The organism is Nocardioides sp. Root190 (assembly GCF_001428565.1).
Taxonomy (GTDB): Bacteria; Actinomycetota; Actinomycetes; order Propionibacteriales; family Nocardioidaceae; genus Nocardioides.
Genome location: NZ_LMIA01000007.1, coordinates 56,339 through 112,153, shown reverse-complemented (window position 1 = coordinate 112,153; position 55,815 = coordinate 56,339). Strand labels below are relative to the sequence as shown.

53 protein-coding genes (2 of these 53 only partly in view) are annotated in these 55,815 nt (G+C 72.2%); 21 read left to right on the top strand and 32 right to left on the bottom strand.

Annotated elements, in window-relative coordinates:
* From ASE01_RS04845 to ASE01_RS04830, 4 genes are all read left to right on the top strand, one after another.
* Positions 1-652 carry the 3' portion of a prephenate dehydratase gene (locus ASE01_RS04845; protein WP_056749012.1) on the top strand. Its footprint begins 179 nt before the window's first position, so 652 of the gene's 831 nt are visible here — the last part of the coding sequence; the start codon falls outside the window, past its left edge; it ends in the stop codon at positions 650-652.
* Between the two features lie 32 nt (positions 653-684).
* A complete protein-coding gene (locus ASE01_RS04840) occupies positions 685-1,926 on the top strand; it encodes an arginine deiminase (RefSeq protein WP_056749011.1) in 1,242 nt (413 codons plus the stop codon).
* A gap of 138 nt (positions 1,927-2,064) precedes the next feature.
* Positions 2,065-2,439, top strand: a complete 375-nt coding sequence (locus ASE01_RS04835) for a Crp/Fnr family transcriptional regulator (protein WP_056749009.1) — start codon at positions 2,065-2,067, stop codon at positions 2,437-2,439.
* A 6-nt stretch (positions 2,440-2,445) separates the two neighbouring features.
* Positions 2,446-3,471 carry an adenylate/guanylate cyclase domain-containing protein gene (locus tag ASE01_RS04830; RefSeq protein WP_235535867.1) on the top strand — a complete coding sequence of 342 codons (1,026 nt, stop codon included), beginning with the start codon at positions 2,446-2,448 and terminating at the stop codon, positions 3,469-3,471.
* 166 nt (positions 3,472-3,637) lie between these two features.
* On the opposite strand, the gene ASE01_RS04825 is transcribed toward ASE01_RS04830, so the two are convergent.
* Both ASE01_RS04825 and ASE01_RS04820 read right to left on the bottom strand, forming a co-directional pair.
* Positions 3,638-4,573, bottom strand: coding sequence for a DUF5926 family protein (locus ASE01_RS04825; RefSeq protein ID WP_056749008.1), 936 nt, complete (start codon positions 4,571-4,573; stop codon positions 3,638-3,640).
* A gap of 9 nt (positions 4,574-4,582) precedes the next feature.
* Complete coding sequence (locus tag ASE01_RS04820) at positions 4,583-5,380, bottom strand: glycerophosphodiester phosphodiesterase (protein WP_056749341.1); 798 nt, start codon at positions 5,378-5,380, stop codon at positions 4,583-4,585.
* Between the two features lie 129 nt (positions 5,381-5,509).
* Here ASE01_RS04820 and ASE01_RS04815 point away from each other — a divergent pair, with 129 nt between their 5' ends.
* From ASE01_RS04815 to ASE01_RS25485, 3 genes are all read left to right on the top strand, one after another.
* On the top strand, positions 5,510-5,740 hold the full coding sequence (locus ASE01_RS04815; RefSeq protein WP_056749005.1) for a PspC domain-containing protein: 231 nt from the start codon (positions 5,510-5,512) through the stop codon (positions 5,738-5,740).
* A gap of 31 nt (positions 5,741-5,771) precedes the next feature.
* A complete protein-coding gene (locus ASE01_RS04810; protein ID WP_082605824.1) occupies positions 5,772-6,614 on the top strand; it encodes a putative protein N(5)-glutamine methyltransferase in 843 nt (280 codons plus the stop codon).
* Positions 6,615-6,678: 64 nt separating this feature from the next.
* Positions 6,679-7,974 carry a hypothetical protein gene (locus ASE01_RS25485; protein ID WP_157537101.1) on the top strand — a complete coding sequence of 432 codons (1,296 nt, stop codon included), beginning with the start codon at positions 6,679-6,681 and terminating at the stop codon, positions 7,972-7,974.
* Here ASE01_RS25485 and ASE01_RS04800 read toward each other — a convergent pair.
* Positions 7,952-9,127 carry an acyl-CoA dehydrogenase family protein gene (locus ASE01_RS04800; protein WP_056749002.1) on the bottom strand — a complete coding sequence of 392 codons (1,176 nt, stop codon included), beginning with the start codon at positions 9,125-9,127 and terminating at the stop codon, positions 7,952-7,954. The genes ASE01_RS25485 and ASE01_RS04800 overlap by 23 nt on opposite strands.
* 25 nt (positions 9,128-9,152) lie before the next feature.
* Positions 9,153-10,133: a serine/threonine-protein kinase gene (locus ASE01_RS23860; RefSeq protein WP_162260267.1), complete on the bottom strand. Its 981-nt coding sequence runs from the start codon at positions 10,131-10,133 to the stop codon at positions 9,153-9,155.
* Between the two features lie 42 nt (positions 10,134-10,175).
* Here ASE01_RS23860 and ASE01_RS24285 point away from each other — a divergent pair, with 42 nt between their 5' ends.
* Complete coding sequence (locus ASE01_RS24285) at positions 10,176-10,763, top strand: RNA polymerase sigma factor (RefSeq protein ID WP_235535866.1); 588 nt, start codon at positions 10,176-10,178, stop codon at positions 10,761-10,763.
* Between the two features lie 13 nt (positions 10,764-10,776).
* Here the strand turns inward: ASE01_RS24285 and ASE01_RS04785 are convergent, their stop codons facing one another.
* Together ASE01_RS04785 and ASE01_RS04780 are read right to left on the bottom strand one after the other, a co-directional pair.
* On the bottom strand, positions 10,777-11,901 hold the full coding sequence (locus tag ASE01_RS04785; protein ID WP_056748999.1) for a hypothetical protein: 1,125 nt from the start codon (positions 11,899-11,901) through the stop codon (positions 10,777-10,779).
* A gap of 73 nt (positions 11,902-11,974) precedes the next feature.
* Positions 11,975-12,616 carry a TetR/AcrR family transcriptional regulator gene (locus ASE01_RS04780; protein ID WP_056748997.1) on the bottom strand — a complete coding sequence of 214 codons (642 nt, stop codon included), beginning with the start codon at positions 12,614-12,616 and terminating at the stop codon, positions 11,975-11,977.
* A gap of 45 nt (positions 12,617-12,661) precedes the next feature.
* On the opposite strand from ASE01_RS04780, the gene ASE01_RS04775 reads away from it, so the two are divergent.
* From ASE01_RS04775 to ASE01_RS04755, 5 genes are read left to right on the top strand one after another with little or no spacing between them, the layout of a single operon-like run.
* The gene (locus ASE01_RS04775; protein WP_056748995.1) at positions 12,662-13,672 is read left to right on the top strand and encodes an alpha/beta hydrolase; all 1,011 of its coding nucleotides are present in this window, start codon (positions 12,662-12,664) and stop codon (positions 13,670-13,672) included.
* Positions 13,672-14,556, top strand: coding sequence for an SDR family NAD(P)-dependent oxidoreductase (locus ASE01_RS04770; protein ID WP_082605822.1), 885 nt, complete (start codon positions 13,672-13,674; stop codon positions 14,554-14,556). Before ASE01_RS04775 ends, ASE01_RS04770 begins: the two co-directional genes overlap by 1 nt.
* Entirely contained in the window at positions 14,553-15,494 is a 942-nt protein-coding gene (locus ASE01_RS04765) for a ferritin-like domain-containing protein (RefSeq protein ID WP_056748993.1), read from the top strand. Before ASE01_RS04770 ends, ASE01_RS04765 begins: the two co-directional genes overlap by 4 nt.
* The gene (locus tag ASE01_RS04760) at positions 15,491-16,000 is read left to right on the top strand and encodes a hypothetical protein (RefSeq protein ID WP_056748992.1); all 510 of its coding nucleotides are present in this window, start codon (positions 15,491-15,493) and stop codon (positions 15,998-16,000) included. The genes ASE01_RS04765 and ASE01_RS04760 overlap by 4 nt, the downstream gene beginning before the upstream one ends.
* Positions 15,997-17,520 carry a flavin-containing monooxygenase gene (locus ASE01_RS04755; RefSeq protein WP_056748990.1) on the top strand — a complete coding sequence of 508 codons (1,524 nt, stop codon included), beginning with the start codon at positions 15,997-15,999 and terminating at the stop codon, positions 17,518-17,520. Before ASE01_RS04760 ends, ASE01_RS04755 begins: the two co-directional genes overlap by 4 nt.
* A 243-nt stretch (positions 17,521-17,763) precedes the next feature.
* Here ASE01_RS04755 and ASE01_RS04750 read toward each other — a convergent pair whose 3' ends face one another.
* From ASE01_RS04750 to ASE01_RS04730, 5 genes are all read right to left on the bottom strand, one after another.
* Positions 17,764-19,404, bottom strand: a complete 1,641-nt coding sequence (locus tag ASE01_RS04750; protein WP_056749339.1) for an ATP-binding cassette domain-containing protein — start codon at positions 19,402-19,404, stop codon at positions 17,764-17,766.
* Positions 19,405-19,590: 186 nt separating this feature from the next.
* Positions 19,591-20,226 carry an SHOCT domain-containing protein gene (locus ASE01_RS04745; protein ID WP_157537099.1) on the bottom strand — a complete coding sequence of 212 codons (636 nt, stop codon included), beginning with the start codon at positions 20,224-20,226 and terminating at the stop codon, positions 19,591-19,593.
* 13 nt (positions 20,227-20,239) lie between these two features.
* Complete coding sequence (locus tag ASE01_RS04740; RefSeq protein ID WP_056748986.1) at positions 20,240-21,436, bottom strand: ATP-binding protein; 1,197 nt, start codon at positions 21,434-21,436, stop codon at positions 20,240-20,242.
* Positions 21,437-21,502: 66 nt separating this feature from the next.
* Positions 21,503-22,207 carry a hypothetical protein gene (locus tag ASE01_RS04735; RefSeq protein ID WP_056748983.1) on the bottom strand — a complete coding sequence of 235 codons (705 nt, stop codon included), beginning with the start codon at positions 22,205-22,207 and terminating at the stop codon, positions 21,503-21,505.
* 96 nt (positions 22,208-22,303) lie between these two features.
* Positions 22,304-23,380, bottom strand: coding sequence for an LPXTG cell wall anchor domain-containing protein (locus tag ASE01_RS04730; RefSeq protein WP_157537098.1), 1,077 nt, complete (start codon positions 23,378-23,380; stop codon positions 22,304-22,306).
* Positions 23,381-23,472: 92 nt separating this feature from the next.
* Between ASE01_RS04730 and ASE01_RS04725 the strand changes: the two genes are divergently transcribed.
* Both ASE01_RS04725 and ASE01_RS04720 read left to right on the top strand, forming a co-directional pair.
* Positions 23,473-24,351, top strand: coding sequence for an Fpg/Nei family DNA glycosylase (locus ASE01_RS04725; RefSeq protein WP_056748979.1), 879 nt, complete (start codon positions 23,473-23,475; stop codon positions 24,349-24,351).
* 211 nt (positions 24,352-24,562) lie between these two features.
* On the top strand, positions 24,563-24,901 hold the full coding sequence (locus ASE01_RS04720) for a rhodanese-like domain-containing protein (protein ID WP_056749338.1): 339 nt from the start codon (positions 24,563-24,565) through the stop codon (positions 24,899-24,901).
* 20 nt (positions 24,902-24,921) lie between these two features.
* Here the strand turns inward: ASE01_RS04720 and ASE01_RS04715 are convergent, their stop codons facing one another.
* The 4 genes from ASE01_RS04715 to ASE01_RS04700 all read right to left on the bottom strand — a co-directional run bounded on the left by ASE01_RS04715 (position 24,922) and on the right by ASE01_RS04700 (position 27,564).
* Positions 24,922-25,545 carry a hypothetical protein gene (locus tag ASE01_RS04715; protein WP_056748977.1) on the bottom strand — a complete coding sequence of 208 codons (624 nt, stop codon included), beginning with the start codon at positions 25,543-25,545 and terminating at the stop codon, positions 24,922-24,924.
* A 207-nt stretch (positions 25,546-25,752) separates the two neighbouring features.
* The gene (locus tag ASE01_RS04710; protein ID WP_056748975.1) at positions 25,753-26,211 is read right to left on the bottom strand and encodes a hypothetical protein; all 459 of its coding nucleotides are present in this window, start codon (positions 26,209-26,211) and stop codon (positions 25,753-25,755) included.
* A 43-nt stretch (positions 26,212-26,254) separates the two neighbouring features.
* Positions 26,255-27,004 carry a leucyl/phenylalanyl-tRNA--protein transferase gene (aat, locus tag ASE01_RS04705; protein WP_235535865.1) on the bottom strand — a complete coding sequence of 250 codons (750 nt, stop codon included), beginning with the start codon at positions 27,002-27,004 and terminating at the stop codon, positions 26,255-26,257.
* Positions 27,001-27,564 (bottom strand): hypothetical protein, encoded by a 564-nt coding sequence (locus ASE01_RS04700; protein ID WP_056748972.1) that lies wholly within the window; start codon positions 27,562-27,564, stop codon positions 27,001-27,003. The genes aat and ASE01_RS04700 overlap by 4 nt, the downstream gene beginning before the upstream one ends.
* Positions 27,565-27,613: 49 nt before the next feature.
* Here ASE01_RS04700 and ASE01_RS04695 point away from each other — a divergent pair, with 49 nt between their 5' ends.
* Positions 27,614-28,312, top strand: coding sequence for an EcsC family protein (locus tag ASE01_RS04695; RefSeq protein WP_056748970.1), 699 nt, complete (start codon positions 27,614-27,616; stop codon positions 28,310-28,312).
* Here the strand turns inward: ASE01_RS04695 and ASE01_RS04690 are convergent.
* The 6 genes from ASE01_RS04690 to ASE01_RS04665 all read right to left on the bottom strand — a co-directional run bounded on the left by ASE01_RS04690 (position 28,273) and on the right by ASE01_RS04665 (position 35,894).
* Entirely contained in the window at positions 28,273-29,499 is a 1,227-nt protein-coding gene (locus ASE01_RS04690) for a hypothetical protein (protein ID WP_056748968.1), read from the bottom strand. The two genes, ASE01_RS04695 and ASE01_RS04690, sit on opposite strands and share 40 nt — an antisense overlap.
* On the bottom strand, positions 29,496-30,644 hold the full coding sequence (locus ASE01_RS04685) for a hypothetical protein (protein WP_157537097.1): 1,149 nt from the start codon (positions 30,642-30,644) through the stop codon (positions 29,496-29,498). Before ASE01_RS04685 ends, ASE01_RS04690 begins: the two co-directional genes overlap by 4 nt.
* A 20-nt stretch (positions 30,645-30,664) precedes the next feature.
* A complete protein-coding gene (locus ASE01_RS04680) occupies positions 30,665-31,612 on the bottom strand; it encodes a hydroxymethylglutaryl-CoA lyase (protein WP_056748964.1) in 948 nt (315 codons plus the stop codon).
* Positions 31,609-33,441: an acetyl/propionyl/methylcrotonyl-CoA carboxylase subunit alpha gene (locus tag ASE01_RS04675; protein ID WP_056748962.1), complete on the bottom strand. Its 1,833-nt coding sequence runs from the start codon at positions 33,439-33,441 to the stop codon at positions 31,609-31,611. Before ASE01_RS04675 ends, ASE01_RS04680 begins: the two co-directional genes overlap by 4 nt.
* 132 nt (positions 33,442-33,573) lie before the next feature.
* Positions 33,574-35,133 carry a carboxyl transferase domain-containing protein gene (locus tag ASE01_RS04670; RefSeq protein WP_056748960.1) on the bottom strand — a complete coding sequence of 520 codons (1,560 nt, stop codon included), beginning with the start codon at positions 35,131-35,133 and terminating at the stop codon, positions 33,574-33,576.
* Positions 35,134-35,180: 47 nt separating this feature from the next.
* A complete protein-coding gene (locus ASE01_RS04665) occupies positions 35,181-35,894 on the bottom strand; it encodes a hypothetical protein (RefSeq protein ID WP_056748957.1) in 714 nt (237 codons plus the stop codon).
* A gap of 176 nt (positions 35,895-36,070) precedes the next feature.
* Here ASE01_RS04665 and ASE01_RS04660 point away from each other — a divergent pair, with 176 nt between their 5' ends.
* Positions 36,071-36,640, top strand: coding sequence for a TetR/AcrR family transcriptional regulator (locus tag ASE01_RS04660; RefSeq protein ID WP_056748955.1), 570 nt, complete (start codon positions 36,071-36,073; stop codon positions 36,638-36,640).
* A 71-nt stretch (positions 36,641-36,711) separates the two neighbouring features.
* On the opposite strand, the gene ASE01_RS04655 is transcribed toward ASE01_RS04660, so the two are convergent.
* Together ASE01_RS04655 and ASE01_RS04650 are read right to left on the bottom strand one after the other, a co-directional pair.
* Positions 36,712-38,346, bottom strand: coding sequence for an acyl-CoA dehydrogenase family protein (locus ASE01_RS04655; protein ID WP_056748953.1), 1,635 nt, complete (start codon positions 38,344-38,346; stop codon positions 36,712-36,714).
* A 5-nt stretch (positions 38,347-38,351) separates the two neighbouring features.
* Entirely contained in the window at positions 38,352-39,377 is a 1,026-nt protein-coding gene (locus ASE01_RS04650; RefSeq protein WP_056748950.1) for a crotonase/enoyl-CoA hydratase family protein, read from the bottom strand.
* A 47-nt stretch (positions 39,378-39,424) separates the two neighbouring features.
* On the opposite strand from ASE01_RS04650, the gene ASE01_RS04645 reads away from it, so the two are divergent.
* Positions 39,425-40,177, top strand: a complete 753-nt coding sequence (locus ASE01_RS04645; protein WP_235535864.1) for a PaaX family transcriptional regulator C-terminal domain-containing protein — start codon at positions 39,425-39,427, stop codon at positions 40,175-40,177.
* Positions 40,178-40,413: 236 nt separating this feature from the next.
* Here ASE01_RS04645 and ASE01_RS04640 read toward each other — a convergent pair whose 3' ends face one another.
* The 7 genes from ASE01_RS04640 to ASE01_RS04610 all read right to left on the bottom strand — a co-directional run bounded on the left by ASE01_RS04640 (position 40,414) and on the right by ASE01_RS04610 (position 51,078).
* Positions 40,414-41,088, bottom strand: a complete 675-nt coding sequence (locus tag ASE01_RS04640; RefSeq protein WP_056748946.1) for an SWIM zinc finger family protein — start codon at positions 41,086-41,088, stop codon at positions 40,414-40,416.
* A complete protein-coding gene (locus ASE01_RS04635) occupies positions 41,088-43,946 on the bottom strand; it encodes a DEAD/DEAH box helicase (protein ID WP_056748944.1) in 2,859 nt (952 codons plus the stop codon). The genes ASE01_RS04640 and ASE01_RS04635 overlap by 1 nt, the downstream gene beginning before the upstream one ends.
* 9 nt (positions 43,947-43,955) lie before the next feature.
* Complete coding sequence (locus ASE01_RS04630; RefSeq protein WP_056748942.1) at positions 43,956-44,606, bottom strand: DUF998 domain-containing protein; 651 nt, start codon at positions 44,604-44,606, stop codon at positions 43,956-43,958.
* A complete protein-coding gene (locus ASE01_RS24780; RefSeq protein ID WP_056748940.1) occupies positions 44,603-45,895 on the bottom strand; it encodes a hypothetical protein in 1,293 nt (430 codons plus the stop codon). Before ASE01_RS24780 ends, ASE01_RS04630 begins: the two co-directional genes overlap by 4 nt.
* 75 nt (positions 45,896-45,970) lie before the next feature.
* Positions 45,971-47,032 carry a dihydrodipicolinate reductase gene (locus ASE01_RS04620; RefSeq protein WP_056748938.1) on the bottom strand — a complete coding sequence of 354 codons (1,062 nt, stop codon included), beginning with the start codon at positions 47,030-47,032 and terminating at the stop codon, positions 45,971-45,973.
* A 39-nt stretch (positions 47,033-47,071) separates the two neighbouring features.
* On the bottom strand, positions 47,072-49,210 hold the full coding sequence (locus ASE01_RS04615; RefSeq protein ID WP_056748936.1) for a DEAD/DEAH box helicase: 2,139 nt from the start codon (positions 49,208-49,210) through the stop codon (positions 47,072-47,074).
* A gap of 221 nt (positions 49,211-49,431) precedes the next feature.
* A complete protein-coding gene (locus ASE01_RS04610) occupies positions 49,432-51,078 on the bottom strand; it encodes a helix-turn-helix domain-containing protein (RefSeq protein WP_056748934.1) in 1,647 nt (548 codons plus the stop codon).
* Between the two features lie 114 nt (positions 51,079-51,192).
* Here ASE01_RS04610 and ASE01_RS04605 point away from each other — a divergent pair, with 114 nt between their 5' ends.
* Positions 51,193-51,795: a hypothetical protein gene (locus ASE01_RS04605; RefSeq protein ID WP_056748932.1), complete on the top strand. Its 603-nt coding sequence runs from the start codon at positions 51,193-51,195 to the stop codon at positions 51,793-51,795.
* Between the two features lie 69 nt (positions 51,796-51,864).
* On the top strand, positions 51,865-52,998 hold the full coding sequence (locus ASE01_RS04600; RefSeq protein WP_056748930.1) for a hypothetical protein: 1,134 nt from the start codon (positions 51,865-51,867) through the stop codon (positions 52,996-52,998).
* Positions 52,999-53,014: 16 nt separating this feature from the next.
* On the opposite strand, the gene ASE01_RS04595 is transcribed toward ASE01_RS04600, so the two are convergent.
* The gene (locus ASE01_RS04595) at positions 53,015-53,320 is read right to left on the bottom strand and encodes a DUF2470 domain-containing protein (RefSeq protein WP_056748928.1); all 306 of its coding nucleotides are present in this window, start codon (positions 53,318-53,320) and stop codon (positions 53,015-53,017) included.
* Between the two features lie 127 nt (positions 53,321-53,447).
* Complete coding sequence (locus ASE01_RS04590; RefSeq protein WP_056748926.1) at positions 53,448-55,409, bottom strand: M13 family metallopeptidase; 1,962 nt, start codon at positions 55,407-55,409, stop codon at positions 53,448-53,450.
* Between the two features lie 101 nt (positions 55,410-55,510).
* On the opposite strand from ASE01_RS04590, the gene ASE01_RS04585 reads away from it, so the two are divergent.
* Positions 55,511-55,815, top strand: the 5' portion of a protein-coding gene (locus ASE01_RS04585) for a CAP domain-containing protein (RefSeq protein WP_056748924.1). Its footprint extends 244 nt past the window's final position; the window shows 305 of its 549 coding nt (coding positions 1-305); its start codon is at positions 55,511-55,513; its stop codon lies off the right edge, out of view.

The following is a 55,815-nucleotide window of genomic DNA, read 5'->3' as shown; positions in this document are numbered from 1 at the left end:
GGCCGACATCCACCACTTCCTGCCCGACTCGGGACTGCACATCATCGCCGAGCACTTCCTGCGCATCCAGTTCCACCTGATGGTCAACCCGGGCGCGAGCGTCGACACGATCCGCACGGTCCACAGCCACGTCCACGCGCTGGGCCAGTGCCGCAAGGTGATCCGCGAGCTCGGCCTCACCCCACTGATCTCCGGCGACACCGCGGGCGCTGCCCGGGAGGTCGCCGAGGCCGGCGACCCGACGCAGGCCGCGATCGCGCCGCCGCTGGCCGCCGAGATCTACGGCCTGGAGATCCTCCGCGAGGACATCGAGGACGAGGACCACAACACCACCCGGTTCGTGCTGCTCTCCCCCGACTTCGTCGCCGCACCCCAGGGCAACGGCCCGGTCGTGACGAGCTTCGTCTTCAACGTGCGCAACCTCCCGGCCGCGCTCTACAAGGCGCTCGGCGGCTTCGCCACCAACGGCATCAACATGACCAAGCTGGAGAGCTACATGGTCGGCGGCCACTTCACCGCGACCCAGTTCCTCGCCGAGGTCGACGGCCACCCCGACGACCCGGACCTCAAGCGGGCGCTGGAGGAGCTGACCTTCTTCACCACCGACATCAAGGTGCTCGGCGTCTACCCCGCGGACCCCTTCCGGGGCTGATGCGGTCGCCGTACGACGCCTAGGGTGTCGTCATGGCGGCCCACCCTGCGACGCACCCGGCTCCCCACGGCGCGGACAGCGAGGTCGGGCGGCTGCGCTCGGTGCTCCTGCACCGGCCCGGACCCGAGCTCCAGCGGCTCACCCCGCGCAACAACGACCGGCTGCTCTTCGACGGCATCCCGTGGGTCGCCCGGGCGCAGGAGGAGCACGACGCCTTTGCCGCGGCGCTCCGCGAGCGCGACGTCGAGGTGCTCTACCTGACCGAGCTGCTCACCGAGACCCTCGAGCAACCCGTCGCGCGGGCCGCGATCACGGACTCAACGCTGACCGGGATGAGCGGCCGCGACCTCGGCGACCCGGTGCGGGCCCACCTCCGCTCGATGTTCGCCGCGGCCACGCCCGACGAGCTCACCTACCTGCTGACCGCGGGCGTGCGCAACGACGAGGTCCGGGCCGGGCTGGCGACCGGCACCCTGGTCACCTCGCTGCTGGCTGACGAGACCTTCCTCGTCGCGCCCCTCCCCAACCTGCTCTTCACGCGGGACTCGTCGTTCTGGCTGCGCGACCGCGTCGCGATCACCTCGCTCGCGATGCCCGCGCGCCGCCGGGAGACCCAGCTGACCGAGCTGATCTACCACTTCCACCCGCGCTTCACCGGGATCGGCCGGCTGCACGGGCACCACCTGGAGCACGTCGAGGGCGGCGACGTCCTGCTCCTCGGGCCGGGCGTGATGGCCGTCGGGGTCGGGGAGCGTACGACGCCCGCCGGCGCCGAGCGGCTCGCCCGCCAGGTGTTCGCGGCCGGGCTGGCCACGACCGTGCTGGCGGTGCCGATCGCCCAGGAGCGGGCGACCATGCACCTCGACACCGTCTGCACCATGGTCGACGTCGACAAGGTCGTGATGTACCCCAACGTCGCGGACACGCTGACGGCGTACGCCGTGACGGCCCGCGAACCCGGCTCCCCCGACCTGGTGGTCGCGCCGCCCGAGCCCTTCCTGGTGGCGGCGGCGAAGGCGATGCAGATCGACACCCTGCACCTCATCGACACCGGCCTCGACCCGGTCACCGCCGAGCGCGAGCAGTGGGACGACGGCAACAACACCCTGGCCATCGCACCCCGGGTCGCGGTCGCCTACGAGCGCAACGACGGGACCAACGCACGGCTCGAGGAGGAGGGCATCGAGGTGATCCGGATCGCCGGCTCGGAGCTCGGCTCCGGACGCGGAGGCCCCCGCTGCATGAGCTGTCCGGTCTCGCGCGATCCGCTCTGAGCGGCCTGCGGATAACCCGGCTAATCCGGACACGTTGTAACGGTTGTCGCGCCAGACGTTCCCGCGGGCGCGGCAGGCCGACTAGGGTCGGCACAAGCATGGGGAGTCGACAGCCGTCGGCACAGCGAAAGGGTCAGCATGGCAACGTTCTTCGAGCACTTCACGCCTCAGGAGATCGCGCGGATCAGCGCGACGGGGCGCCGTGTGAGGCTCCCCGAGGGCTGGTCCCCGATCTGGGAGGACACCCCGGCCGACAAGGCCTACATCCTGCTCGAGGGAACGGTGTCGGTGCGCAAGGACGGCGCCGAGATCGCCCAGCTCGGCCCGGGCGACATCGTCGGCGAGGCCGCGATCGTCGGCCAGCGCCTGCGCACCGCGACCATCGTCGCGCTCACCCCGCTCGACACGATCCACCTCACCGACGAGATCCTCCGCGACCTCGACGCCGAGTGGCCGACCTTCCACCAGGCTCTCCTCGAGGTGGCGCAGTCCCGCTTCGGCACCGACAGCTGACATCGGGTGAACCAGCCCGTGGACCCCGCCGGTGACGGCGGGGTCATCGGTGCGCTCGAGCAGCACCTGCTCGGCGAGGCTCCCCACCTGACCCAGCAGCAGGTCGCCGACCGGGCCGGCGTCTCGGTCGACATGGCCAACGAGCTGTGGCACCTGCTCGGCTTCGCTCGCGTCCCCGACGACGCCGCCGCCTTCACGACCTCCGACGTGCGAGCCCTCGAGCTCGCCAGCGACCTGATCCGGCTCGGCGTGCTCAGCGCCGAACGCCAGGAGGGCCTGGTCCGCACGTGGGGCCGCAGCTTCGCCCGACTCGCCGACTGGCAGGTCGCGCTGCTCGCCGACGTCGCCCGCGAGATGGGCGCCGATCCCACCGTCGGCCTGCTCGCGATCTCCGACGAGATCATGCCGCGGGTCGAGGAGCTCCAGTCCTACGCCTGGCGCCGCCACCTGCTGAGCGCCGGTTCCCGGATGCTCGCCGAGTCGTCGTCGGGGGCAGCGACCACGCTGGCCGTCTGCTTCGTCGACATCGTCGGCTACACCTCCCGCTCCCGCACCCTCTCGGACCGTGAGCTGGTCGCATGGCTCGAGTCGTTCGAGGCCGCTGTCCTGCAGCTCACCGTCGACCGGGGCGGTCGGATCATCAAGAACATCGGTGACGAGCTGCTCATCGTCGCCGACTCCCCCGAGGCCATGGCCGAGATCGCCCTCGAGCTCACCCGCCGCGGCGCCGACCCCGCCGACCCGTTCCCCGCCGTGCGCGCCGGAGTCGCGTACGGCGACGTCGTCACCCGACTCGGGGACGTCTTCGGTCCGGTGGTCAACATCGCCGCCCGGCTGACCTCCGTGGCCCGCCCGAGCTCGGTGCTCATCGACCTCGGGATGTACGACGCGCTCTCCGGCCGCTCCGGGGAGGCGGATGACGAGCACGCCAACGACGACACCAGCGGCACGGCGTACCGCTTCCGGCGCCTGCGCCGCGTGTCCGTCAAGGGCTACTCACGACTGAAGGTCTGGGTCCTGCAGCTGTCCTGAGTGGCGCGCGAAGTGCGTGGTCTTCTCCCGCGAAGTGCGCGGGTTTCTCCGTCCAGGTGCGCGGCTTTCTCCTCCGGGGAGGAGCAGACAGCGCATCTCGGCGGAGAGGAGTCCGCACTTCGCAGGAGAAAACCACGCACTTCGGCGGAGAGAACCACGCACTTCGTCAGCGAATGGTGACCTGGCGGTTGGCGAGGCCGCTGCGCGCGGAGCGCTGCTCGGTGGTGAGCTCGGAGGTGTCGGCGAGCGCGGCGTCGAGCTTGGCCTTGAACGTCGTCGCGGCCTCCTCGAGCGGCTCAGGGCCGGTGCCGACGGGGAGGTCCCAGACCGGGGCGAGCAGGCCGTGGGCGCGGAACATGCCGACGAGGCGGGCCTCGGGGACGATCACGTCGTCGCCGGAGACGTGCAGGCGGGCGAGGGCGTCGAGCAGCACGTCCTCGGGCTCGGGCATCACCCAGCGCAGGTGCTCCTTGGAGCCCATCGCGGTCCAGTAGGCGGCGGTGACCTCGGTCAGGCGGGCGGTCGGAGCGGCAGCGCCGTCGGCAGCCTCCAGCGCCTGGGCGAGCTCGGAGCTGGCGTCCATGTCGGAGACCCAGAAGTCGAAGCCCTCGTGCACCTCGACGGCGAGCGGGCCGTCGGCGACGAGGTCCTGCAGACGCGGGCCCGTGCCGGGCGTGCTGGTCAGGCCGATCATCCCGGCACCCGGCTCGGCGGCGAGCGCCTCGAGGAGCACGGCACCCAGGTCGCGGGCGGGGTCACCGAACGCGTGCTGGACCTGCAGGCCCAGCCACACCTCGCCGGACTCGCGCACCAGTGCGGGCGCGGCCATCGGGAGGAGGGTGCAGAGCTTGACCACGCGGTCGGCGTACTCACCCGTGAGCGGGAGTACGGCGGTCGCCGCGGGAACGAGCTCGCGCAGCGCGACGATGTCGCACTCGGAGGCGAGGCCCTCGAAGGGCCGCTTGACGAAGACGTCGCCGCCGCCGGGGGCGCCGTGACAGGCCTTGTAGCGCTTGCCGGAGCCACAGGGGCAGGGCTGGCGCGGGCCGACCTCGCCGGGGGCGGTGTCAGCAGGGGCCTTGGTGCGGTTCTTCTTCGCCATGCGCGAAACCTACTCGCCGCCGCCGAAGCGTTCGTCGAGCAGGTCCAGCATGAAGCGGGGCCGGTCGCTGATCACGGCCTTCACCCCGAGCTCGAGGCAGACGTCGAGGTCCTTCTCCTTGTTGACCGTCCACACGTGGATGTCGCGTCCGCTGCGGACCAGGCTCTCGCGCAACCGGGGGTGCTGGCGCAGGATCTTGATGCCCGGGCCCACGGTCCAGTCGCGACCGATCACGCGTCGCAGCATCGGCCACTGGTTGGGCTTGTCGAACAGCTGCACCAGCTGCACCTCGGGGGCCAACCGCTCGACGCGCTGCAACGCGGTGAACGAGAAGCTCATGATCCGCACGGGCGCACCCGCCTGGTCCCAGCCGAAGTCGCGCAGCATCTCGACCAGCCGTTTCTCCACGAGGCCGCCGTACCTCGTCGGGTGCTTGGTCTCGATCGCCACCTCGACGCGGCGGTCGTAGTCCGCGACCGTCTCGAGCAGCTTGCGCAGGGTGAGCACTCCGCGCAGGTCCTCGTCCTCGTCAGGCGCCTCGTCGTCGAGGTCGGCCCACGGGTTCTTCCACGCTGCGAAGTCCAGCTCGGACAGGTCGGCGAGCTCCATGTTGGACACGACGCCCCTGTTGGCGGCCGTACGGCGCAGGTCGCGGTCGTGCACGCAGACGAGGTGCCCGTCGGCGGTGAGCCGCACGTCGCACTCGAGGCCACCGGCGCCCGTGTCGAGCGCTGCACGGTAGGCCGAGAGCGTGTGCTCGGCGAGCTCGTGACTGGCGCCGCGGTGGGCGACGACCTGGGGCCGCATGGTCCAAGCATGGCAGGCCGGGATCAGGGTCGGCACGCCCACCACCGGGGGCGAGATCAGTGCCGTCTCAGGGACCAACCGGGGTCGATCCCCGATGTGTGGCCCGCGCTGGCGAGGCACCGTTGAGTCATGAGCAACTACGACAACTACTCCTCGCCCGGTTCCACCACCACCACCGGCCGCCGGCTCACCCGCCGCAGCAACAACCGCATGGTCGCGGGGGTCTGCGGCGGCATCGCCGACCACCTCGGCATCGACGCCACCATCGTGCGGCTGCTGCTGGTCGCCGCCGTCGTGTTCGGCTTCGGCGCGGGCATCGTGCTGTACGTCGCAGGGTGGTGGCTGATGCCGGAGGCCTGATCCCGGGATCCAAATCTGACAGGCTGCTCCGGTGCCCACCCTCGTCGAACGCCTGCGCACCGCGGGCTGCGTGTTCGCCGAGGAGGAGGCCGCGGTGCTGGAGGAGACCGCGACCGGTCCCCGGCTCGAGGAGCTGGTGCTGCGCAGGATCGCCGGAGAGCCCCTCGAGTACGTCGTCGGCTGGGTCGCCTTCGACGGCGACCGGGTCGCGATCGATCCGGGCGTCTTCGTGCCGCGACAGCGCACGGCGTACCTCGTCGAGGTCGCCCACTCCCTGCTCTCCACCCGTGCCGACGAGCGGGCCGGCATCGTCCTCGACCTGTGCTGCGGGAGCGGCGCCCTCGGTCTGGCCCTCGCCCGGCGCCGCCCCGGCCTCCTGCTGCACGCCACCGACATCGACCCGGCGGCCGCCGCCTGCGCCGCCCGCAACCTCGCACCCGTGCGGGGCATCGCCCACCTGGGCGACCTCGCCGGTCCCGTGCCCACGGACCTTCGAGGGCAGGTCGACATGATCCTCGCGAACGTCCCCTACGTCCCCAGCGCCGCCGTGGCCCTGATGCCGCCGGAGTCCCGTGACCACGAGCCACTCGCCACGGTCGACGGAGGGGCGGACGGCCTGGACCTGCTGCGCCGGGTCGCCGCACTCGCGCCGTACTGGCTGAGGACCGGCGGCTCGGTGGTGTGCGAGGTGTCGGAGGCGCAGGTCGTCGCAGCGCTCGACACGTTCGGCGCCGCAGGACTGCACGCCCGGGTCCACCGCGACGAGCTCCGGGACGCCACCGTCGTCAGCGGCCTGGCCGCGGCAGATCGACGTCCGGAATCCGTCACCCGTTTCGACGCCGTTCCCTCGACCGACCCGCGCCGGCCGCGATAACCTCCTAGCTTGCGGGGCAGCGCGCTGTCCGCCATGGGGCCCGCACGACGAAGGGCACGAGAGAGTGACGGCGACAGCGCCACGGAGAACGCCTGCCATCGCAGAGCGGACCTGGATCCACGCCCTGCGCGGCGCCGCCGCCGGAGCCGTCGGGATGGTCCTCGTCGCGACCCTCACCTCCGGCTCGGGACGCATCGATCCCGAGGCCGCTCCGATCGCCACCCCGCCCCTGAGGCCCGCACCGATCCTCACCCCCGGACGGGGCCCCACCGCCGACCCCGCCCTGCCGACGGTCAGCGCCGGGGACACCAGCGCCCTCCCCCTCCAGGGGTACGTCGGCCTGCCGGCCTTCGCGCTCGGACCCGGCTCGGTCCTGCCCGCACAGGTCGCCGGGTCGCACGTCAGTGACATCCCCGCCGACGCACTGACGGCCTACCAGCGCGCCGCACTGATCCTGCAGAGCGCGCAGGACGACTGCGCCATCGAGTGGACGCTCCTCGCCGCGATCGGGCTGCTCGCCAGCGACCACGGCCGGGACGCACCGACCGCCCTCGGACCGGGCGTGCGCGTGCTGGCCGGTCCGCCCCTGACCTCGGCCGACGGGACACCGGTCGCCGACACCGACGGCGGCCGACTCGACGGCGACCCGCTCCACGACCGTGCCACCGGGCCGATGATGATCCCGCCGGCGACCTGGTCGGTCGTCGGGGTCGACGCCGACGACGACGGGAAGCGGGACCCCCAGGACCTCGACGACGCCACCCTCGCCGCCGCCGTCCTGCTCTGCAGCCCGGCCCCTGCGGCCACGGCCCGTCCCGATGCCCGCGCCGAGGGCGTCGTCCGGGCGATCGCGGAGCGCTTCGCCGGCGAGGAGCCCCCGGGCGGCCTGCTCACCATCGGGGACGCCCCGGTCGTCGTACCCGTCGGCAGCCTCGGGGACGGGTCCCCGGACGTCCGGCCCACCCGCGCCCGGAACAAGGGCCGCGGCCCCGGCACGGCACCCGAGCCGCGCCCGGAGCCGCACGCCACGGCCCGACCCGCACCGGTGCCCACGCCCCAGGCACCGCGTCCGTCCGGACCGGGCGACGACGAGGGACGCGGTCCGTGGACCTGCCCGACGCAACCCGATGACCCGACCGACCCGACCGAACCCGCTGACCCGACCGACCCGACCGAACCCGCTGACCCGACCGAACCCGCTGACCCGACGGAGCCGACCGGCGAGCCGCTCGATCCCGACGGCACCGGTCCGCTCGAGCCCACCTGCCCGGTCCCGCCCGGGACCGAGCCCACCACCGAGCCCACCACCGAGCCCACCACCGAGCCCGGGACCGACGTCAGCGTTCCTTCGCAGCCCTGACCAGCGCGCCACCGATGATCAGCCGCTGGATCTCGCTGGTGCCTTCGTACAACCGCAGCAACCGCACGTCGCGGTAGATCCGCTCGACCGCGACCCCGCGCAGGTAGCCCGAACCGCCGTGCACCTGGACCGCGAGATCCGCACACCGTCCGGCCATCTCGGTGCAGAAGACCTTCGCGGCACTGGGCCCGACCCGCCTGTCCTCCCCGGTGACGTAGCGACGCGCAGTGTCCCGCACGAGCGATCGTCCGGCCTCCAGGCCGATGAGCTGGTCGGCCAGCATCGCTTGCACGAGCTGGAAGTCGCCGATGACCGTGCCGCCCTGCGTGGCGCTCGCCGCGTGCGCCACCGACTCGTCCAGTGCGCGCTGCGCACAGCCGACCGCCAGGGCCGCGATGTGCACGCGGCCCCTGGCCAGGGAGGTGAGCGCGGCGCGGTACCCGGCCTCGGCGTCCCCGCCGACCAGCGCCTCCGGACCGACCCGCACGCCCCTGAAGGTGACCTCGGCGGTGCCCGAACCCTCGTGACCCATCTTGGCGTCCTTCGGGCCGACCTCCACCCCTGCGCTGTCGGCCGGCACGAGGAAGACCGCGATGCCGACGCCCTGCGCCGGCGCGGGGCGGAGCCGCGCGAAGACGACGAAGAGTCCGGCATCCGGGGCGTTGGTGATGAACTGCTTGCCACCCTCGATCACCCAGCCCTCGCCGTCAGCCGTGGCCGTCGTTCGCAGGCCCGCCGGGTTGGAGCCGGCTCCCGGCTCGGTCAGCGCGAACGAGGCAACCACCTCACCCGAGGCGAGCTCGGGCAGCCAGCGCCTCCGCTGCTCGTCGGTACCGAAGCCGACCAGCACCTGGCCGGCGATCCCGTTGTTCGTCCCGAACATCGACCGCACCGCCAGCGAGGTGTAGCCGAGCTCCATCGCGAGCTCGACGTCCTGGACGAGGTCGAGGCCGAGTCCGCCCCACTCCTGCGGGATGGCGTAGCCGAACATCCCCATCGCCGCGAGCTGGTCGCGCAGGTCGGAGGGGACCGCATCGGCGTCCATGATCTCCCGCTCCCGCGGGACGACCCGGGTGCGCACGAAGTCGGCCACCTGACCGCGGATGTCGGCGAAGACGTCGTCGGGGACGTCCGGGTTGCCGGGGTAGGTCATCGATCCTCCTGTGCGCTCTGTCGGATCAGCGGACGTAGGCCGTCACTCCGTAGGCCACACCGAAGGTGAGGGCCAGGACCAGCAGCGACAGCAGCAGCACCGGCAGCAGGCGTGCCCCGGCGGCACGACCGGGCCCGGCGTGACTGGGCCCTGCGTGACTGCGCCCGGCGGTCCGCACTGGTCCGGCGACCGAGGCAGCGTCCCGTTCGGCCGCGCGCAACGCGTCGACGAACGTGGGTACGTCGGGCCACCGGTCCTCCGGCGCCGGAGCGAGCGAGCGGAGCAGGACCTCATCGAAGGCCGGCGCCACGGCGGCCACCGTCGACGGCGCGGGCGGCAGACTCGGGACGGCGAGCGAACCGATCCCGCCGTCGCGCACGAGTCGACCGGTCATCAGGTGGTAGCCGACCGCGCCGAGCGCGTGGACGTCGGCGCGGAGGTCGAGGCCGATCCCGATCGCCTGCTCGGGCGCCATGTACGCCGGGGTGCCGACCACCTGGGTGAGGCCGCTCGCGTGCAGCATCGCCTTCGCGACCCCGAGGTCGGCGACCATCACCCGCTCCCCACCGTCGGGGGTGGAGCGGATCAGCAGGTTCTGCGGCTTCACGTCGCGATGGATCACGCCGTGGCGGTGCAGCACGGCGAGCCCGTCACCGGCCTGGGCGAGCAGGTCGACCGCCCGGGCCGCGGGGAGCGGGACGCCGGGCTCCAGCAGGTCTGCGAGCGAGCCGCGGTCGGCGTACGACATGACGAAGTAGGGGGTGCCGTCGACGGCACCGATGTCGTAGACCCGCACGACGTGGTCGGAGTCCGCGCGCCGCAGGATCCGGGCCTCCTCGAGGAAGCGCTCACAGACGTCCTCGCGCTGCGCCCAGTTGTCGGCGAGGGCCTTCACCGCGACGGGCGAGTCGAGCTCGTCGTCGTGGTAGAGCCAGACGGTCGCGAAACCACCGGCTCCGATCCGGTCCACCCGGCGAAGCCTCCCGAGACGTTCCGGCAGGGACACGCTGCGTATTGTGCCTGACGGGCGGCCGGCCACCGGGTCGACGTGCCCGACCTCGTCGCCCTCGGGAGGACCGCGATGGACACGCTCGACGCCGACCAGCTGGACGCCCTCGCCCTGCGGGCCGCCGCTGGCGACCGCGATGCGCTCGAGGACCTGCTCGCCGCGATCCAGCCGCGGGTACGCCGCATCTGCGGGCGGATGCTGCTCCACCCGCAGGACGCCGAGGAGGCGACGCAGGACGCGCTGCTCCTGGTCGCGACCAAGATCGGCACCTTCGCCGGTCGGAGCAGGTTCACCACGTGGCTGCACGCCGTGGCCTCCAACAGCGCCCGGTCGACGTACCGCTCCTTGAAGCGGCGCGCCTCCGAGGTCGCCGTCGACGAGCTGCCGGTGCACGCCGATCCGCGCACGACCAGCGTGATCGCCGGCAGTCGCCTCGATCTGCTCGAGGCGCTGGAGGTGCTCGCCGCCAGCAGTCCCGACCTGGTCGAGCCGCTCGTCCTGCGCGACATCCAGGAGCTCGACTACAACGAGATCGCCCGGCTGCTCGACACCCCGCTCGGCACCATCAAGTCCCGCATCCACCACGCCCGACAGGCGATCCGGCCACTCCTGCGCGTCCAGGACTGACCGATCTGCCTGCCTAGGAGACGGAACCGAGGACGACATTGCCCTCGACCTCGGCCACCTTCGCGCAGGCGCCGGTCGTGACGTCGCACCGGCTGATCGACTGCGTGTTGGAGTTGTCCTCGGCGGTCAGGGTGAACACCGTGTCGGCCTGCTCGGCCCACTCGGCACCGATCAGGTAGTTGCCCGGGTCGAACTCGTGCACCAGGTTGCCGGTGGTCGCGTCGATCACCTCGAGCCCCGAGGGTGCCGGACCGTCCGTGACGGTGCGGCCGACGAGGACCTGCTCGCCGTCCGGTGAGTACGGCGCCGCCGAGGCCGGGCCGGTCTCGCAGTGGGTCCACCAGAGGTCGACCGCATCCATCCGCCCGCCCGTCAGGCAACCGGCGCCCGGCACCTCCGACGACGGCTCGGTGTCGTCGTAGGTCGCGATCGCGAACCGTCCGTCGGCCGAGGTCAGCGGCACCTGGACCGTGCGCGGCAGGACGAGGAGCTCGTGCGACCACTGGTCGGTCTCGGTCTGGACGATCAGCGTCTCACCGTTGGACCGCCATCCCGTGAGCACGCCCCTCGCGGTGATCGCGATGCCCGGCTCGATGTCGGGCCTGGTCATGAACTCCAGCTCCTCACCGGGCCCGTCGACCACGTCCAGCGGGGTGGCCTTGCGGGTGGCGAACTCGGCGGCCTTCCAGTTCACCCCGTTGCCGTAGAGGACCCGGTCACGCTCGGCGGTGAGGTCGAAGCTCCCCCGCCACTCGCCGATGCGCCACGCGGAGCCCTTCTCGGGCACGAAGGTCCCGGTGAAGAGCGGGTCGCCGCTGCTGTCAGTGCCGTTCTCCACGACCAGCCAGCCGCCGTCGACCCGGGCCAGCTCGAGGACGTCGGAGTCCGCGATCCCGGTGGGGACCGGAACGTTCTGGCTGCCGTCGTGGATCGCACCGTCGGCGTAGTAGAACAGCGCGTCGGCGGGGTCCTTCGATTCACCGGAGCTCTCCTCGCCGGTCGGCGTCGCCGGCGTGGAGCCCGAAGCCGCCGGGCGCTTGTCCTCCTGCGTCCCGACGGTGGTGACGGCCAGGGCGATGCCGCCCGTGGTGCCGACGACAGCGGCAACAGCAAGGGCGACGACAGTGGTGCGGCTCATGACAAGTTCCTCCCGGAGTTGATCGTGCCCGGTGTGATGCACGGGAACCGCGATTGGTTCTCCGCGATCGGCCTCAACTCTGGAGGAACCCGGGCGCGAGAGCGGCACCCAGGGCCGTCAGGTGCTCGACGAGCGCGTCGGCATCCGCCTCGACCAGTCCCGAGCGCCAGGCGAGCATGGTCTCGACGAAGCCGCCGATGCCCATCAGGACGTTGACCCGGAAGGCCACCTCGTCGATGTCGTCGCGCAGGTGCGGGCGGGCCAGCTCGATCAGCAGCGCGACGGCCATCTGGATCGTCTCGCGGCGCCGCTGTTCGAGCACCGCACTGCCGGCGTGGTCCCCGAACACGATCTGCGCTCGCTGGGGCTCGTCGCCGACATGGTGGACGACGGCGAACAGCGCGGCCCGCAGCTGGTCGAGGGGCCCCTGGTCGGCGTACGGCGTGATGGCGTCGAGCAGCATCTGCAGGGTCTCGTCGCGCATCTGGTCCCAGAGCGTGGCCAGGAGGGCGTCGCGGTCGGCGAAGTTCTCGTAGAAGTACCGGTCCGTCAGCGTGGCGCGCGCGCAGACGCCGCGCATCGTGACGGCCGCCCAGCCGCTCTCCTGCCAGATGTCGAGCGCGGCCGTGACCAGGGCGTCGCGACGTTCGCGGCGGCGCTGGTCGGCCGTCTTGCCGGCATACCGGCGGCGCGGGGCGGGTGCGGAACTTTCCACCCGAACATCTTGACGGCATGTGCCCTCAGAATGCAATGTGAGGGCATGCGCCTTCAGAATTCGGGTCCGCACCGGGGCTCGGTCCGCAGCCGACTCGCTGCCGAGACCACCTCGCGCACGCTGCGTCCGCTCACGGCCTTCATCCCGGCCAACCGGCGAGGGGTGCGCTTCGCGCGCCACCTCGTCGCCCACAGCCTCGCCGTCTTCGGGCCGCCGCTGCGCGGTAGCCGCGTGGTGCGGGTCGCGCCACCGCTCGGCACCGGCCCGACGCCCCGCGGCGAGTGGGTCCGTGGACCCGGCGCCGAGCGCGAGGACGGCGTGATCCTCTACGTCCACGGCAGCGCCTTCACGATCTGCTCGGCCCGCACCCACCGCGGGATCACGACCCGGCTGTCGGCGAAGACCGGCCTCCCGGTGTTCGCCTGCGACTACCGACTCGCGCCCGGGCACCGCTTCCCCGCCGCGGCCGACGACGTCCGTGCGGCCTACGAGTGGCTGATCGGCGAGGGCCACGACCCGGCCCGGATCGTGCTCGCCGGCGACTCGGCCGGCGGTCACCTCGCGGTCGACCTCGCCCTCGAGCTGATCCGGGAGGACCGCACTCCCCCGGCGGCACTCATCGCGTTCTCCCCCGTGCTCGACCTGTCGATGTCACTGGCAGCGGCTCGCGAACGGATGCGACCCGACCCGATGATCTCCGCCGCCCGTGCGGCCCGCCTGCTCGACCTCTACATCGACGGCCACGACCGCACGGCACCGCGACTGAGCTTCTCCTTCTCCGGCGCCGACCGGTTCCCCGCGACGCTCGTGCAGGCCGGGGGCCGGGAGATGCTCGCGGCCGACGCGATCGAGCTCGCTCGCGGCCTGGAGTCCGCCGGAGCGAGTTGTCAGCTCGAGGTCTGGCCCGACCAGATGCACGTCTTCCAGGCACTGACGCGGGTGGTTCCCGAGGCCGACCGGGCACTGGACACCGCCGCCGGGTTCATCGACGACCAGCTCGAGGTCCAGCGCCGTCGCAGCGCGTTGACCCTCGTCCCCACCGCTCAGGAGGCGTGATGGCACGACGTACGAAGAATGCGGACGCAGTGGTGACCGGCGCGGGGAGCGGCATCGGCCGCGCCGTCGCCCGCGAGATCGCTCGTCGCGGTGGCCGGGTCGTGGTGGCCGACGTCGACGACGTGGGCGCCAAGGAGACCGTCGCCGCGATCGAGGCTGCCGGCGGCGAGGCACTGGCCGTCGACTGCGATGTCGCCGACCTCGCCCAGGTCCAGGCCCTGCACGACACCGCGCTCGACTGGCTCGACCGGCCACCCCACCTGGTCGTGAACAACGCCGGGATCGGTGCCGGCGGCAAGGTCGTCGGCGAGGCGCCGATGTCCGAGTGGCAGCGCACCCTCGGCATCAACCTGTGGGGCGTGATCAACGGCTGCCACGTGTTCGTGCCGACGCTGCGGGCAGCCGGACGTGGCGGCATCATCAACGTCGCCTCCGCCGCGGGGTTCACCGCAGCACCACGGATGGCGGCCTACAACGTCAGCAAGGCCGGCGTGGTCAGCCTCTCCGAGACCCTCGCCGCCGAGCTCACCGGCACCGGCGTCGCAGTGACGGTGCTCTGCCCGACCTTCGTGAAGACGAACATCTTCGACGGCGACCTGATCGACCCCGGCGCGGCCGGTCTCGCCCGCCGGATCGCCGGCATCGCGGGCTTCTCGGCCGACCGGGTCGCCCGCACGACCCTCGACGCCCACGACAAGGGCCGTCTGTACGTCGTCCCGCAGCTCGACGCGCAGCTGCTGTGGCGCACCAAGCGGCTCCTGCCTGCGCCGTACACCCGCGCAGCCGGCCTGCTGGGACGGTTCGTCCCCGACGCCGAACCGACCACACCGGCACACCAGACCGACCAGACAGACCAGACCGACCAGACAGGGGCGACCCGATGAGCACCACCTTCGACTACGACTTCGACGCGATGCTGCAGACCATCAAGGACAAGCAGTGGTCGCTCGCCGACATCGACTGGGACGCTCCCGGCGCCGAGACCATGACCGACGAGCTGCGCGCCAAGATGCAGCCCTTCATGGCCGACCTGGTGTGGATCGAGCACGTCGGGGCGCGCGGGTTCGCCTCCCTGGCGAAGAAGGCACCGACCCCCACGATCAAGCGGATCTACGAGTACTTCCACGCCGAGGAGCAGAAGCACGCCAACGCCGAGCTCGCGCTGATGAAGCGCTGGGGCATGCTCGGCGAGGACGGCAAGGCACCCGAGCCGAACATCAACGTCAAGCTCGCCATCAAGGTCCTCGACGACTACGGCGACACGCTGCCGCTGACGGGACTGGCCACCCTGATCCCCCTGCTGGAGTGCGCCCTCGACGGTGCGCTGGTGAAGTTCCTGCTCGACGAGGTCTCCGATCCCGTCTGCCACGAGGTGTTCCGCCACATCAACTCCGACGAGGCACGCCACATCACCGTCGACTTCAAGGTGCTCGAGCTGATCGGTGCGGGCCCGCTGCACAAGCTGCTCATCGAGTCGATCGCGCTGCTCCAGCCGCAGGTCGTGCTCGGCCTGATCGTCGTGTTCACCCCGTTGATCAACAAGATGCGCGACAACATCGTGGCGATGGGGCTGCCCGAGCAGAAGCTCTACAACGCGGTGAAGCGCTTCACGACGATCGGTTCACGCGGCGACTACACCAGCCGCATCCCGGCCTACCACGTGCTCCGGGCACAGGCAGCGATGGTGATCGACCGGACCTCGCCGTACCACCGTCTCCTCGCCGACCCGATGGTCAGGCTGACCTCGTTCATCCCGGCCAAGGTGCTCGGCAAGCCGCAGGCCTGGGTCGAGGAACTGACGCACGAGCCGATCGCGTCATGACCGGAACCGAGGAGTACGCCGGGCTGCTGCTGCGCGCCGACGAGTGGCGGGGCCGCGCCTTCACCGGCATGAGCGTCGCGGTGCTCGCCCCCGGCCGTGAGGCGGCCGTGATCGTGCCGGAGGTCGCCCGGACCGCGCGCGAGGTCAAGGTGTTCCAGGAGGAGCCGGACTGGCTGGTGCCGTGGCCGGTGCCGCTGCCCGGACCGCTGCGCCGACCGGCCGCCCGGCTGCACCTGCGTCTCGCGGTGAAGGACCCGTGGATCCGGCGCCGGCTCACCCCCGACGGCCGCTTCAACACCCGGCGGCCACGCGTCGACGGCCGCTACTACGCCGCGCTCCAGCAGGACGGCTGCACGCTGATCTCGTGGCCGATCTATGCGTTCGTGCCCGAGGGCGTTCGCAGCGCCGAAGGCATCGAGCACCACGTCGACTGCGTGATCCTCGGCGCCGCTTCCGTGCACGCCGCCCCCTCCATCCCCGCCCAGCGAGAGGAATCCTGCGCATGAGCAGCCCGACCGAAGCGACCGAACTGGTCAGCGCCCCCGAACAGCCGCACCACGAGGTCGTCATCATCGGCGGAGGCTTCTCCGGGATCGGCGCCGCGATCCTGCTCGACCGCGCCGGCTTCACCGACTACCTCCTGCTCGAGGCCGGCGACGGCCTCGGCGGCGCCTGGCACTGGAACACCTATCCCGGCGTGGCCGTCGACATCCCGTCCTTCAGCTACCAGTTCTCCTTCGAGCAGGTCGCCGGCTGGTCGCGTGTCTACGCGCCCGGCCGCGAGCTCAAGGCCTACGCCGAGCACTGCGTCGACAAGTACGACGTACGCCGCCGCACCCGGTTGCGCACCACCGTCACCGGCGCTGCCTTCGACGACGTCGCGCACCTGTGGCGCCTGGAGATCGACGGCAGCGACCCGATCACCGCCCGCCACGTCGTCAGCGCGACGGGTGTCCTCACCCAGCCGAAGCTGCCCGACATCGACGGCCTGCCCGACTACACCGGCACCGTGATGCACACCGCGCGCTGGGACCACACCGTCGACCTCACCGGGCGCCGGGTCGCGATCATCGGAACCGGCGCCTCAGCGGTGCAGGCGATCCCGCACCTCGCGCGCACCGCCGAGCACCTCACCGTCTTCCAGCGCACCCCGATCTGGTGCCTGCCGAAGCCCGACGCTCCCCTGCCCGGTCTCGCCCGGGCCGCGCTGCGGTCCGTCCCCGGCGCCCGCCGCGTCTCGCGTCTGGCGAGCCAGGCCTTCGTCGAGCTGACCTTCCCGGTCGCCGCCCACTTCGCCGGCCTGGTGCCCGTGGCGGCCGTGGGCGAGCGCATCGGGCACACCCACCTGCGCCAGGCCGTGAAGGACCCCCGCACGCGGGCGAAGCTCACGCCGGCGTACGCCCTGGGCTGCAAGCGTCCGAGCTTCTCCAACGCCTACCTGCCGACCTTCAACCGCGACGACGTGACCCTGGAGACCACCTCGATCTCGGAGGTCACCCCCACCGGGGTCCGCACCGTCGACGGCACCGAGCACACCGCTGACGTGCTGGTGCTCGCGACCGGCTTCAAGGTGTTCGAGAAGGGCAACATGCCGCCGTTCACCGTGCGCGGCGCGAACGGGCTCGACCTGGAGAAGTGGTGGGAGGAGAACCGCTTCCAGGCCTACCAGGGCGTCAGCGTCCCGGGGTTCCCGAACTTCTTCACGATCCTGGGGCCGTACGGCTACAACGGCTCGTCGTACTTCAACCTGATCGAGACCCAGAGCGCCCACATCGTGCGGGCGCTGCGCAAGGCGCGCAAGGACGGCGCCACCCGCGTCGAGGTCACCGCCGAGGCGAACGCCGACTACCTCGCCTCCGCGCTCGGTCGCCGCGGCAACCAGGTGTTCTTCCAGGAGTCGTGCGGAGTGGCCAACAGCTACTACTTCGACGTCAACGGCGACGTACCGTTCCGGCCCGCGACGACGCTGGAGACCATGTGGGCCGCCAGGCGCTACCCGCTCGACGCCTACGAGTTCACCGCCTGAACGGCTCCGGGCCCCAGCACGCTTGTAACTACGTGTTCGTGTTGGTTTCGCCCTGTCGCAGCACCCGGGTAGGTGCAACAGCACCCGGGTAGGTGATCGGGTCACGTCGGCACATGACGCTGCCGTGGCGCGTGGACCTGCGCAACCGACACGGGCGGATTCGGCCGACCTCGCGGCCGCTACCCGGGTGCTGTTGCAGCTACCCGGGTGCTGTGACACGTGTTTCTGCGCACGAACACGTAGTTACAAGCCAGGTCCGAGGCCGAGCGCCAGCGCGGAGCCGTCCCACCGCCGCCGGAGCCAGCGGTCGTGGGAGGCGACGACGACCGTCCCGGCGCTGCGGCCGATCGCCTCCTCGAGCTCGCCGACCAGGGCCAGCGAGAGGTGGTTGGTCGGCTCGTCGAGGAGCAGCAGGTCGGGGGCGGTCGCGACCGCGACGGCCAGGGCGAGGCGGCGGCGTTGGCCCACGGAGAGGAGTACGACGGGCTTGGCGTGCTCGCGCGGGTGGAGCAGACCCAGGCTGCGCAGCGGTCGCTGCTCGGCGAGCTCGGCACCGACCAGCGCCGCATAGGTTGCCGCGGCCGGAGCGGTCAGGTCGGGGAACACCGGGTCCTGGGTCAGTTCGACCACCCGGCGGGCACCGACCTGCACGGTCCCCGAGGTCGGCACGAGCCGGCCGGACAGGACGCCGAGCAGCGTCGACTTTCCCGAACCGTTGGGGCCGGTCACCAGCAGGTGGCCACCCGCCTCGAGGTCGAGCGCGGGCACCGCCAGGCGAGACTCGACGACCAGGTCGCGCACGGTGACCGCACGCCCGAGGCCGAGCGACGCGGCCCCGGCCCCGGTCACCTCGGTCGAGAGCCGCAGCGGGGTCGGGGGCTTGGGCACCTGGGTGCGCTCGGCCTCGTCGAGGCGCCGCTCGGCGTCCCGCTTGCGGCGGGCCAGGGTGCGGTCGACGTTCTGCCCCTTGAAGGCGTGGATGAACTTGTCGTTGTCGCGGGGACCGCGGCCCGGTGCGATCGCGCTCTTCTCGATCCGGGTCGCGGCGCGCAGGCGGTCCAGCTCCTCCTGCTGCACGACCCAGGTCTCCTCCCACCGGCGCCGCGCGGCATCCCGCTCGGCGCTGTAGGCGGTCCATCCGCCGCCGTACCGCCGACCGCCGCGGCCGTCGGTGCCGCCACCCACCGGGTCGAGGTCGACCAGGTCGGTGCAGACCTCGTCGAGGAACACGCGGTCGTGACTGGTGAGGAGTACGACGCCCGGCAGGTCGCGCAGGAAGGCGACCAGCAGCGCGACGGCACCGTCGTCCAGGTGGTTGGTGGGCTCGTCGAGCAGCAGGCAGGTCGGTCGCCGGGTCATCAGGGTGGCGAGCGCCAGCCTGGTCCGCTGGCCGCCCGACAGGCTGCCGACGGGGCGGGTCGGTTCGAGGCCGTCCAGCCCGAGCTGCTCGGCGGCGAGGAGCGCGCGGCGGTCCGCATCCCACGCGTCGTGGGCCAGGGCGTGTTCCAGCGCACGGGCGTAGTCGTCGGCCACGACCGGGTCGCCGAGCCGGTCCGCCAACGACTCGACCGCGCCGACCGCCGCCCGGAGCGGGGCCAGCGTGGTGGCGAGGACGTCGGCGATCGTGTCGCCGTCCGCGAACGGCGGCTCCTGCGTGAGGAACGCTCGATCCGCCGGGGCATCGATCGAGCCGGTGACGTGGGCCGTGCGCGGCAGGGAGCCGTCGACCGCGCGGAGCAGCGACGACTTCCCGGCGCCGTTCTCGCCGATCAGGCCGATCCGGCGCCCCGGCTGGGCGATGAGGTCGACGCCGTCCAGGACGGTACGGCGGCCGAAGGCGAGGGTGAGGTCGCGGACGACGACCGGGGAGAACGCTGCTGACATGACGAGACCTTCGACGGAGGCGGTGGACTCGCCGGGCACGACGTCACGAGGACGGCCACGGGCGCGAGTCGGGTTCAGGCGTCGATCAGCATGATGGGACCAGCGTACGTCGCTGACTCGGGTCGGCGCGAACGATTTCCGCCGGCAGCTGCCCGGGCCGTCAGCAGCGGTCAGCAGCGGTGGGCGTCAGAGCCCGTCGAGGATGCGGGCCCGCGTCTCGTCGTACTCCTCGCGACTGAGCAGGTCGCGGTGCAGCAGGTCGTCGAGCTCGGCCAGCCGCTCGGCGGACGAGCGCTGGTCGGCAGGAGGTGCGAGCGTGGACGGCGTGGCGAGCTTCGCCGAGTCCCAGTCGATCTCCCACTCCATCGTCTCGGGGTCGATCAGGACGGGGAGCTCGCCCGCGTGCAGCAGCGGGATCCGGACGTTGGAGACCGCCTGGCGGGCCTGGACCTCGAAGGGCGTGAAGTCACCGCCGTGCAGGCGCATCTGGATGACGAGAACCGGCTGGTCGTTGATCTGCACGCCCGTCTCCTCGAAGGAGAGCACCTGCGCCCGGGCCGGACGACCGACCGCACGCAGCTGGTGCATCCTGGCCTTGGCACGGTAGCGACCACGGCCCACGAGAAAGCCGATCAGGACGTCCAGGACCGTGATCCCCAGGCCCGTCGGCAGCAACCACCCGGTGTCGGGTTCGTCGACGACGAAGCCCATCACCAGGAAGATCGGCCCGACGACTCCCGCCACGAGCATGAACAGGATCGCCGGCAGCACGCTGCCAACGTACGACGGCGGGCTCGACTCGGCCCTGGAGCTGACGGTCACGGGCACAGCGTAGTCACGCCTGCGACCGGAGGTACCTCCCGAAGTGCGGCACGGTGAACGCGATCCGACCCCGCTCGCCGGAGTAGATCAGCCCCTTCTTGAGCAACGAGTCGCGGGCCGGGGAGAGCGACTGGGGCTTCTTGCCGAGGACGAGGGCGACGTCGGAGGTCGCGACCGACCCCACGGCGTCCTCGGTGTCATCGCCCGCCGCATCGGCCATCGCCCGCAGGTAGTCGCGCTCCGCCGGCGTGGCCCGCTCGTAGCGGGAGCCGAAGAACCCGACGGCGAGCTCGCGCTCGGCCTCCGGACCGGCGACGGCCACGTCGTCGGCGGTGATCGGGGCATGGGGTGCGACGTCCCACACGGAGCGCCCGTAGGCCTGGATGAAGTAGGGGTAGCCGCGCGTGGCGTCGTACATCGCGTCGAGGGCCTCGGCGGTGAACTCGGCCTCCTCCTCGGCAGCGGGCGCGACGAGGGCGCGGTCGGCGGCGTCCCGGGCGAGGCGATCGATGCGCTGGTAGGAGAAGAGCCGCTCGGAGTAGGACTTGCTGGCCGACAGCACGGCCGGCAGGTGCGGCAGTCCGGCGCCGACGACGATGACCGGAAGGCCGTTCTGGCTGAGCTCGTGGCAGGCGGCGCAGAGTGCGGAGATGTCGTCGGCACCGAGGTCCTGCATCTCGTCGATGAAGATGCCGACGCCCTTGCCGACGTCGGCCGCCAGCCCGCCGACGTCGGTGAGCAGCTCGACCAGGTCGATCTCGACGTCACCGGAGTCGGCGCGTCCGCGCACCAGCGGGGCGTCGATGCCCGGGCTCCAGCGGTCGCGCAGCTTGGCGTCGGCGCCCGCATCGCGTTGCGCGAAGGAGCGGATCACGCCGAGCACGTGGTCGGTCTCGGCCGTCTCGGGGTGCGCGAGCTCGCGGACGGCCTGGTGCAGGGCGGAGGACAGCGGTCGCCGCAACGACTGGTCCGGGCGTGCCTCGAGCTTGCCGGTCCCCCAGCCCTTGCGCACCGCGGCGGAGCGCAGTGCGTTGAGCAGCACCGTCTTGCCCACGCCGCGCAGCCCGGTCAGGACCAGCGAACGCTCCGGGCGGCCGCGGGACACCCGCTCGAGCACGACGTCGAACGCCGCGAGCTGCTCGTCACGACCGGCGAGCTCCGGCGGGCGCTGGCCGGCACCGGGTGCGTACGGGTTGCGGATCGGGTCCATGATCCGACGATATCCGGCTCTCTAGCCTCGATCCTAGATTGTCCTAGCGTGTCGCATCGAGTCGGTTCACGAGGCGGGGAGGACGTCCTTGGCGGGCGGCGCCTCGATCCGCACGCCGCTGTCGTGCTCGACCAGGGTGAGCGTGCTCTCGCCGTTGTCGCTCGACACCTCCATCACCAGCGGCTCGCCGTCGGTCGCGATCGACACGGTGAGCTCGCCGGCCGCCGTGGTACCAGTCAGCGTGCGGACCGGGACGCCCTCGACCTCGCCGGTGCCGGCGTCCTCGAAGGAGTCGTACTCGGCGGCGTCGGGGAGCAGCTCGCTGAGATCGCAGTCACGACCCTGCATGCGCGAGGTCGACTGCCACTTGCCCTTGAGTTCGGCGACCTTCGCCGGGTCGTAGCGCAGCGCGCGGCGCATCAGCGCGGCGTCCGCGAAGACGTAGGTGGTCTCGCCGATCGCTCGGCTGATCAGGCGGCCCTGGCGCTCGTGCGTGAAGGACGACTGGCAGCGGTCGTCCGAGGTCACGATCAGCTCGCCGACCCCCTTGAGCCGCACCGCCTGGCTGGCCACGAGGGTCCGGCCGCGATAGGTCACGTCGTCCAGCTCGAGCATCGCCGCACGCGCAGCGACCAGTGCCTGGGTCGGATCCAGGTCCGCGACCTCACTGGTCGACGGCGCCTCCGGCTCGTCCTCGCCGCACGCCGTCACACCGGTGGCGAGAACGGCGACCACCGCCGCCGTCACGCACCGACCCGTCCACCGCTCCATCTGCACACCTCCTGGTCAGGACGAAGGTACTGGTCCAGGGGGTACGCCGCGCGCTGTGGCCGGAGGAGGTCAGCAGATCGGGGTCAGTTGATCGGGTCAGTTGAGCGGGGCGCTCGAGCGACGGACCAGGCCGGCACCGGCCAGCAGGCTCACCGCGCCGAGGGCCAGCAGCCAGGGCTCGACACCGTTGCCGGTGGCCGGCAGCACCTCGCCCACGGCAGCGGTGGGCACGACGCCCGAGTTGTTCGCGATCCCGGCGACCTCGCCCTCCACGGACGGGTCGTCGATGTCGTCGACGATCAGGCCGTCCTCGCCGTCGGTGTCCTCGCCGTCGGTGTCCTCACCGTCCGTGTCCTCGCCGTCGGTGTCCTCGCCGTCGGTGTCCTCACCGTCGACAGGGGAAGCGCAGGCCTCGGTCGCCGGCACCTCGGGGGTGACCAGCACGTCCTCGACCCAGGCCTCCTGCTCGACGCGCTCGTGGGCCTCCTCGTCGACGACACTCACGCCGGATCCGGCGACCTGTGTCCAACCGACCCCTGCAGGGGCCTCGGCGGACGTGCCGGGCGAGAGCTCCTCGACCGGAGCGCCCGGGCGGGTGGCGCCCGTGGCGTCGTACCCAGCGGGCGCGACGGCTCCGGCGGCAACCCACACGAGCTCCTGGTGGGACAGCTCGGTCACCTCGGCGACGGCGGGACTGTCGATGACCCAGACCTGCTCGGTGACGGCCGCTGACTTCTCCACCTCGCGGGTCACGCCCGTCGGGGACCAGCCCTTGCCGTTCTCACCGGCGTTCCAGCCCGGCGCCTCCCAGCGGGTGCGGCCGGTCTGGTGCTGGACGTACTCCCACTCGGTCGTCAGGACCGCGGGCGTCACGACGCGGGTCTCGTGGTGACCCTGCTCGGCGACGGCCGGCACGTGCGCCCGGTCGATGACCGTCCGGGCGTGCTCGGTCTCCACGCTCGCCACGTCGCGGCGCCAGGTCCACTCCAGGTGCGTCACGGCCGGGACGGTGGTGAGGACGGCGGGGTGCTCGACGCTCTCGAACACGGCGGGGACCGCCGGCTGGCCGCACTCGGCAGCCTGGGCGCTGCCCATCGGCCCGAAACCGATGACGGCGGCAGCAGCGAGCGCGACCGGGGCGAGGACGAGGCGGGGAAGGATCGGGGAGTTCATGCCCGACCAACCGCTGTGGTCGACCCGGGTCATCGGCGTGGGCCGGAATCAGGACGAAGTCCCACGTCGGTCCGTTGTTCTAGGCTGTCCCCGTGCCCGAGCTGCCCGAGGTCGAGGCGCTGGCCCTGGACCTGCGGGGTCGGCTCGACGGCCGTGCCATCACCCGGATCCATGTCGCCACCTTCAGCGCGCTCAAGACCTACGACCCGCCTCTGGCTGCGATCGAGGGAGCCCTCGTCGACGACGTACGACGTCACGGCAAGTACCTCGACATCGAGGCCAGCGGGCTGCACCTGGTGATGCACCTCGCCCGCGCCGGCTGGATCCGGTGGAAGGACGACGTCCCCGCGCTGCCCCCGCGCCCGAGCAACAAGTCCCCGCTCGCGGTCCGGATCGTCCTCGACGAGCAGGACGGCGCCACCCCCGGTCTCGACATCACCGAGGCCGGCACGAAGAAGTCCCTCGCCCTCCACCTGGTCCGCGACCCCCTCGACGTCCCCGGGCTCGCCAGCCTCGGCCCTGACCCGCTGACCGAGGACTTCACCCAGGAGCGCCTCGCCGGCATCCTCCGCGACGCCGGTCGCAAGCAGCTCAAGGGCGTCCTGCGCCACCAGGGCACCATCGCCGGGATCGGCAACGCCTACTCCGACGAGATCCTCCACGCCGCACGGATGTCGCCGTACAAGCCCGCCGACAGCCTCACCGACGAGGAACTCACGACGTTGTACGCCGCCGTCCGCACCACCCTCGGCGAGGCGGTCGAGCGCTCCAGCGGGCTGGCCGCGAGCGAGCTGAAGGCCGAGAAGAAGTCGAACCTCGCCGTGCACGGTCAGACCGGCCAGCCCTGCCCGGTCTGCGGCGACACGGTGCGCGAGGTGTCCTTTGCGGACTCGAGCCTGCAGTACTGCCCCACCTGCCAGACGGGCGGCAAACTGCTCGCCGATCGACGAATGAGCAAGCTGCTGAAGTGACCGTCCCATGCCGGACCGAGGAACGAGGTCCGGCATGGACCAGCCGGGCAGGTCGAGTAGTGCCGCGAGCGAGGAACGAGGTCGCGACGCACGTATCGAGACCGGGCGAGTGGTCTCGATAGGCGCTCGCCCAGGGGCTCGCACCACTCGACCAACGACAGGGGCACCACTCGACCAACGACCGGCTCGTGCGGTGGAGCAGACTGGTGCCATGATCCCGACGATTGAGATCGATGCCGTCCCCGACCCGCTCCCCGAGGGGCTGGTGGTCCTCGACGTGCGCGAGGACGACGAGTGGGCAGCCGCCCACATCGACGGTGCGGTGCACATCCCACTGATGGAGCTGCCCGCGCGCCTCGGCGAGTTCGTCGAGCTCGAGGCGACGCAGACGCTGGTGGTCTGCAAGGCGGGGGGTCGATCGGCCCGGGCGGCGGCGTACCTCGCACAACAGGGCTACGACGTCGTCAACCTGATCGACGGGATGATCGGCTGGGAGCGGGCCGGCCGGGCCATGGTGTCCGACACCGGCCGACCCGCAGAGGTCATCTGAGCGAGGAGCTCAGAGCACCATCACTCAGCTGCGGCGCTCTCGCTGAGCTCGGCGAGCTCGGACTCGAGGCGCTCGAGGTCCTCGGGGCTGAGCGAGGGGATGTCCGTCGGGATCTCGGTCGGGATGTCGGTCGAGAGGTCCGTCGGGACGTCGGACGGGAGATCCGTCGGGACCTCGGGCTCCGAGTCGTCGTCCGAGTCCGAGCCGTTGTCGCCCTGGTCGGCACAGGTCTCGGACTGGTACTTGTCGAAGGCCTCGACCTTCTCCTTGTCCTCGGAGGACAGGTCGGCCTCGAACGGGTTCGACTCGTCGCTGTTGAAGGCCTTCTCGACGTCGTCGGCGCTCAGGTCGCCGGACTTGTCGACCTGGATCTCGAAGCCCTCACGGGCGTCGTCGGAGATGTCCTTCGGCGTCCCGACCTCCTCGAGCTCGGCGATCTGCTCCTTGATCAGGTCGGTGACCTCGTCCCAGTCCTCGTCGGCGAAGGCCTTGCCGAGAGCCTCGTTGTTCACGTCGCCCTGGTAGGCCTCACAGAAGTCCTCGACGGATGCGTCGGCGGGGGCACCGCCGCCGCAGGCGGTGAGGGAGAGCGCGAGCAGGACGGCAGCGCCGGCTCCGGCCAGCGGTCGCTTGAGGGAGGTCATGGTGGTGGTTCCTTTCCTGGGGGGCACGGCACACCGTTCGGTGTCCGCGCGGACAGGGTGACAGTCGTGGACCGCCGGCCCACGGGCACCCTGCCCGGTGAGCGGCAGACTATTCACACTCGGGGAAAACGTCAGATGGCCGGTGGGTGACCGGCCATCTGCACAGGTGGTGCTGCCGGAGGTGACCGGCGGGACCAGGTCGTCAGATCACTCGGCGGCGTCGTCGGTGAGCTGCTTGGTGATCTCTTCCTCGCAGTTCTTCGTGGCGTAGGCGGAGAACTTGTCGACGTCCTTCTCCTCGTCCTTCGAGACGCCGGGGATGGAGTCCGAGCCGTCCTCGTCGCCGAAGGACTTCTTGGCCTCGTCGTAGTCCAGGCCCTCGATCGCCTCGACGGTGACCTCGAAGCCGTTGCGCTCGGCCTCGCCGATGCCCTCGGGGGTGCCGATGTCGCCCAGGTCGGCGTACGCCTCCTGGATCGTGGTCCACTCCTTCTCGTCGGGCTCCTCGCCCGAGATCGCGGTGCTCGCGGCGACGACGTCGGCCAGCCCACCGCAGAAGTCCTTCTTGGAGGCGTCCGTCGGAGCCCCACCGCCGCAGGCGCTCAGCGAGAGGGCGAGCAGCGCGGTCGCACCGGCCGCGGCGAGGGGCCGCTTGATGAAGGTCATGGAGGGTCCTTTCGGTGACGATCCCGGGACGGATCGACTCACCCTATGCGCCGCCGAACATCGCAGGACGCGGCACGTCCAGCAACGCGGGAAGCCCGGCGAGGTACGACGACCGTGGGACCGGGCGGACGCCGAGGCTGCTCAGGTGGGGGGTCGACCACTGCACGTCGACCAGTCGGCGTCCGGCTGCACCGTCCGCGTCGGAGCGCAGGCCCTCGACGAGACCGAGCAGCGCGACCTTCGACGCGTCCGTCTCGTGGTGGAACATCGACTCCCCGGCGAACAGCCCGCCGATCGCGATGCCGTACAGGCCACCCACGAGGCGGTCGTCGCGCCATGTCTCGACGGAGTGCGCCCAGCCGAGACGGTGCAGCTCGGTGTAGGCACGGGTGATCCGGCGATCGATCCAGCCGTGCGGCCGACGCGGGTCGGCACAGGCGGCGAGGACCTCCGAGAAGGCCGTGTCCACGCGGATCTCGAAGCGGCGGGCCGAGCGGCGCAGGGACCGCGAGACCTGCATCTCGTCGAGCCGCAGGACGCCGCGGTGCGCCGGGCACCACCAGCCGACGGAGCGGCGCTCGGGCATGGGGAACAATCCGGTCCGGTACGCCGCCAGGACGGTTCCCGGCTCGAGGTCCGCGCCGACCGCGACGAGGTCGCTGGCGTCGTACGCGCTCTCCTCGTCGTCCGCATCACCGGGCTGCTCGTCGGCGGCGACCGGGAGCGCCGCCAGCTCCGCGAGGCCCGGGAGGACCCACGGAGTCGGCGGCGGCTCGACCGGGGCTGGTGTCACTCGGCGGGTGCGCCGCCGCCGAGCTCGGGGCACGCGGTGCCGGCCCAGGCGAAGAACTTCTCGGCCTTGTCGTTGTCCTCCGGCGAGACGCCGGGGATGTCGCCGCTGCCGTCCGCGTCACCGAAGGCCTTCTCCGCCTCGGCGTAGCTCAGCGAGGTGACCGCCTCGACGGCGATCTCGAAACCCTGCTTCTCCGTGGCGGGGATGTCGTCCGGCGGGCCGGCCTCGCCGAGGTCGGCGTACGCCTCCTGGATCTTCTTCCACTCGGACTCGTTGGGCTGCTCGCCGGTGACCGAGCCCGAGACCTCGATGATGTTGGTGATCTCGGCGCAGAACTCGACGGTCGAGGCGTCGCCCGCACCGCCGGTGGGGGCGCCGGTCGAGGCCTCGCCGGACGCGTCGGTCCCGTCGGTGGCATCCGAGGACGCGTCGTCCGAGGGGGTGCTCTCCGAGGACTTGTCGTCGCTCGCCTTGTCGTCGCCGTCACCGCACGCGGCGAAGGACAACGCCAGCAGGACGGCGGCGCTGGTGGCGACGATGGGACGCTTGATGGAACGCATGTATTTCCTCACGAAGGGGGCAGTGGAGCCACCAGCCTACGATTCACCCATGGCTCCCCGTCTCAAGAAGGGTCTCGCCGTCGAAGCGGCGCGACAGCTCGCTCCTCGGATCACCCAGATGGCACCGGGGCTGACGCAGTCCTTCGTGCGGGAGGCGCTGCACCGCGCCATCGTCGGGATCGGACCGCTGCCGGCCGCGGCGAAGGCCGCCGACGAGCAGCTGCGCGAGCAGGACGGCAACGTCGACAAGGCCATCCGCGAGGTGATCCAGAACCACGTCACCTACGCCGGGATCGAGGGCCTGGCGACCAACCTCGGAGGGATCGTCACCGCCGCCATCGTCGCCCCCGCCAACATCGCCGGCCTGGCGCTGATCCAGTGCCGGATGGTCGCCGGGATCGCGCACCTGCGCGGCTACGACCTCGACGACCCGCGGGTGCGCAACGCGATCCTCGTGGCCCTGCTCGGCCAGGACGCGATCGTGAAGATGGTCAGGAAGCAACAGCTCCCCGCTCCTCCGATGGCGATCGCCACCGCACCCCACCACGACCCGGCGCTGGACCAGTCGGTGTCCACGCTGCTCGCGACCGAGCTGATCAGTCGCGTGATCGGCAAGCGGATCGCCACCACGGTCGGCAAGCGGGTCCCCGTCGTCGGCGGTGCGGTCGGTCTGGTGACCGACGGCTGGAGCACCTGGCGGGTCGGGCGCTACGCCGACAGGGAGTTCCTGCCCCGCACCCTGCGGTAGGCGCCGAGGGCACGTCGGCCCTGGCTGCTGTTCTCGAGCCGGCCGACGGTCCACTCCATCGAGCGCATCAGCCGCGGTGTGCGCGCGCGGATCAGCTCGCGACGCGCCTCCTCGAGCTTGGCCCGGAGCCGGTCGGCCTCGGCCTCGCGGGCGCCGGACTCCAGCAGGAGCGCCCGGATCGCCTCCAGCGCGGCCTGGGAGACCTGCGCCTCCGACGGCTTGTCGGGGTCGGCCCAGGTGTCCTCGCTCGGCGCGACACCGCGCAGGTCGGCCAGGTCGCCCACGACGTCGTACCCGCGCTCGGTGAGCTCGGCGATCCACGACTCGGTGAGCTCGGCGACCCAGGGGTACTGGTCGGGCGGGAGGCTCAGACGCGGTGAGTCGGTGCGCCGGGACAGGGTCTGGTGGGCCAGCAGCTCGCGCACGAGTGGCCGGTAGTGCACCGGCGGGAGGTCGCGGGCGGCGGCGCGATTGATCCGGCGCACCAGCGCGGACTCCGGGACGCCGAGACTGACGTTGGCGCGCTCGGTGGTCAGCTCGAGCTCGAGTCCGTCGAGCCCGAAGGCCGAGCTGAACCGTTGCCAGAGCAGGTCGCGTGGACCGCCCGGCGCGGGGACGGTGACGATGTGGATCCGCTCGGGCGGCAGGGTCGCGCCCCACCGGGCCAGGATGTCGGGGATCTCCTGCACGCCCCAGAACCACGAACCCACGCGGTGGCTGCGCTCCGGGTCGCGGATCAGCTCGAGGAAGCGGGCGTAACGGAAGGTCGCGCGGTGCTTGACGTTCTCCTGCCACTCGGCGGGGATCTGGCGGACCAGGTCGCGCACGGAGACGATCAGGTGGATCTCGGTCCCGCTGCCGTCCGGCTCGTGGCCGAGGGAGGCGAGCGCGCGCTCCACCTGACGGCGCGACGCCGTCGCGAGGATCTCGTGGCTGACGATGGAGGTGCCGTCGTGGTCGCGGACCTCCTTGGCGAGCTTGTCCCACGCTCCGACGGCCTCCCGCTCGAGGCCGCCCCAGCGCAGGCGCATCAGGTCGAGCGCCGCGAGGAAGTGCCCGTCGAAGCGGTCGGCGGGATAGCTCAGTCCCTGCTTCAGGAGCAGGGCACGGTTCTGGAACAGCACGTCCTGCAGGTAGGACGTGCCGGTCTTGGGGGTTCCGACGTGGAGAAGGACCCGCTTGCTCATGCGGTGGTCTCCTTCGGCGGGTCGATCGGGTCGAGCAGCAGTCCGAGCGCGAGGTCCAGGACCTCGGCGTCGACCGGCACGACGGGCTCGGACGGCAGGGATCCGGCCAGCAGGAGGTCGAGATCGCCGAGCACAGGGTAGCCAGCGGCGGCGAGCTCGTGGTGGGTGCGCTCGGCCTGCGAGCTCAGCCACGACTGCCAGCGCGGCGGCACCGACGGCAGCGGACCGCCGTGTCCGTCGAGGCGCGCGGCGAGGGTGGAGCGGAGCAGCTCGGGGCGCCTGGCGGCGTCCACGAGGAGGCCCAACGGTTCGCCGACCCGGCGCACGAGGTCGATCGCATGGGCGCCGAGCTGCGGCGGCCCCTGCAGCGAACGCACGCCGAGGAGAGTGGCCAGGACGCTCGGGTCGAGAACGACCACGACACGCCCGGCGCCGTACTTGTGGGCGGCCGAGCGCGCCATCCGCGGCAGGTCGGCGCGCGGCGGGAGGTGGCCGAAGCTCGCGGAGTTGCGCACGAAGTCCGACCAGGTCGGACCGCCCTGGTCGAAGGCGCGGGCGGCCCAGGCGTGGGCGAGGACGGTGCCCAGGTCGTCGGCGAGGAGGTACGCCGTGGGGCGGCGTCCGCCCGGGCGGTGGCCGTGCGCGACGAGGCCCGCACGGGCCGGCTCGGCACGCCACTGCACGCCGAGCACGAGGAAGGACGCCACCCAGGGGCGGCGGAGCTGGCGGGCCCGCTCCAGGAGGGACCGGTCCGGCTCGGGGTCGCCGTCGTGGGCGGCGACGTCATCGGCGATCAGGCCGGCCGCGACCCGGAGCAGCTCGTCGTCGGACAGCGCAGCAGGATCGACCGGCGGGGCACCGAAGCGTCCGGCCTCGGCGGCACCGACGAGAGCCAGCTCGCCGCGACCGCGCCCGGAGACGCCGGCGGCGAGGACCCGGTCGGCCGTCGCGAGGGGAACCGTGCGGCCTGCTGCCTGCGCGACCTCGTTCAGGCGGCGCAACAGGGCGAGCTGTTGCGCGCCGGGCAGGCTGGTCGAGAGCGGGGCGCCCTCACCGGAGCTGTCCGCAGGCCAGTCCATCCACGGCGTCGTCGCGCCATCGCGCAACGCGGCCGCCCAACCCCAGGCCCGCCGTTGTCCGTCCATGGGCCCACGGTAGTCAGGGGTCAGGAACCAGCCGAGCCGAGGGCCCTGACGACGGCGGACGGACTGGGGCGGCCGAGCTCACCGGCCATCCACACGCTCGTCTCCACCACGGAGGCGAGGTCGACGCCGTGCTCGATCCCGAGCCCGGTGAGGAACCAGACGAGATCCTCGGTCGCGAGGTTGCCGGTGGCGCTCTTCGCGTAGGGACACCCGCCGAGCCCGCCCGCGGACGCGTCGTACGTCGTGACGCCCGACTGCAGGCCGGCGTGGACGTTGGTGAGGGCCTGGCCGTAGGTGTCGTGGAAGTGCAGGGCCAGGCGCTCGACCGGCACGCCGGCGGCGACGAATCCGGCGACCAGCGCCCGGACATGGCCCGCCGTCGCGACCCCGATGGTGTCGCCGAGGCTGAGCTGGCCCACGCCCAGGTCGAGCAGCCGGGTGCCCGCGGCGACGACCTGGTCGACCGGGACCGGGCCCTCCCACGGGTCGCCGAAGCACATCGAGAGGTAGCCCCGGACGTCCATGCCCTCGGCCAGCGCCCGGGTGATCGTGGGCGCGAACATCTCGAACTGGGTGTCGAGCGAGCGGTTGAGGTTCTTCTGCGCGAAGGTCTCCGTCGACGAGGCGAACACCGCGACGTGACGCAGACCCAGCTCCACGGCCCGGTCCAGCCCGCGCTCATTGGGCACGAGGACCGGGAGGTTGCGGGCGGACTCACCGAGATCGGCGGTGAGGGCACCCATCAGCTCGGCGGCGTCGGCGAGCTGTGGCACCCAGCGCGGGTGGACGAAGCTGGTCGCCTCGACGACGGGCAGGCCGGCACCGATCAGCCGCTTCACGAAGGCGGCCTTGGTCGCCGTCGGGACTGCCTCCTTCTCGTTCTGCAGGCCGTCGCGCGGCCCGACCTCGTAGATCGTCACGGCCCCGGGCAGGCCCGGCTCGGGCACCACCATCGGCAGCGTGCTCATCCGTCGTTCTCCTCGATCACGAACAGCACCGCACCCAGGGCCACCTGCTGGCCGGCCGCGGCTCCGACGGTGGTCACGACGCCGTCGTACGGCGCCTTGAGCGCGAGCTCCATCTTCATCGCCTCCACGACACCGACGACCTGGCCCGCCGTGACGGCGTCGCCCTCGGCGACCCGGACGTCGAGGACGGTGCCGGGCATCGGCGCGAGCAGGGTGCCGTCGCCCGCCACTGCTGCGTGGTCGGTGCTCGCGTCGGGGCGGAGGAAGACGTGGCGCTGGCCGTGGTGGGCGAGCTCGACGCCGTGCGCCGTGACCCGGGATGTCATGCGAACTGGCTGCTCGGACGACCACTTCGCATGACTTCCGCGGGCGGGCGTCAGCGTGACCGAGCCGTCGGCGAACTCCACCAGCACCGGCGCCGGGGCGGCACCCATGCGGAAGCCGTCACCGGCGAACGGCCCGGTCTGCTCGCTGTGCGCGTCGAGCCAGAGCCGTGCGGCGATCGCCCGTGCCGGGGCGGGATCGGGTGTGGGGACGGCGTTGCGGTCCAGCCAGGCGGTGTCGATGCCGCCGGGCTCGGTGAACTCCGCGCTCGCGGCGAGCTGGCGCAGGAAGCCGGTGTTGGTGGTGAGGCCGAGGATCGCGGTGTCGTCGAGGGCTGCGACCAGGGCACGTCGGGCGGACTCGCGATCGGGGCCGCTCACGATCACCTTGCCGAGCATCGGGTCGTACGACGTGCTCACGACCTGGCCGCTCTCGAGCGCGTGATCGACACGGGCACGCGCTGGCCACGACACCACCGTCGCCGTACCCGCCTGTGGGAGGAAGCCCCCGAAGGCGTCCTCGGCATAGATCCGCGCCTCGATGGCGTGGTCGGCGAACTGCAGTCCGGCCTGGTCGAAGGGCAGCGGATCACCCGCGGCGACGGCGATCTGGGCCAGGACGAGGTCGACGCCCGCGTGCAGCTCGCTCACCGGGTGCTCGACCTGGAGACGGGTGTTCATCTCGAGGAAGTAGAAGTCGCCGGTGGCGGCGTCGAGGAGGTACTCGATCGTGCCCGCGTTGACGTAGCCGACGGACGCCGACAGTGCGACCGCAGAGGCGTGGATCCGCTCGCGCAGGTCGTCCTCGAGCGCCGGGGCCGGCGCCTCCTCGATGACCTTCTGGTGGCGGCGTTGCACCGAGCACTCGCGGGTGCCGAGGTGGACCACGTGCCCATGGGTGTCGCCGAGCACCTGGACCTCGATGTGGCGGCCGCGCTCGACGTACTTCTCGATCAGGATCGTGTCGTCACCGAAAGCCGTGGCGGCCTCGCGCTTCGCGGACGCGATGCCCTCGGGCAGCTCGGCGGCCGAGCGCACGACACGCATGCCCTTGCCACCGCCGCCGGCTGCGGCCTTGACCAGCACGGGATAGACGAACGACGCCGGGTCCTCGTCGAGCCGGTACGACGGCACCACAGGCACGCCCGCGGCGAGGGCCAGGTCGCGAGCCGCGTCCTTGCGGCCCATCTGCTCGATCACCTCGGGGGTGGGCCCGATCCAGGCCAGGCCGGCACCCGTGACGGCGCGGGCGAAGGCGGCGTTCTCGGACAGGAAGCCGTAGCCGGGGTGGATCGCGTCGGCACCGGCCTCCTTCGCGGCGGCCAGGACGGCGTCCGCGTCGAGGTAGGACGTGACGTGCACGGCGACGTCGGCATCGCGCACGTGGAGCGCGTCGGCGTCCACGTCGGTGTGCACCGCGACCGTGCGGATGCCGAGGTCGCGGCAGGTCCGGAAGACGCGGCGGGCGATCTCGCCGCGGTTGGCGACGAGGACGGTGGTGATCATCGGGGAGTTCCTCTGCGTTTGTTGGGTGGGTTTCGACGCGCTCGTCGCGACCTCGTTCCTCGGCCGCGGAGCTTGCTCAACCTCGTCTCGCTGCGCGCCGCGCTCGTTCCTCGCACGCCGCTGCTCGCTTGATCACATCCTGAAGATTCCGTAGGAGGGATCTGCCACCGGCACCGCGGTGGTGATCTCGAGCGCCATGCCGAGGATCCGGCGGGTGTCGGCGGGGTCGATCACGCCGTCGTCCCACAGGCGGGCGCTGGCGTAGTAGGGCGAGCCCTGAGCCTCGTACTGCTCGCGGATCGGGCGCTTGAACTCGTCGTCGTCCTCACGGCCGGCGACGGTCGCGAGCACGTTGGCCGCCTGGTCGCCGCCCATCACCGAGATCCGGGCGTTCGGCCACATCCACAGGAAGCGCGGATCGTAGGCGCGCCCGCACATGCCGTAGTTGCCGGCGCCGAAGCTGCCGCCGATCACGACCGTCAGTTTGGGCACCACCGAGCAGGCGACGGCCGTGACGAGCTTGGCGCCGTCGCGGGCGATGCCGCGGTTCTCGTACTCGCGACCGACCATGAAGCCGGTGATGTTCTGCAGGAACAGCAGCGGGATCCCGCGCTGGTTGCAGAGCTCGACGAAGTGCGCGCCCTTGAGCGCCGACTCACTGAACAGGATGCCGTTGTTGGCCACGATGCCGACCTGGTGGCCGTGGATGCGGGCGAACGCACAGACCAGGGTCTCGCCGTACAGCTGCTTGAACTCCTGGAAGCGGCTGCCGTCGACCAGGCGCCGGATCACCTCGCGGACGTCGTACGGCGTGCGCGTGCTCGACGGCACGACGTCGTACAGCGTCTCGGGGGCCTCGAGGGGCTCCTCGACGTCGGACGCGGCCGACGGGACGGGCGCGGGCAGGGTGTCGACGATGCCGCGGAGGATCCGGAGGGCGTGGGCGTCGTCGTCGGCGAGGTGGTCCACCACACCGGACTTGCGCGCGTGGACGTCGCCGCCGCCGAGGTCCTCGGCGCTGACGACCTCACCGGTCGCGGCCTTCACGAGCGGCGGGCCGCCGAGGAAGATCGTGCCCTGCTCCTTGACGATCACGGTCTCGTCCGACATCGCCGGGACGTAGGCGCCGCCGGCGGTGCAGGAACCCATCACGGCGGCGAGCTGCGGGATGCCGCGGGCCGACATGTTGGCCTGGTTGAAGAAGATCCGGCCGAAGTGCTCCTTGTCGGGGAACACCTCGTCCTGCATCGGCAGGAAGGCGCCGCCGGAGTCGACGAGGTAGATGCACGGGAGGTTGTTCTCGGCGGCGATCGTCTGCGCGCGGAGATGCTTCTTGACTGAGATCGGGTAGTACGTGCCGCCCTTGACGGTCGCGTCGTTGGCCACGACCAGGCAGTTGCGGCCCTGGACCCGGCCGATGCCGGCGATCACGCCCGCTGCCGGGACCGCGTGGTCGTCGGCGTCGGCGCCCGGCTTGCCGTACATCCCGTACGCCGCCAGCGGGGCCACCTCGAGGAACGGGCTGCCCGGGTCGAGCAGGCCGTCGACGCGGTCGCGTGGCAGGAGCTTGCCGCGGTCGGTGTGCTTGGTGCGGGCGGCTTCGCTTCCGCCCTGACGCACCCGGGCGAGGCGCTCGCGCAGCTCGGCGCTCAGCTCCCGGAGGGTGGGTTCGCTTCCAGTGGTCTCGGACACGAGAACAGGTTAACGATCATTAACCTGTTCTGCAAAGGCCGTGTCGCTCAGTGGACCACCGGACGTTGGGAGCGGCCGACGACGATCGCACCGGCGAACACCAGGACGAGCCCGAACCCACCCAGGAGCCAGTTCGGTCCACCGGTGTTGGGCAGACCCGCGCCGGCACCCTCGACGCCACCCGGGTCGTCGACGCTGCTGCCGACCGGCAGGAGCGTCACGTCGACCGAGCGCACCACGACGGCCTTGCGCACTGCCCGTCGTTCCTCACTCACCTTCGCCAACGTCTCGCGCGCGAAGGTGACCGTCGCGGTCGCCGTGGCGGTCTCGGTCGTCTCGGTGGCCTCGCTGAACGTCACGGTCTCGGTCGCCGTGGCGGTGGCGGTGGCCGTCACGGTCTCGGTCTCCTCCGGGTCCGGCTCGTCGTCCTCGTAGGTGCACGTGGCGGAGACCGACTGCTCCGTGACCACGTCCACCGGCTCGGTCTCGATCGTGAAGGAGACGCTCTGGCCGCTGTCCTCGATCGGCAGGCTGGTGCTCGTGTCGCCGTCGTAGGAGATGGACCAGTCGCAGGGCAGGTCGGAGGTGACCTCACCCTCGATCGCATTGCCGCCGATCACCTGGGGCGTGGCGGAGAGGCTGAGGACCGGCGGGTCGACGGCGTTCGCGATGCCGGGGGCGACCTGCAGGAGCAGTGCCCCACCGGACAGGGAGAGAAGGAGGCCGGCTGCCGTGGTGCGGCGCGGGTGCTGAGCGAGCATGGGGGCTCCCGGGGGGTGGGGGACCTGACGTCGCGACGGTGCTGTGGCTCAGCCCTGCTCACGACTCGGTGCAGATCACGCGCAGCGTAGTTGAGCGCCGCAGCGGCCGGGAGCCCCTCGACGGTAAAGAATCGAGCCAGCGCCCGGCGACGACGGCCGGCCGCTAACCTCCTCGGGTGGCTGAATCCCGACGCGAGCAGATCCTGGCCACCGCGGCCGAGCTGTTCGCGGCCCGCGGCTTCCACGGGGTGTCCGTCGCCGACCTGGGCGCCGCCTGCGGCATCTCCGGACCGGCGCTCTACAAGCACTTCTCCTCCAAGCAGGCGATGCTGGCCGAGATGCTGACCTCGATCAGCGAGCGCCTGCTCGAGGTGGGCCGCGAGCGCGTCGACGCCGGCGGGGACGACCCGGCCGCGGCGCTGGCCGGGCTGGTCGACTGGCACGTCGACTTCGCCACCTCGCACCGCCCGCTGATCGTCGTCCAGGACCGGGACTGGGAGTCGCTGCCCGAGGACGCCCGGGCACAGGTCCGTCGCCTGCAGCGCTCCTACATCGACCTGTGGGCCGACCAGCTCCGCGCGCTGCGCCCCGAGCTCGACCGGGCCCGGTCCCACGCCGCCGCCCAGGCCGCCTTCGGCCTGCTCAACTCCACCCCCCGCGCCGGTCACGGGATCCCGGATCCCGACCTCCGCGAGCTCCTCGGCTCCATGGCGCTCGCCGCCCTCGGAGTCCCTCCCGCGCGGTAGTCCCGGGTCAAAAGCACCCTACGTACGGCGTGTCGCGGTGCTTTTGACCCGGGACTACCGCAGCGGATGCCTCAGAAGGTGGTCTCGGTGCGGGCCAGGATCGGGGCGAGGTCCAGGCCGGCGGGCAGGGTGCCGAAGGCGCTGCCCCAGTCCCGCGCCAGGCGAGTGGCGCAGAACGCGTCGGCGACGGCGCTCGGCGCGTGGCGCAGCAGAAGTCCGGCCTGGAAGACGACGGCGATCTGCTCGACCAGCCGACGGGCCCGCAGCTCGATGTCGTCGAAGTTCGTGAGCTCCTTCTTCAGCGAGGTCACCGCGTCGTCGTACCTCGCATCGGCGCCTGCGGCCAGGTCGGCCTCGGCGAAGAAGGCGTCGAGGGACTCGGGCTCGCGACCGATCGCGCGCAGCGCGTCCAGCGCCGCGACATTGCCGGAGCCCTCCCAGATCGAGAGCAGCGGGAGCTCGCGGTAGACCCGCGCCAGGTCGAAGTCCTCGACGTAGCCGTTGCCGCCGAGGCACTCGAGCGCCTCGTTGGCCAGGACCGGACCGCGCTTGCAGACGTAGTACTTCGTCGCGGCCAGCGCGAGCCGGCGCAGCGCGGCCTCACCGGTGTCGCCGTGGATGGCACGGTCGTTCGCGCCGGCGAGGCGCATCATCGCGGTGGTGGCGGCCTCGGACTCGACGGCCAGGTCGGCGAGCACGTTGCGCATCAGCGGCTGGTCGATGAGCGGCTTGCCGAAGGCCGAGCGGTGACGCGCGTGGTGGGCGGCGTGGGTCAGCGCGAGCCGCATGCCCGACGCGCTGCCGATCACGCAGTCGAGCCGGGTCATGTTGACCATCTCCACGATGGTCTTGACCCCCTTGCCCTCCTCGCCGACCAGCCAGCCGATGGCGTTGTCGTACTCGATCTCCGAGGACGCGTTGGACCGGTTGCCGAGCTTGTCCTTGAGCCGCTGGAAACGGATCGGGTTGGCCTCGCCGCCGGGCAGCACCCGCGGCAGGAGGAAGCAGGACAGCCCGCCCGGCGCCTGCGCGAGGGTGAGGAACATGTCGGACATCGGCGCCGAGGTGAACCACTTGTGGCCGACGACGCGGTACGAGCCGTCGGACTGGCCTGCGATCGGGGTCGCAGCGGTCGTGTTGGCGCGGACGTCCGAGCCACCCTGCTTCTCGGTCATCGACATGCCTGCGATCAGGCCGCGCTTGGTCGCGGGGTCGCGCAGGCCGAAGTCGTACTCGCGGTTGGTGAGCAGGGGCTCGAACTGCGCCGCCAGGGCCGGGTTGGCGCGCAACGCGGGGACGACGGCGTACGTCATCGAGATCGGGCAACCGTGACCGGCGTCGACGTTCCACGCATAGAACTTCGCGGCCCGCGCGACGTGCGCGCCCGGCCGGTCCTCAGCCCACGGCGCCGCGTGGATGCCGTGGCCGATCGCGGTCTCCATGAGCTGGTGGTACGCCGGGACGTAGTCGACCTCGTCGACGCGGTTGCCGTAGCGGTCGTGGGTCAGCAGTCGCGGCGGGACCCGCTCGGCGAGCCGTCCCCAGTCGCGGGCCTCGGCGGTGCCGGCGAGCCGGCCGACCTCCTGGATCTCCGGCAGCGCCCAGCCCGCACCTTCGCGTTCCACCCCCTCGAGCAGCGCCGGGTCGGCGGACGTGTCGTGGCCCACGAGCGGCGGGACCTGGTTGAACACCTCATGGGTCGTCATGTCGATCAGTCCCTGCTCTCGCGGTTGGTCACGTTGCTGGTGGCGGGTCCGCCGTCGTCGTACGGCGCGCCGTCGCGCTCGCGCACCGCCTGGCGGAAGCCGACGTCGGCGGCCCGCTGCTGGAAGCCGTAGCCCTCGCGGGTGTGGCGGGAGATGCCGTCGAAGACGGTCGAGATCATCTGGCTGTTCTGCACGCCCTGCGCGAGGAGGGCGGAGTTGAGGGCGAGCTTGACCATCATCAGCTGGTTGAGCGGCATGGCCGCGATCCGCTGGACGAGGTTCTCGGTGCGCGCGTCGAGCTCGTCGGCGGGCGGCGCCTCGATCGCCAGTCCCCAGGCGGCCGCCTCGGCGCCGGTGAGGGTGTCCCCCGTCAGCAGCAGCCGTTTGGCGCGCTGGTCGCCGAGCCGGTGCGCCCACAGGCCCGCGGACGGGACACCCCAGACGCGGGTCGGCGGGTAGCCGATCTTGGCGTCGTCGGCGATCACGATCTGGTCGCAGTGCAGCGCGATGTCCGTGCCCCCGGCAACACAGAAGCCGTGGATCTTCGCGACGGTCGGCTTGTTCGCGTGCAGCAGGCTCGCGAACCCGCGGGTGAAGCGGCTCATCATCGCGAAGTCGACCATCGGGTCCCAGGTCCCCGCGGGGTCGTGGTTGGTCATCTGGACGACGGGATCCAGGACGGTGCCCTCGTGGGGCAGCGCACCCGCCATGTCGCCGTCCATCAGCCGCTCCGCCGAGGCGGCGAGGTCGTAGCCACCACAGAACCCCTTGCCCCGACCGCTCAGCACGATCACGTGCACCCGCGGGTCGAGATCGGCGCGCTCGACCGCGTGGGCCAGCTCGACCGGGGTGTCGGGGGTGATCGAGTTGCCCTGCTCGGGGCGGTTGAAGGTGAGGCGCGCGACGCGGCCGTCGACCTCGTAGGTCAACGTGCGATAGGCCGGGCCGTCGGGGCGCGGGGCGCTGGCGTGCTGGTACGGCGAGTCGTCACCTTCGCTCGCGGAGCGACGCCAGGAGGCCGGTTCGGTCATGACTCGACATTACGTTGATGACAACAGTTGTGTCCAGCATCGTAATAGTGAAGGCTGGTCGTGTGCCCGTCGACCAGACCCCGCTGGCCGCGCGATCCGTCGCGCTGAGCCTCCTGCTGGGCTCCCACCCGGAACGGATGAGCGCCGCGGCGCTCGTGCGGGCCGGCGAGCACTTCGCGATCCCGGCAGCCACCCTGCGCGTCGCGCTGACCCGGGCCGTGGCCGCCGGCGACCTGCACCGCGACACCGGTCCGGGCTCGGGGCAGGCAGCGGACTACGTGCTCGGCGAGCGGCTCGTGCGACGCCAGCGCCGTCAGGACGAGGCCGTGCTCGACGCCGAGACCCCGTGGGACGGCAGCTGGGAGGTCGCCGTCGTCGTGGTGACCGGTCGTTCCGGGCCGGAGCGGGCGGCGCTGCGGGAGCGCCTGGCGTCGTACCGGCTGGCGGAGCTGCGCGAGGGGGTGTGGACCCGCCCGGCCAACCTGCGCCGGACGCGTGACTACGCGGACGACGCGGTCCTCAGCACCTTCACCGCCACCCCCGACGAGGATCCGCGAGCACTCGCGGGCGGCCTGTGGGACCTGCAGGCATGGGCGAGGACCGGGCGTGAGCTGCTCGACGCGCTGGCCGCCACCACGGAGCCCGCCCCCCGCCTCGCCGTCGCCGCGCAGGTCGTGCGGCACCTCACGAGCGACCCGCTGCTGCCGGCGACCCTGCTGCCGTCCGGCTGGCCGGCCGCGTCGATGCGGAGCGCGTACGCCGACTACCAGGCCGAGCTGCGCGCCCTCGCCATCGGCTGAGGCCCGCCGCTTCCGCCTTCGTCCTCTTCACCTCTGGCAGGTCTGGCGGGTCTGGCGGGTCTGGCGGGTCTGGCGGGTCGGGCGGGTCTGGCGGGTCGGGCGGGTCGGGCGGGTCTGGCAGTTTCACCGCCTAACACACGAAACTGCCTCTGAGCACACGGAGTTTCATGTGCCCAGAGGCAGTTTCACCGCCTAAGCGGTGAAACTGCCACCGCCTCAGCCGACGTCCGCAGCGATCACGCCTCGAAGTCGGCGCCCGCCTCGAAGAGGTCCGCGATCCGGCGAGCCCGCAACGCCGCGTCGACCGCGAGCTCGACGTCGTCGGCCAGCTCGCCGACCACAGGGCCCGCAGATCGCCCGTGACCCGCCGCCCGGGCGTGGAGGGCGGCGAGCAAGTCCTCGCGGTCGAGCCCGCGGACCGCGAACAGCACCAACGGGTCGTCGTCGACCAGCCAGCCGACCTGGGTGAGCACGGCGATCGCATGGGCACAGGGGTCGAGGTAGTGCTCGCAGGTGCAGGTCGCGGCCAGCTCCCCGCCGTACGGCAACAGCTCGACGCCGAGCTCCTCCGCGTGCTCGACGAGGTCGTGCGGCAACGCGCCGGCCAGCAGGTCCGCGATCCTGCCGGACTCGGCGGCCACCACCTCGACCAGTGCCTGCGCCATGTCCGGCTCGAGGGTCGGGACGACGACCTCGACCGTCCACGCGTCGTCGCCGTCACGGACCGCAGCCAGCAGCGACCCGGAGTCGACGCTGATCCCACCGACGTCCCCGCGCCGCGCCGCTGCCCTCCCGGGACGGAGCTCGGCCTCGGAGTAGGCCGCCTCCTCGACCGCGCGCTGCCACGCCTTGCCCCACCAGGAGTGGACGGTGCGGGGCGCCTGGGTGCGCCGGGCGAAGGTGGCGCGCATCAGCGCTCCCCGGACGTCGCGGGCGCAGACTCGGTGAGCAGGGCCGCGCGGCGCTGGTCCTTGCGCAGCGCGACCAGGTCGCGCAGCTCCTCGTTGCTGAGCTCGGTCAGGGCCGCGTCACCGCGGGCCAGGACGGCGTCCGCGAGCTGCAGCTTCCGGTCGAGCAGCTGGGCGACCCGCTCCTCGATGGTGCCGCGGGTGACCATGCGGTGCACCTGGACCGGCTTGGTCTGGCCGATCCGGTACGCCCGGTCGGTGGCCTGCTCCTCGACGGCGGGGTTCCACCAGCGGTCGACGTGGATGACGTGATCGGCCCTGGTCAGGTTGAGGCCGGTGCCGCCCGCCTTGAGCGACAGCAGGAAGACCGGCACCCCCTGCTCGTCGCCCTCGGCCTGGAAGCGCCGCACCATCCGCTCGCGCTCGGCGACCGGGGTGCCGCCGTGCAGGAACTGGTGCGGGACCCCCATCGCGGTGAGGTGCTGCTCGATCAGGCGCGCCATGGCGACGTACTGCGTGAAGACGAGCACCGCACCGTCCTCGGCGAGCACCGTGGCGACCAGCTCGTCGAGGAGCTCGAGCTTCTCCGAACGGCCCAACAGCCGCACCGCGCCGGACTGCTTGAGGAACTGTGCGGGGTGGTTGCAGATCTGCTTCAACCCGGTGAGCAGGGCCAGCACCAGGCCGCGGCGGGTCTCCGGGTCGGCGCGTTCGATCCGCTCCATCGAGTCCTTCACGAACGCCTCGTAGAGCACGACCTGCTCGCGGGTGAGACCGAGCAGGTGGTCGGTCTCGGTCTTCGGCGGGAGCTCGGGCGCGATGCCGGGATCGGACTTGCGACGGCGCAGCAGGAAGGGCCCGATCAGGTCCGCGAACTGACGCGCCTTGGTGGGCTCGGCCCCCGACTCGATCGGCGCACCCCACACCCGTCGGAACGCCTGCCGGCTGCCGAGCAGGCCGGGCACGCACCAGTCGAGGATCGACCAGAGCTCGGTCAGGTCGTTCTCCACGGGCGTGCCGGTCAGCGCCACCCGCGCGCGGCTCGGGAGCTGCCGCAGGGCGCGGGCGGTCGACGTACGCGAGTTCTTCACGTGCTGTGCCTCGTCGGCGACCACGAGGTCCCACTCGAGCGCTGCCAGGGCAGCGGGGTTGCTGCGCAGGGTGCCGTACGTCGTCAGCACGAACCCGGCGTTGTGCTGGGCGTCCGGGGCGGACTCCGCAGAGGGCAGGGAGCGGGCCGCGCCGTGGAACCTGCGGACCGGCAGTCCCGGCGCGAACCGCTCGATCTCGCTCTCCCAGTTGCCGAGCAGGCTGGCCGGGCAGACCACGAGCGTCGGGCCGCCGCGCGAGGCACCCGACTCGAGCCGGTGCAGGTGCAGCGCGATCAGCGTGATCGTCTTGCCCAGGCCCATGTCGTCGGCCAGACAGGCGCCCAGCCCCAGTCCGGTGAGGTCGGCGAGCCAGGTCAGGCCGTGACGCTGGTAGTCGCGCAGGGTCGCCTCGAGGCCCTCCGGCTCGGGCATCGGGTCTCGGGTGGCGGCGGCGAGGACCTGCTCGCGCACCCGCAGGAGGCTGGCACCGACGATGACCTGGGCCGTCTCCGGCGTGCCGTCGGCCGTGGTGGGCAGGTCGGTCGTGCCGGTGAGGGCAGCGGCGAGCGCCTGCGGTCCGGTCGCCTTGCGGATCAGGCGCTTGCGAGCACGCTGCGCGGTGGTCGGGTCGACGACGGTCCACGCACCGCGGAGCTTGATGATCGGGCTCGCCGCTCCGGCGAGGGTCGCCATCTCCTCCTCGGTCAGCGGCTCGCCGTGCAGGGCGACCTGCCACGAGAACGAGAACAGGCCCTCTGCCGAGAACGGGCTGTCCTGGAGCGGGAGCTCGGCGTTGCGCGGTTCCTTCTCGCGCTTGCGGTCGAGCACCGCCCGGGTGGTCAGCTCCGGGCCGAGCGAGCGCGGCCAGTGCACGTCGACCCCGACGCTTCGCAGGTCGCCGACCCGGGCGAGCAGGCCCGAGATCTCCTCGCCGTCGAGAGTCAGCTCGTCGGGCACCGACAGCGCCAGGAACCGGTCCAGGCTCTGCCACACGTCGGCTGCGGAGCGCAGGGCGATGCTCGCGTGCACCCGGGCGCGCTCACCGAAGCCGTGGGTCTCCTCGCCCGTGGTCCACAGCAGCGCGGCATCGCAGACGTGCAGCGGGTCCCGCTCGTCGTGGACCTGGAGGATGACGCGCACCGCGCCGGCGATCAGCTCCTCCTCGTCCGCCTCGACCCGCAACGAGATCCGGACCAGCTCGGGGAGCTCGGTCACGGACGGTCGGGTGCGGCGCGCGGCGGCCTCCTCGGCGGCCGTCCGCTCCGCCAGCCGGCGGCGGACCCGCGCGGCGAAGTCGTCGGGAGCGCGGGGGACGTCTCCCCCGGTGGCACCATCGCTCGGCCCGGACGGCCGGGTCCGTACCGCGGGCGTGGCCCGGGGCATGGTGTCCGCGACCGCGTCGAGCACCAGGCGGACCACCTCGGCGGCCTGCTCCGGAGTCTGACCGTCGTGCGCACGCGCGATGGCGAGGCGTCGTACGGCGTCGTGGTCGCGCTCGTCGAGCCCCTCCACCCGCCACCCGGCGGCGCCGTCGCGGGCGGGCGCGACCTTGCCCGCAGCGACCAGACGCAGCCCGAGCAGGGCGGCACCACTGAGCAACGCGACGCTCGGATGGGCGTCGTCGCGGGTGTGGGCGCGGCTCAGGACGGGCAGCGCGGCCCGCACCGGGAGCGAGATCGTGCGGGCGCCGGCATCACCGGAGGTGAACTCGATGAGCGCCGGGTCGCCGGAGGTGAAGGTCGCCGGGCCGGTGACGGGAACGAAGCTCACACAGGGACGTTAACGGGTGGGTGCGACACCGGATGCCGGAGCGCTCGGGCGCGTGCGCGAACACCACGCGATCACGCACACCCAGACGTAGCCCGGCCACAGCGCGAGCCGCTCGAAGGCCCCGGAACCGCTGTCGGAGTGGAGCAGCAGCAGGAACCCGACCGAGCCGACAAGGCTGAGGGCGCCGACGGCGACGGTGGTGCCGCCGAACCGGGGGTACGCCGCGCGCAGGCCCAGTCCGAGGAGCACGAGCGCCAGCGGCTGGGCACCGAAGACCCAGACCGCGACGGCGGCGTGCAGGTCGGGATGGCGGTCGAGTGGCGTCAGGCCGACCGCCACCGAGCTCACCCCGGCGAGGATCCAGAGGACGAGGGAAGCCGTCGCAGCCCGGCCCGGCGGTCGGACCCGCCGCAGCTGCCAGGCGCCCAGCGCCAGCGAGACACCGAAGACGACGAAGACGGCGTTCATCGCGCCATGCCACGGCGAGCACAGGACCGCGCCGCCGTCGACGGCCCGGCAGGTCGTCGAACCCAGCTCGCTGATGGTGTGGTCGACGAAGCTGTAGCCGCCGGAGGCCCGCAGCCCGATCACGATCTCGGCGACGACGTACGACGCCTGCAGCGCCCACGTCGTCGCCGGGATCGAGCGAGGGGTGATCACACCTCCCGCGCGACCGACTTGCCTCGCAGGCGGGCCAGCGCGACCCCACCGAGCAGGAGTACGCCGCCGCTCGCCGCGAGTGCGGCGGACCACCAGGTCGGGTGCTCGGCCGCGAGGGCCAGCGAGGCGAGCGGCACCAGGATCGACGGCGCAGCGATTGCGAGGATCGTGAAGCCGGAGTTGTTGGAGATCGCTGCGGCGAGCGCCCAGAGCACGGTCAGGGCCGCGGCGAAGGCGAGGACCCACCAGACGTCGGCCTCATGGAAGCCCGGGCCGCTGAGCGGCATGCCGAAGCCCTCCGGGTCCATCTCGCCCTCGAGACCGAACATGGACCCGAAGAACTCGCCGATGTAGCGCGCCACGACGAATGTCGCCATCATCACGACGAACCCGACCAGGCCGAACACTCCGACCACGACGCCGGTCACCGCGCGGCTCGGCAGCACCCAGCCGAGCAGGGTGACCACCACGACGAAGAGCGCAACGACCACGGCGGCCACGACCTGGGGATGCCCGCCATCGAGGCCGTCGGCGACGAAGTCGTCGAACGCGACGCCGTAGACCAGGGCGAGGCCGGCGATCGCGACCACGGCGAACGCCGCCCGTCGCGCAGCGGCGTAGCCGATCACCGAGAGCACGAACAGCACCCCGCCGACGAGGTAGATGACCCAGTTGTCGTCGTCCTCGATCGCCGTCACGATCATCACGGCGGTGCCGAGGATGCCGACCACACCCGGCCACGTGACGATCTCCTCGCGGGCACGCCCACCCACCTTGCGTCCCGCGAGCGAGCCGAGGACGGCGATCACGAGGAGGACGGCGGTGGCGCCGAGCCCGACACCGAAGTTGGACCAGTCGAGCTCGCCGTCCGAGCGGCTGCGCAGCGCAGCGATGACGACGGCAGCACCGAGGAGGCCCGCGCCGACCGCGGTGACGGCGCCCGTCGTACCCGCCTTGGAGACGCGGGTCGGGAACTCCGGGTCGCCCGGTGCCGGCGGTTCGCCGTCGAACCCGCCGGGGAACGGCGGCTGGACCGCGGTGTCGTGCGGCTGGGCGGCGGGGGCGGCGTGGGCGCCAGCGGCGGCATGGGCGCCCGGGGCGGGGCTCACCGGTGCGGCCGGGACGGGCGGTGCGGGCGGGCCGTCGCCGTCGTTGATCGCGCCAGCGGGCGGCTCGGGATCGCGCGGACGCATCACCGTCCTGTCCGGCTCGAGGGCGGGCGGCGGGGGCGGCGCGCCCCCGTCGGCCGGCTGGCCGGGGGTGGTGCTGGACGAGGAGTCGTCGGTCATGTGGTCAATCTAGGCTCGTACGGCTCCGGATCGGGGGACCCGGCGGGGTTGCGTGAATCCCCGGATGTCGGGGCTTCACGCAACCGGGATCCGCCCCGTGATCGGCGGGAGATCAGCAAGCGTCGCGATGCCGGGCGCAGCGGCGACGACGTACGGGATGGCATTGGTCACCGGCAGGGCGGTGTAGATCATGCCGAGCCCCATGAAGCCGGGCTCGGTCCACTCCTCCGGCGGCAGGCAGTGCATCACGGTGCGCATGTTGGGCATGCCGAAGACCTGGATGACGTGCCCGTGGGCGAGCGGCTTCGGCGGGTCCACGTGGCTGCCCATGGTCCAGTTGAAGCCGACGCTGACGACGTTGCGATCACCGACCCAGCCGCGGTGGTAGCCCATCACGCCGCCGACGGTGCCGGCCGGGATGGTCATGAAGCCGAGGTCGGAGTCGCCGGTGGCGGCGGTGAAGGTGACGTCGAAGGTCAACCGGTCGAGCTGTACGCCGAGCGCGTCGGCCATCATCGCCGCCGACTCGGCGAACACCTCGCTCTCCTGGCGTACCGACTCGGCGAGGCCGGGGGTCGCGGGGTCCTTCGAGAAACCCATCGCGATCTGGGTGTCGGCCGACTCGTAGGTCGAGCAGTCGACGGACTCGGTGATCCGGATCTCGTCGACCCGTTCACAGGACCCGCTGAGCACCATCGCGACCATGTTGGTCATCCCCGGGTGGGCGCCGCTGCCGAAGATCGTGGTCCCGCCCTGGTGGCAGGCCTTCTCGATCCGGGCCCGGTCCTCGGGCGACTGCTTGCCTCCGGTGATCCAGGCCGCGCTGGTGCAGACGTTGACACCGCTCTCGAGCAGTCGCACCAGGTGGTCGACGTCGGGCCACAGCGGGTTGTAGCAACAGGCGTCGGCGCCGAGGGCGAGCAGCTCGTCGATGTCGTCCGTCGCGATCACCCCGGTGGGCTCGGGCCAGTCGCACAGCTCGGCGGCATCGCGTCCGATCTTGTCGGCGCCGTGGGCGAAGACCCCGACCAGCTCCAGGTCGGGACGGGTCAGGATCGCGTGGGCGGACCGACGTCCGATGTTGCCGGTCGTCCACTGGATGACGCGGAGGGGACGGTCAAACCGGGGTGCGCTCATGCGAGCGAGAGTAGAACGTGTTCTACATCGTGTCGAGCCTCAGCCCGAGACCGCCAGGACGAGCGGCAGGACGGTCGCGGCCCCCGCGTCGTGGAGCGCACGGGCGGCCAGGGTCAGCGTCCACCCGGTCACCGTGCGGTCGTCGACCAGGAGCACCCGGGCGTCGCGCACCGCGGCAGCGTCGTCGAGCTGCAGTGCCGAGCGGCGGGAGACCGCGGCGACCCGCTGGGCGGAGTTCGTCGCCCCGCGGTCGGGGCCGACATCGAGGTCGACCACCGCCCAGCGGCCGATCACCGGGACCTGGAGGAAGCGCGCCAGCCCGGCCGCGAGGTCGGTGACCAGCTGCGGTCGCCGCTCCGAGTCGACCACGACGATCGCGTCGACCTCCGGCTGCCAGTCCTGCAGCATCGTGACCATGGCGCGGGCGAGCGGGACCGGCACCGGACCGTCGCTCGCGCGACCGTCCTGGTCGACGGCGAACAGCCCCCGCAGGGCCGCGCCGTGACCGAGGTCGGTGAGCCGGGCGATGGCCCGGCCCTCCCCCGCCGGCTGCCTGATCCGGCCCGACAGGTCGACCCCGATCGCCGCGAGGCCGCTCGGCCACAGCTTGCGGGGCTCGATCGGCACGCCCGGGCGCGAGATCCGGTCCGCCGCCTGCGCCACCGCGGTCTCCGACACCGAGGTCGACAGCGTCAGGCCGCCGCAGTTGTCACAGCGTCCGCAGGTCCACGACGGGTCGGCGACGACGTCGGGGTCGTCGAGCTGCTGACGCAGGAAGGCCATGCGGCACCGGTCGGTCGTCAGGTAGTCGAGCATCGCCTGTTGCTCGGCCTCCCGGGCCGCGGCCACCCGTGCGTAGCGCTCGGCGTCGTACGACCACGCCTGGCCGGTGGACTCCCACCCGCCCTTGACCCGCTTCACGGCGCCGTCCACGTCGAGCACCTTGAGCATGGTCTCGAGCCGATTGCGCGACAGGTCGACCTGCGGCTCGATCGAGGGTGTGCCGAGCGGACGACCCGCCTCGGCAAGCACGGCGAGGGTCTCGCGCACCTGCTCCTCACGCGGGAAAGCCAGCGAGGCGAAGTACGCCCAGATGTCACGGTCCTCCGTCGCCGGCAGCAGGACCACCGATGCGCCCTCGGGCGGCAGGTTGCCGCCACGGCCCGCACGTCCGACCTGCTGGTAGTAGGCGACCGGGCTGTTCGGCGCCCCCAGGTTGACCACGAACCCGAGCGAGGCGTCGAAGCCCATGCCGAGCGCGCTCGTCGCGACGAGCGCCTTGACCCGTCCCTCGATCAGCGCCTGCTCGAGGGCCAGCCGCTCGGTCTGCTCCGTCTGACCGGAGTAGGCGGCCACGTCGTGGCCGCGGCTGCGCAGGTAGTCGGCGACCTCCTGGGTCGCCGCGACCGTGAGGCAGTAGATGATCCCGCTGCCCGGCTGCTCCGCCAGGTGGTCGGCCAGCCACGCCAGCCGCTGCTCGGCCGTCGTCAGCCGCACCACGCCCAGGCGCAGGGACGCGCGGTCCAGGCTGCCGCGCAGCACCAGGGTGTCGGCCCCGAGCTGCTCGGCGACGTCGGCGGTGACCCGTTCGTTGGCGGTGGCCGTCGTCGCCAGCACCGGGATGCCGGTCGGCAGGTCCTGCAGCAGGGTGCGGATGCGGCGGTAGTCGGGTCGGAAGTCGTGCCCCCAGTCGGAGATGCAGTGCGCCTCGTCGACCACCAGGAGCCCGCACGTCGCCGCGAGCCGGGGCAGCACCTCGTCACGGAAGCCCGGGTTGTTCAACCGCTCCGGGCTCACCAGCAGCACGTCGACCTCACCCGCGCGGATCGCGTCGTGGATCTTGTCCCACTGCTCGACATTGGTGGAGTTGACCGTCATGGCCCGGATGCCGGCCCGCTCCGCGGCGGCGATCTGGTTGCGCATCAGCGCGAGGAGCGGCGAGATGATCACCGTCGGGCCGCTGCCCTGCTCACGCAGGAGCAGGGTCGCCACGAAGTAGACCGCCGACTTGCCCCACCCGGTGCGCTGCACCACCAGGGACCGACGCCGCTCCACGACCAGGGCCGAGATCGCGGCCCACTGGTCGTCGTACAAACGGGCGTCGGGACTCCCGACCAGCGCCTGCAGATGCTCCTCGGCCCGCTCGCGGGTGACGGTGGTGGCAGCTCCTGCGGTCATGCGTCGTGTCTACCAGCACCGCCCGACAGCCCGACGCCGGTCTCCACAGGAACGAGTTCCAGGAAAACTTCGCGAATCCCGGGACAGCCCGGTCCGAGGCCCCCTAGAGTTCTTCGTGCAGCCGCTGGAGACCCGAGACTCCGGCGGCTGCACCTTTTTTCCTGCGCACCTCGAAGGAGAAAACCGCGCACTTCGCCGGAGAGAAGGGCGCACTTCGCGCCTCACCCGGCAGGAGCAGGCCGTACGTCGTCGGAGTCCCACCACACCCGGGCGATCTCGAACCTCGAGCGCACGCCCCAGCGGGCGAGCACGTCGCCGACGTGCTTCTCCACGCCCTTGACCGAGATGCCGAACTCAGCGGCGATCTGCTGGTTGGACGCGCCGAGGGCGATCCGGCGGGCGACCTCGCCCTGACGGGGGCTGAGGGGCGCCGGGGCGGGGCGGGGGATGTCGCGGGGCGGGGTACCGACCGCGGCCAGCAGGCCGATCCGGGTCGGGACACCGAAGGCGCACAGGACCCGGGAGATGTGGGTGCGCACGGTGGCCGGTGAGAGGAACAGCAGGGCCGCGATGTGATCGACCTCGTGGCCCTCGAGCACGTGGCGGGCGACCTCTCGTTCGCGCTCCGAGAGCGCCTCCCAGCCACCACCGGCGACCGGGGGCAGGCGGCGGCGGGCGGGTTGGAGGGTCGAGCTCGCCGACCGTCGTACGGCGCGATGGCCGCTCGCGTCGGTGGCGTTGACCAGCGCGCGGAGGTCCCGGCTGGCCCCGGCGACGTCCCGGCCGGCGATCCGGGCGCGCGCCAGGGCGATCTCGCCCTCCGCGGCCTCCACGAGGCGGCCGGCGGCGCGGCAGGCCTCGATGCTCGCCGTCGCGGCCGCAACGGCGCCCTCGACCTCGCCGAGGGCGAGCAGGACCCGGCTGCGGGCACGTTCGACGGTGGGTCCCGGCGAGGGGTGGATGGCGAGGGGCAGCATCGCGGCGAACCACGCCTCGGCGGACGCGAGGTCCTCCTCGGTGAGGGCGGCGACCAGCAGGAGCTCGAGCCCCAGTGCGCGGTCGATGAGGGTGCAGGAGCTCAGGTCGCCGTCGTCCCCGGCGCGCAGGATCATCCCGCCCGCGGTCACGACGTCGCCGACCGCGATCGCACCGAAGGCGAGGAGCAGCAGGACGCCGCGGTCCAGGAAGTCCCGTTCGCTGTCACGTACGGCGTCGGCGACCTCCAGGCTGCGGGCGACGCCGCCGGCGTCATCGGCGTTGCCGTGGACCAGGCCGGCGACCGAGTCGGTGAGGGTCTCCAGGCGGGACCCGGTGACCACCGCTGCCTTCATCGGATCGAGCAGTTCCTGGGCGCGAGCCACGTCGCCGCCGAAGAGCGCGGTCCGTACCGAGCACGCAGCCATCACCGCCGCGAAGGGATGGCCAGCCCAGGCCGACCCGCCCATGGGTCCGGTCGCCACGACGCTCGCCGCGTCGGCGACCCGAGCATCCACGAGGGCCGCCTCGGCGAGGAGGTAGCGCACGGCGCTCCACCAGGCGGAGTCCGGCTCGTCCGCCGTCACCAACAGGTCGAGCCCGGCCGCCCAGTCCGGACGTCCGTCCACCTCGAGGTCGCCGCCGGCCGCCAGGGCCGCGGCCGCGTGGGCCAGCGCCCGGGCCCCGTCGTCCGTGGCGGCTTCGACCGCCAGCCGCGCCCACTGCGAGCCCGCGACGAACTCGCCGAGCCAGAACTGGGTCACCGCAGCCAGCGCCGCCGCCACCGGATCGGCGTCCCGCTCCCACCGCGCCGCGCAGTCCTGCGCCGCGCCGCACGCCTCGCCGTTCGCCAGGGCGGCGAAGACCGAGGCGACCAGGTCCGAGCGCTCCATGACTCCGAAACTAGTGCCCCGGACGCCGGATCACCGCGATTACGCCGATTCCCTACTTCCGCGGGAGAGCTGGTTCCGCGAGATTCGGGATTCCATGTCTGCAAGGGAGAACAGATGACCCGCGCCCTGATCACCGCACTCCTTCTCGTGGGGGCGCTGGCGTCCGGATGTGGGGACGGCGACGACGGCTCCGACGCGCAGACCCCGTCGTCCACACCGGACAACGACGACAACGGCACCGACTCCGGCGACGACTCGGGAGACTCGGGCGACGACGCTCCCGAGGCCGGCGAGCTCCCGAAGTTCTGCGAGCTCCTCACCGCCGAGCAGGTGACCGAGGCCGTGGGGGCCCCGGTCACCCTGGAGTCGGCGCCGTTCGACTCGTGCGAGTTCGACCAGGAGGATCCGCGTGCCGTCAGCGGCTCCCTCGGCGTGGTCGAGGTCGGGGTCGACGCCGGAGGCTTCGAGAGCTACCGCTCGGGCAGCAGCGGCGCCCTCACGAACGGTGTCGACCACCCGGTGGACGGCCTCGGCAACGAGGCGTTCGTCGCGACCGGCACCATCGGGGGCGGCGAGAGCCTCCAGGCCGGCGGCGGCGTGCTGACCGACGGCGGTGTCGTCTACACGGTGAACCTGACCCAGGCCAGCGGGGTCAGCGAGGACGACCTCGTCGCCATCAGCACCCGCCTCCTCGAGCTCCTGGTCGAGGTCGGCTGAGACTCACCCGCGCCATCACCCGAGGATCCCGGCGGATCGGGCGACGACCCGGGCGAGGATGATCGCGTCGTGGACCGACGCGACGACCCCCGGTGGCTGGTGTGGCCGGCGCGCGCCATCGCGCTCGGGATCGTGCTGCCGGTACGCCTGCTGTGGGAGGCGGTCACCGGCGCCGGACGCGCCGCCGGACGCGGGATCGAGCGGCTGCTGACCCTCCTCGGCCGTGCCCTCGCCGCCGTGCTCCGCGCGATGCTCGCGGTGCTCCTCGTGCCGGTCCACCTGCTCGGACGATGGGTCCTCGGGCCGCTCTTCTCACTCCTCCACAGGTACGTCGGGCAGCCGGTCCTGCGCGTCGTGGCAGCCGTCCTGTCCGCGGTGGCCGGAATGCTCGGGGTCGTCCTGGAGGCCGTGGCGGCCGTCCTGTCCGCGTTGGCCGGGATTCTCGGGGTCGTCCTGGGCGCCGTGGCCCGCGTCCTCGGCGCGGTCCTCGGCTCGATCCTCGCCGCGGTGACGACCGCTGCGCGCGCGGTCGGACGCGCGCTGCGCACCGCGGTGCTCGCCGTGGCCCGCCTGGTCGGCGCAGTCCTCGGGGCGCTCGGCGCGCTGCTCCACCTCATCGTCGTGCGCCCCGTGACCGCGCTGGCGCGCTGGATCGTCGCGGCGTGGCGGGTGCTCGCCGCCGGGCTGGCCTCGCTGGCGCGGCTCCTCGGTCGTGCACTCGCGCTGCTGGCGGGCCTGGTCGTCGTACCGTTCGTGCTCCTGTGGCGCCACGTGCTGCGCCCGGTGCTCGTCGGCATCGCGATCGCCGCCGTTGCCGTGGTCATGGCCGGGTGGCGGTTCCTCGTCCTCCCGGTGGCGCGGGCGATCGGGGCCGTGCTCCGAGCGGTCGGCGCCGCAGCCCGCGCCGTATGGGGTTTCGTGGCGAGCACCCTCGCGTGGTCCTGGCGGACCGCAGGCCTGCTGCTGGCGGCCCTCGGCCGGGCCCTCGCCCTGCCGTTCGTGTGGACCTACCGGCAGGTCCTCACGCCGCTCGGCCACGCGATCCGCGCGGCGTGGCGGGCCGTCGTCCGACCGGTTCGCGCCGCGCTCGAGACCGTCGGTCGCGCCGTTCGGCTGACGACGGGCACCGTCGGGGCGGCCGTGCGGTCGACGAGTGCCCAGGTCCGCCACCAGCTCTCGGTGCTGCTCGGCCGCCCTCGCTGACCGGACGCCGCTGCGGTCAGTGCGGACGCGGGGGTACGCCGAGCGTGGCGCACGCGGCGTCGTACAACGCCACCACCTCGCGCCGGATCTCCGCGCGCTCGGTGATCGGACCGCCCGGCCACCGGATCCGACGCTCGCCGACCGGACCCTCGGGCCCGATCACGGTCCACGTCCCGGCGTCGCCGTCGGCGTCACTCATCGACGCGGCGGTCGCCTCCGGCACGCCGTGGGCGCGCACGATCAGCAGGTTGTCCTCGATGTGGTCGCCGTTCATGTGGGCGACGACGGCGTCGACGACGGGGGGTTCGAAGGTGTGGGGCATCTGGCTTCCATCTCAGTCGATTTCGAGACGCGTCGCGTCCCGCCTTGCTCCGCAGCGGCGGCACGCCGACGCTCCTCAATCTCCCGGCGTGATCCGCGGCTTCGCAAGCTCCACCGCGGCGCCGTGATCACCAGATCCGCACCCGGTCGGAGGGGTCGAGCCACAGGCCGTCACCGGGCTGCGTGCCGAACACCTCGTGGAACTCGTCCAGGTTGCGCACGATGTTGGCGCGGAACTCCGGCGGGCTGTGCGGGTCGATGGTGAGGTACTGCTGCTCCTGCTCCAGACGACGCTTGGTGCGCCACACGTAGGCCCAGTTGAAGAACAGCTTGGCGCGGTCCTCGTCGGACGCGGTGCCGCCCTGGGCGATGAGGTACGCCGTGTGGGCGATCGTGAGGCCGCCCAGGTCGCCGATGTTCTCGCCCACCGTGAGCTGGCCGTTGACGTTCTCGCCGGGGATGTTGCGGGGCGCGAACCCGTCGTACTGCGCGACGAGTGCGGAGGACTTCACCTCGAAGGCGGCCTTGTCGTCCGGGGTCCACCAGTCGTTGAGGTTGCCCTCGCCGTCGTACTGCGCGCCCTGGTCGTCGAACCCGTGGCCGACCTCGTGACCGATGACGGCGCCGATGCCGCCGTAGTTCTCGGCGGGCAGGGCGTCCGGGCTGAAGAACGGCTTCTGCAGGATTCCGGCCGGGAAGCAGATCTCGTTGGTGCCGGGGTTGTAGTAGGCGTTGACGGTCTGCGGCAGCATGAACCACTCGTCGCGGTCGACCGGTGCGCCGATCTTGGCGAGCTGGCGGTCGGTCTCGAAGCCGGCCGCGGCCTGGGCGTTGGCGACCAGGTCGTCCGGCACCACGACGAGCGCGCTGTAGTCACGGAACCGCTCCGGGTAGCCGATCTTGGGACGGAAGGTCGCGAGCTTCTCGTAGGCCCGCTCCTTGGTCTCCTCGGTCATCCAGTCGAGCTTGCTGATCGACTGGCGGTAGGCCGCGAGCAGGTTGGCGACCAGGTCGTCCATCATCGCCTTGGACGCAGGCGGGAAGTGCCGGGTGACGTAGACCTTGCCCACGGCCTCGCCCATCGAGCCCTCGACGAAGGACACCGCGCGCTTCCACCGCGCCCGCAGCTCGGGCGTGCCCGACAGGGTGCGTCCGTAGAAGTCGAAGTTGGTCTGGACGAAGGCCTCGGAGAGGTACGGCGCCGAGGAGCGCAGCACGCGCGAGAGGAACCAGTCGCGCCAGCTCTCGACGGGCACCTTCTCGAGCACCGTCGAGAGGTGCTCGAGGTACGACGGCTGCCGGACCACGACCTCGGCGATCGTGGCCTGGGGCCCGCTGAGCCGCCCGCCCAGGTTGGTGACGTAGGCGTCCCAGTCGAAGGCCGGGCAGAGGGCCTTGAGCTCGTCGGCGGTGAGCCGGTTGTAGGTCTTCTGGACGTCGCGCGTCTCGGCGCGCTCCCAGTGACCCCTGGCGAGCTCGGCGTCGAGCTCGAGGATCCGCTGGGCGGCGGCCTCGGGCTCGGCGTGGCCGCCCAGGGTCAGCAGCGTGGCGAGGTAGGCGACGTACGCCTCGCGGATGTCCGCGAACTTCTCCTCGCGGTAGTAGGACTCGTCGGGGAGACCGAGCCCTCCCTGCACCAGGTGGAAGAGGTAGCGGTCGGACTGCCGGTCGTCGGTGTCGACGTAGGAGCCGAACAGGCCGTAGCCGCCGACCCGCTCGAACTCGCCGAGGAAGGCGGCCACGTCGCGCACGTCGCGCAGGCCGGCGACGGCGTCGACGAGGGGCTGCACCGGCGCGATCCCGGCGGCCTCGACCCGGTCGGTGTCCATGAAGGAGTTGAAGAGGTCGGCGATCTTGCGGGCGTCGACGTCGGCCCCGCCGTCACCGGCAGCCGTGGCGGCGAGCTCGGTGATGATCTCGCGGACGTCCTCCTCGGCCTGGTCGGCGAGCTGGACGAAGGGTCCCCAGCTGGACCGGTCCGAGGGGATCTCCGCGTCGCGCAGCCACGTGCCGTTGACGTGGCCGAAGAGGTCGTCCTGGGGGCGGATGTCCAGGTCCATGCCCGGACGGGCGTCGTCGAGAATGCTCACGCGCCGAGCCTAGAACAAGCACCGTGACCGACCCCGGGACCAGGGTCCCCAATTCGGGGTGGTCGACTCAGGGGCGGGGTGCCGGACCCGATCAGGGCGTCATGGCCAAGCTCATCGCAATCGTGCCCAGCGTCGTCCTGGGCCTCGTGCTCGGCGCCGCCGCACCCACCGGTGCCGCGCCCGCCGCAACCCAGCTCCACAGTGTCCGGACGGCGCCGACCTTCGGCGGACCGCAGGACACGATGCCCACCCGTCTGCTGATCCAGAGCCTGTTGGAGAACCAGGTCATCTCGCTGACCAACGTCCAGCGCCGTGCCCACGGCTGCCCTGCGCTGAAGTCGAACGCCTACCTGCGCAAGTCGGCCCGCGGACACACCGTGACCATGGCGGCGAAGAACAAGATGTC

What these genes read in the sequence shown, in the direction of transcription:
- ASE01_RS04840 (WP_056749011.1), top strand. Translation starts at nt 685, where the DNA reads ATGGCGGCCCACCCTGCGACGCACCCGGCTCCCCACGGCGCGGACAGC.
- ASE01_RS04835 (WP_056749009.1), top strand. Translation starts at nt 2,065, where the DNA reads ATGGCAACGTTCTTCGAGCACTTCACGCCTCAGGAGATCGCGCGGATC.
- ASE01_RS04825 (WP_056749008.1), bottom strand. Translation starts at nt 4,573, where the DNA reads ATGGCGAAGAAGAACCGCACCAAGGCCCCTGCTGACACCGCCCCCGGC.
- ASE01_RS04820 (WP_056749341.1), bottom strand. Translation starts at nt 5,380, where the DNA reads ATGCGGCCCCAGGTCGTCGCCCACCGCGGCGCCAGTCACGAGCTCGCC.
- ASE01_RS04815 (WP_056749005.1), top strand. Translation starts at nt 5,510, where the DNA reads ATGAGCAACTACGACAACTACTCCTCGCCCGGTTCCACCACCACCACC.
- ASE01_RS04800 (WP_056749002.1), bottom strand. Translation starts at nt 9,127, where the DNA reads ATGACCTACCCCGGCAACCCGGACGTCCCCGACGACGTCTTCGCCGAC.
- ASE01_RS04785 (WP_056748999.1), bottom strand. Translation starts at nt 11,901, where the DNA reads ATGAGCCGCACCACTGTCGTCGCCCTTGCTGTTGCCGCTGTCGTCGGC.
- ASE01_RS04775 (WP_056748995.1), top strand. Translation starts at nt 12,662, where the DNA reads ATGCGCCTTCAGAATTCGGGTCCGCACCGGGGCTCGGTCCGCAGCCGA.
- ASE01_RS04770 (WP_082605822.1), top strand. Translation starts at nt 13,672, where the DNA reads ATGGCACGACGTACGAAGAATGCGGACGCAGTGGTGACCGGCGCGGGG.
- ASE01_RS04765 (WP_056748993.1), top strand. Translation starts at nt 14,553, where the DNA reads ATGAGCACCACCTTCGACTACGACTTCGACGCGATGCTGCAGACCATC.
- ASE01_RS04760 (WP_056748992.1), top strand. Translation starts at nt 15,491, where the DNA reads ATGACCGGAACCGAGGAGTACGCCGGGCTGCTGCTGCGCGCCGACGAG.
- ASE01_RS04755 (WP_056748990.1), top strand. Translation starts at nt 15,997, where the DNA reads ATGAGCAGCCCGACCGAAGCGACCGAACTGGTCAGCGCCCCCGAACAG.
- ASE01_RS04750 (WP_056749339.1), bottom strand. Translation starts at nt 19,404, where the DNA reads ATGTCAGCAGCGTTCTCCCCGGTCGTCGTCCGCGACCTCACCCTCGCC.
- ASE01_RS04740 (WP_056748986.1), bottom strand. Translation starts at nt 21,436, where the DNA reads ATGGACCCGATCCGCAACCCGTACGCACCCGGTGCCGGCCAGCGCCCG.
- ASE01_RS04735 (WP_056748983.1), bottom strand. Translation starts at nt 22,207, where the DNA reads ATGGAGCGGTGGACGGGTCGGTGCGTGACGGCGGCGGTGGTCGCCGTT.
- ASE01_RS04730 (WP_157537098.1), bottom strand. Translation starts at nt 23,380, where the DNA reads ATGAACTCCCCGATCCTTCCCCGCCTCGTCCTCGCCCCGGTCGCGCTC.
- ASE01_RS04720 (WP_056749338.1), top strand. Translation starts at nt 24,563, where the DNA reads ATGATCCCGACGATTGAGATCGATGCCGTCCCCGACCCGCTCCCCGAG.
- ASE01_RS04715 (WP_056748977.1), bottom strand. Translation starts at nt 25,545, where the DNA reads ATGACCTCCCTCAAGCGACCGCTGGCCGGAGCCGGCGCTGCCGTCCTG.
- ASE01_RS04710 (WP_056748975.1), bottom strand. Translation starts at nt 26,211, where the DNA reads ATGACCTTCATCAAGCGGCCCCTCGCCGCGGCCGGTGCGACCGCGCTG.
- ASE01_RS04700 (WP_056748972.1), bottom strand. Translation starts at nt 27,564, where the DNA reads ATGCGTTCCATCAAGCGTCCCATCGTCGCCACCAGCGCCGCCGTCCTG.
- ASE01_RS04695 (WP_056748970.1), top strand. Translation starts at nt 27,614, where the DNA reads ATGGCTCCCCGTCTCAAGAAGGGTCTCGCCGTCGAAGCGGCGCGACAG.
- ASE01_RS04690 (WP_056748968.1), bottom strand. Translation starts at nt 29,499, where the DNA reads ATGAGCAAGCGGGTCCTTCTCCACGTCGGAACCCCCAAGACCGGCACG.
- ASE01_RS04685 (WP_157537097.1), bottom strand. Translation starts at nt 30,644, where the DNA reads ATGGACGGACAACGGCGGGCCTGGGGTTGGGCGGCCGCGTTGCGCGAT.
- ASE01_RS04680 (WP_056748964.1), bottom strand. Translation starts at nt 31,612, where the DNA reads ATGAGCACGCTGCCGATGGTGGTGCCCGAGCCGGGCCTGCCCGGGGCC.
- ASE01_RS04675 (WP_056748962.1), bottom strand. Translation starts at nt 33,441, where the DNA reads ATGATCACCACCGTCCTCGTCGCCAACCGCGGCGAGATCGCCCGCCGC.
- ASE01_RS04665 (WP_056748957.1), bottom strand. Translation starts at nt 35,894, where the DNA reads ATGCTCGCTCAGCACCCGCGCCGCACCACGGCAGCCGGCCTCCTTCTC.
- ASE01_RS04655 (WP_056748953.1), bottom strand. Translation starts at nt 38,346, where the DNA reads ATGACGACCCATGAGGTGTTCAACCAGGTCCCGCCGCTCGTGGGCCAC.
- ASE01_RS04650 (WP_056748950.1), bottom strand. Translation starts at nt 39,377, where the DNA reads ATGACCGAACCGGCCTCCTGGCGTCGCTCCGCGAGCGAAGGTGACGAC.
- ASE01_RS04640 (WP_056748946.1), bottom strand. Translation starts at nt 41,088, where the DNA reads ATGCGCGCCACCTTCGCCCGGCGCACCCAGGCGCCCCGCACCGTCCAC.
- ASE01_RS24780 (WP_056748940.1), bottom strand. Translation starts at nt 45,895, where the DNA reads ATGACCGACGACTCCTCGTCCAGCACCACCCCCGGCCAGCCGGCCGAC.
- ASE01_RS04620 (WP_056748938.1), bottom strand. Translation starts at nt 47,032, where the DNA reads ATGAGCGCACCCCGGTTTGACCGTCCCCTCCGCGTCATCCAGTGGACG.
- ASE01_RS04615 (WP_056748936.1), bottom strand. Translation starts at nt 49,210, where the DNA reads ATGACCGCAGGAGCTGCCACCACCGTCACCCGCGAGCGGGCCGAGGAG.
- ASE01_RS04610 (WP_056748934.1), bottom strand. Translation starts at nt 51,078, where the DNA reads ATGGAGCGCTCGGACCTGGTCGCCTCGGTCTTCGCCGCCCTGGCGAAC.
- ASE01_RS04605 (WP_056748932.1), top strand. Translation starts at nt 51,193, where the DNA reads ATGACCCGCGCCCTGATCACCGCACTCCTTCTCGTGGGGGCGCTGGCG.
- ASE01_RS04595 (WP_056748928.1), bottom strand. Translation starts at nt 53,320, where the DNA reads ATGCCCCACACCTTCGAACCCCCCGTCGTCGACGCCGTCGTCGCCCAC.